This is a genomic window from Mesorhizobium sp. B2-4-3 (genome assembly GCF_006442815.1).
GTDB lineage: Bacteria > Pseudomonadota > Alphaproteobacteria > Rhizobiales > Rhizobiaceae > Mesorhizobium.
In genome coordinates this window covers 1-56,302 of record NZ_VFVL01000030.1, presented here as the reverse complement: position 1 = coordinate 56,302, position 56,302 = coordinate 1, and the positions used below count along the sequence as shown (strand labels likewise).

Genomic DNA, 56,302 nt, shown 5'->3' with positions numbered 1-56,302 from the left:
CAGTTCCGCGAGATCACCTTTCCGCTCTTGAAACCCTTCATCAATATCGCGATCGTGCTCAACACCATCTACGTGTTCAACTCCTTCCCGATCATCTGGGTGATGACTCAAGGGGGGCCGGCGAACTCGACCGACATATTGGTCACGCATCTCTACAAGCTCGCCTTCCGCATCGGCAAACTGGGCGAAGCCTCGGCAGTGTCGCTGGTGATGTTCGCCATCCTGCTCGTCTTCACCATGATCTATGTGCGGCTAGCCATGCGGGAGCAGCGGGCATGAACGGCAAGCTGAAACGCACCATCATCGCCTGGCTGCTGCTTTTGCCATTGATCGTGGTGACGATCTTTCCCTTCGCCGTGATGTTCCTCACCGCGGTCAAGCCGCGCACGGAGGTGCTCACCCCCACCTGGTGGCCGAGCGAATTCCGCTGGTCGAATTTCGCCGACATGTGGGTGGCGACCGGCTTCGGCCAGGCCCTCGTCAACTCGCTCTATGTCTCGGCGCTGGCGACCATCGGCGCCATCCTGATCTCGGTGCCGGCGGCCTATGCGATGTCGCGCTTTCGTTTTGCCGGCTACGGCGCGTTCCGGCAGTTCCTTTTGATCTCGCAGATGATCTCGCCGATCGTGCTGGTGCTCGGCCTGTTCCGGCTGATGGCCGCCTGGGGCCTGGTCGAGAGTACCACCGCGCTCGGCTTCATCTACATGGCCTTCAACGTCGCCTTCACGGTATGGATGCTGCAGAGCTATTTCGACACCATTCCGCGCGACCTCGAGGAGGCAGCCTGGATGGAGGGCGCCGGCCGCTGGCTGACTTTGCGCAAGGTCTTCCTGCCGCTTTGCCTGCCGGCGATCGCGGTGACGGCGATCTTCACCTTCATCAACGCCTGGAACGAGTTCGTCGTCGCGCTCACCATGCTGCGCAGCCAGGAAAGCTACACGCTGCCGATCCAGGTTTTCTCGCTGGTCGCCGGACGCTATACGATCGAGTGGCACCATGTCATGGCGGCCACGCTGCTGGCGACACTGCCGGTGGCGATCCTCTTCATCTGGCTGCAGCGCTATCTCGTCCGCGGACTGGCGCTCGGCGCGGTCAAATAGCAATTCCAGCAATTCCAGGAAAAATGTGCGGCGGTTTTCCGTCCGGAATTGCGAAAAACAAAAAGTCCGCTACGGAGCGTTCATGCGCATCTTCACCGCCTCGCTGGCGACGGAAACCAACACCTTCTCGCCGGTGCCGACCGACCGGGCCTCGTTCGAGATGGCCTTCTATGCCGGTCCGGGCAAGCACCCGGAGACGCCGACGCTTTGCTCCTCGCCGATCGTGGCTTTGCGCAAACGCGCGGCCAAGGAAGGGTTGACGGTCATCGAAGGCACCGCCACCTGGGCGGAGCCCGGCGGCCTCGTGCAGCGGCAGACCTATGAGGCGCTGCGCGACGAGATCCTCGATCAGCTCAAGGCCGCGCTGCCGGTCGATGCGGTGATCCTCGGCCTGCATGGCGCCATGATCGCGCAAGGCTATGACGACTGTGAAGGCGATCTGCTGGAACGCGTGCGCGCCATCGTCGGTCCAAAGGTGGTGATCGCCTGCGAGTTCGATCCGCACAGCCACCTGACGCCGAAACGCGTCGCGGCCTGCGATGTCATGGCCTATTTCCTCGAATTCCCGCACACCGATTTCTACGAGCGCGGCGAGCACGTCGTCGAGCTCGGCATTGCCGCGGCGCGCGGCGAGATCAAGCCGGTGATCTCGACCTTCGACTGCCGTATGATCCAGGTGCTGCCGACCAGCCGCGAGCCGATGCGCTCCTTCGTCGACAGGATCAAGGCGCTGCATGGCAAGGACGGCGTGCTGTCGGTCTCGGTCGTCCACGGCTTCATGGCCGCCGACGTGCCGGAGATGGGAACGCGCATCCTGGTCGTCACCGACGACGACAAGGAAAAGGGCGACAAGCTCGCAGAAACGCTGGGGCGCGAACTCTACGCCTTGCGTGAAAAGACGGCGATGACGATGCTTTCCGCCTCGGTCGGCATCGAGCAGGCGCTTGCTGTGCGCGCCGAGCGCCAGGACAAGCCGGTCGTGATCGCCGACATCTGGGACAATCCGGGCGGCGGCGTGCCGGGCGACGGCACCATCGTGCTGCGCGAGCTGCTGACGCGCGGCGTACACAAGGTCGGCGTGGCGACGATCTGGGATCCGATCGCGGTGACCTTCTGCCACGCGGCCGGCGAAGGCGCCGTCATCGACCTGCGCTTCGGCGGCAAGGCCGGCCCTCAGGCCGGCGAGCCGATCGACGCCCGCGTCACGGTGCTGAAGACCACCAATGAAGGCTGGCAGAGCTTCGGCCCGAGCCGCGTGACGCTGGGACCTTCGGCGGTGGTGCGCATCGAAGGCACCGAGGTCGACGTTATCCTCAACACCAACCGCACCCAGACCTTCGAGCCGGATGTCTTCTCCAACATCGGCATCGATCCGATGGCGAAAGATATTCTGCTGATCAAGTCGACCAACCACTTCTACGCCGGCTTCGCGCCGATCGCCGCCGAGATCATCTACGTCGCGGCGCCGAGTTCCTATCCGAGCAATCCGGCGAAGACGGATTACAGGAAACTGACGAGGCTGATCTGGCCGAGGGTGGCGGATCCGTGGAAACTGCCAATCTCCCCCCTTGTGGGGGAGATGCCCGGCAGGGCAGAGGGGGGCGCTGTCCCGCCGACCCGGCCTTCGTCATTCTAGGGCGGAGCAAGGAGCGAAGCGACGCGCGCAGACCCTAGAATCCATGCCGTGACATTGACCATAGAATGCAACTGCCCAGAATAGCCGTTGGCGATGGCGCCAGGTAAGATCGAAGCATGACAGGCTACGTCTACATGACCGCAAGCCAGAAAGGCGGCACGATCTATTGGTGTCACCAACGACCTTGCTCGCCGGATGCCCGAGCACAAGACCGGCCAGGGCTCCACCTTCACCAGCCGTTACGGCGTGCAGCGCCTCGTCTGGTACGAAGAGCATTTCGACATCACCGATGCCATCCAGCGTGAGACATCATTGAAGCGCTGGCCGCGCCAATGGAAGGTGGAATTGATCGAGAAGAGCAACCCGGAATGGTTCGAGTTCTTTCGCGGGATCGGCTGGTGAGCGTTCTGGACCGTGGCGGCGCTCAACCGTCACGGCATGGATTCTGGGGTCTGCGCGCGTCGCTTCGCTCCTTGCTCCGCCCTGGAATGACGAAGGATGGGCTGCCGGGACAGCGCCCCCCTCTGGCCTGCCGGCCATCTCCCCCACGAGGGGGGAGATTAGCCAATCACACCAGCCCGCGCTTCGCCATCATCGCTTCCGGCGAGGGCATCTTGCCCCGAAACGCCGTGTAGAGCTCCTCCGGATCCTTGGACCCACCCGCGGCATAGATGTTCTTCCGCAGCCGCTCGGCGAGCGCCGGGTTGAAGGGATCGCCCGTCTCCTCGAAAGCCGAGAAGGCATCGGCGTCGAGCACTTCCGACCACATGTAGGAATAGTAGCCGGCTGAATAGCCGTCGCCGGCGAAGACATGGCCGAAATGCGGGGTGCGGTGACGCATCGCGATCGTGTCGGGCATATGCAGCTTTTCGAGCGTCTCTGCCTCGTAGCGAAGCGGTTCGGCGGGCGCGTCGGATCGCGCGTGATAAGCCATGTCGATCAGCGCCGAGGCGGTGAACTCGACGGTCGCGAAGCCGGCGCCGAAGGTGCGGGCGGCGAGCATCTTGTCGAGCAGCGCCTTCGGCATCGGCTTGCCTGTCTTGACATGCAGCGCATGCTTTTCCAGCACCGCCGGCACCGTCAGCCAATGCTCGTAGAGCTGCGAGGGCAGCTCGACGAAATCGCGGCTGACCGATGTGCCGGAGACCGACGGCCAGGTCACCTCGGTCAGCATGCCGTGCAGCGCATGACCGAACTCGTGGAACAGCGTCTTGGCCTCATCGACCGACAGAAGCGCTGCCTCGCCGGCCGGCGGCTTGGCGAAATTCATGATGTTGTAGATCACTGGCTGGGCACCGTCGCCGAGCTTGTGACCGGACCGAAGCGCGCTCATCCAGGCGCCGGAGCGCTTTGAGGGCCGCGCGAAATAGTCGGCCAGGAACAGGCCGCGCTCGCTGCCGTCGGCATTCTTGACCACGAAAACTCGCGCGTCGGGATGCCAGGCGGCGATGCCCTTCTTCTCCTCGAATGTGATGCCGAACAATCTCGTGGCGACGTCGAAGCAGGCTTCGATGACGCGTTCGAGCTGCAGGTAAGGCTTCAGCTCCGCCTCGTCGAAGGCGAATTTCTCGGCGCGCAGCTTCTCCTGGTAGAAGCGCCAATCCCAGGCCGCGAATTTTTCGTTGCTGCCGGCTTCCGCGGCCAGCCGCTCCAGCTCCTTCTGGTCAGCCGCCGCTTTCTCCAGCGCCTTTTCCCAGACCGGATCGAGCAGCGCGTGCACGGCCTTCGGCGTCTTTGCCATCGTGTCGTCGAGCTTGAGCGCCGCGAAGGAGCCGTAGCCGAGCAGCTTGGCCTTCTCGGCGCGCAGCTTCAGCATGTCGCGCACCACATCCGTATTGTCGGTGGCGCCGCCATTCTGGCCGCGCATGATGAAGGCGCGAAAAGCGATCTCGCGCAGGTCGCGGCGCTCGGAAAAGGTCGAGAACGGCTCGTAGATCGAGCGCGACAACGTCACCGCATAGCGGCCCTTCTGGCCGCGGATCTCGGCCGCTTCGGCCATGGCGCTCTTCAGGAAATCGGGCAGGCCGGCGAGATCGGCTTCATCGAGGAACAAAGCCCAGTCGCGCTCGTCGGCCAGCACGTTCTGGCCGAATTTGGTGCCGAGCGAGGAAAGCTCCTCATTGATGGCCGCGAGCCGTTTCTTGCCTTCGGCGTCGAGCTTGGCGCCCGACCGGACAAAGCCTTTCCAGGTCTTTTCCAGCACGCGCAGCGTTTCGGCATCGAGCTTCAGGCTGTCGCGCCGCTGGTAGAGGTCGTCGATGCGGGCAAACAGTTTTTCGTTCATCGAGATCGCCGAGAAATGTCGCGACATCTTTGGCGAAACCTCGCGCTCCATCGCCTGGATCGTGTCGTTGGTGTGGGCGCCGGCGCGGCACCAGAAGATTGACGATACATGGTCGAGCGCCTCACCCGCGAGTTCGAGCGCTGCCAGCGTGTTCTCGACGGTCGGCGTCTCGCTGTTGCCGGCGATCGCGTCGATCTCGGCCTGGTGCGCCTCGAGCGCCGCATCGAAGACAGGCCCGAAATCATTGTCGCTGATGCGCGAGAAATCCGGCAGGCCGAGCGGCCCCTGCCAGACGGTCAGCGGATGGGCGGCGAGATCGACGGTTTTTGAAGATGACATGATTGTTCCGGTGGGCTGATTTGGAGGCGGGCTGCCTCGGATGTAGGGCGATGCCGCGCAGCGTGCAACAAGGGTCGTTTCAGGATTCGCCTTACGAGCATTCAAGGGATAAGGCGGCTCGCCGATTTCCGTGAAACGGTGAAACGCGCTGGTTCATCGCAACCGCTGGAGATTGGCTGAAGCCTCTCAACCTCGTCATCCACGGGCGGAGCGGGAGCGAAGCGGACGCGGAGACCCGAGGATCCATTCCGTGACCTCAGCCTAAAGGTGCAGCGGAGCAAAATTCTGCACCGTTGCGACGCTCGTATGTCACGGAATGGATCCTCGGGTCTGCGCGGCGTCGCTTCGCTCCTTGCTCCGCCCATGGATGACGAAGAGACGGGCGTTTCGGCCAATCGCCAAGGCATGCGACCCACCAACGCAAACGTTAATAGGCGCTGCAGTCCTGCGCCACCGCCGTCTGGGTGCTGGCGACGATGCGGCCGCCGGCGACGGTGAAGGTCTCGCGCATCAGCGTGTCATTGCTGGGGAAGTCGTAGCAGGCGAGCACCGTGGTCTCGCCGTTCTCGCTCCTTTCGATGCGATGACGGATCGCGGCGCCCGCCACCGCGCTCTGCCATTCGTCGATCGAGGCGATGAAATCCTGCTTCGTCTGCACGACGCCGATATCGTCCAGCTTCATGCGCACGTCGTCGGCAAGCAATTCGGAAAGCTCGGTGCGGTCGGCGGCGAGCAGCGCCGAATACCAGCGGTCGATGATGGCGCCGTCGTCGGCGCTGGCGCGGACGAGCGAGGATATGAGCAGCGCCGCCGCGAGAAAGACCTTCCACCGGCTCCGGGGCATTATCCCTCCGTCATAGCTCCGGCCGCTCGAAATCGCCGGTGTCCTTGTTCATCAACCACAGCTCCCCGGTCGAGATGTCGAACCAGGCGCCGTGCAGCGAGAGCCGTCCCTTGCCTTCGAGGATCGAGACGCAGGGAAAGGTCCTCAGATTGGCGATCGAATAGCGGATCGAGATGCGCTCGAGCGCCGTCTGGCGCTCCGTTGCCGTCATCATCGTGCTGGCGGCCACCGTCTCGGCAGCCGGCGCGATCAGGCTCATCCATTTGCCGATGAAGTCGCCGGGCGACAGCGGCGCCGCATTGGTGTCGAGCGCGGCGCGAATGCCGCCGCAACGGCCATGGCCCATCACCACGATGTTCTTCACCTTGAGGCTCTGCACGGCGAATTCGAGCGCGGCCGAGGTCGAATGGAACTCGCCGTCCGGCTCATAGGGCGGCACCAGATTGCCGACATTGCGCAGCACGAAGAGCTCGCCCGGCCCGGCATCGAAGATCGCTTCCGGGGCGGAGCGGGAATCGCAGCAGGCGACGATCATCGTCTCCGGCGCCTGGCCTTCGCGCGCCAGCGAGCGGTAGCGCCCGCTTTCGGTAGGATAGCGACCGGTCATGAAGTTGCGATAGCCGTTCAGCAGGTGCTCGGGGAGGTGAGGCATGGGCGGCTAGAGCCTTTCCGGGGCTTGGGGGCGGCAGCTCGTTGCGATCGAAAAAGGCTCTAGCGGCAAAAGCCGGTCGCGGGCAATGCCGAATTGCGGATCGCTGCGTCGCAATCGTTGCGGCAATCATGCTCGGCCCGATATGCGTCACGCCCAGATGGCAACGGGGATGCCGAAGCGGTCGGTCGGCGGCGGATCGGGCGACGGCCGCGCCTCGCCGCCGGCGATCCGCCCGGCAATCAGCATCATGGCCGCCGCGTCGAGGAAATCGTCGCTCGCCGCGCCGCGTGGCGCTGCCTGGTCGAGGAAGGCTTTCTCGTAGCCATGCCGGCAAAGCAGCGCCTTGCGCTCCTTCATGCCGGCCGGGTTGACCGCTCCCTTGATCTTCTTCGGCAGCGCCATCGCCGTGCCGCCATTCAGCTGGCAGAACGCCATTTCCGGATGCGATTCGAACACCCGGCCGCGCAAATCGGGCCGCGAGATCAACAGCTGGTCGATCTCGCGGATCTTCGAAAAAATGCCGAAGGCCTGGATGGAAACGCCGCGCGGCGGATCCGAGGTAGCCAATGCCACCGCGCTTGCCAGCCGGTGCGCCGCATGCCAGGCCTCGATCGTGGTGAAGTCGCTGGTATCGGCATAGAGCGCCGCCCGCGAGGGAATGGCGAACACGCTCGATTGCCGTGCCCCAAGCAAAGGCCGCACCAGCGCTTCCGGCCCGCGGCCGCCCTTGCGCGAAAAATCCGGCAGGCCGATCGGCATGTCGACGGCGACGGTGGCATTCGGCAGCGCGTCGAGCAGCGACTGGAAGCTCGGGAAGACCGATACCGATGGCGGTTTGTCCAGCTCGCGGTGGACGGCGATCCAGCCGGCCTTGCAGCCGTCGACACCGGCCAGGCCGCCGTCTGGCGTCACGCCCGCTTGTCCCGCCCGGGATGCAGGAGATGGCGCAACTGCACCATGGCCATGGGGTGCGACAGGCTCTGCGCGTCGGTTTCGAGCTGCAGCTCGTCGCCGCCGCGCTTCGCGGTGCGGGCGAGGATCTCGTAGACGGCGGCGGTGGTCGATTGCAGCGCCTTGACCGGCGCCTGGCCGGAGAGAACGCGCGCCAGATAGACGGCGGCGGTCAAGTCGCCGAGCCCATTCGGCGGCCTCTCGATCACGCGGTGCTCGGCAAGCAGCGCCTGGCTGCCGTCGAGCAGGAAATTGCCGGTGCCGCCCGCCATCATGGCGGGCGCCGAGGTCACCAGCATGGTCGAAGGACCGGCATGAAGCGCGGCCGCCGTCACCGCCTTGATGTCGGGCAGCGGCGCGCCCGCCATCCATTCCAGCTCATAGCGGTTCGGCGTCGCGATATCGGCGATCGGCATCAATTTGTCGCGCATGGCGACGGCCGTCGGCTCGGGCACGTAGAGCCCGCCGGAATCGCCCATCACCGGGTCGCAGACGTAAAGCGCGTTCGGCGTCTTTTCCTTGACGGTGGCAACCAGCGAAGCGACGGCTTCCGCCTGGCCTGCCTCGCCGAGATAGCCCGAAAGCACGGCCCTGACCTCGCCCAGCCACGGCGCCCGCTCGAGATCGGCCATCAGCGCCTTGAACTGATCGAGCGGCGGCACGATGCGCGTGGCCCGGCTGTGGCCCGGATGCCAGGGCAGGATGACAGTGGGCACCGCCCAGACCGGGAAACCCAGCGTCTCCAGCGCAAAGACCGCGGCGCGGTTGCCGACCGAACCGCGGGCGACATGGCTGGAGATGACGATGACCGCGCGCGGCGCGTCGGTTTTTTCTGCATTCATGGAATCTGAATCCTAGCCGCCACGTGTGGCGGCATACACCAGCCAGGCCAATAGCCCAATGGCAATGACGAAACCGAGCGTTCGGCCAATGCGGGTTCCCCAATATTCGATGGGATCGGCGCGGTCGGCGTCGGCGGCGGTGACACGGTCGCGCGCGTCCTTCGCCGTGCGGACGATGAACGACGCGCCGCCCGGCGCCGTCTCGCGCGCCACGCGTTCGAGGATGCGGCGCGATTCGGTCTCGTCGTCCCGGCGCTCGGCCATGCAATTGCCCTTTCCTGCCCGGAGCTTAGAGCAATTCCAGGAAAAGTGCGAAGCGTTTAGACTCGGCGACTTCGCCGTAGCCTTCCCGACCGGAATTGCGTCAAACAGAGATGGAATCCTGTTCGCTCGGCTAGTCACAGTGGCTCGCGCCCGCGCCGGAATCGGCGTCGTCAGCCGAGCATTTTCTTACGCGTGGATTGTGGTAATGCTTCGCATGCAACTTCTGTCGAGGGACCAATCATGATTGCCGAGCGCCTCTCACTAGCTTCCCCCTTCCGCAGCCTGCCCGCCTTCCTGATGATGGCTTTCGTGCTGCCGCTACTTGCCGGCTGCGGCTACAACACCATCCCGACGGCGGAAGAGAACGCCCATGCGGCCTGGAGCGAGGTGCTCAACCAGTATCAGCGCCGTTCCGACCTGATCCCCAACCTGGTCGAGACGGTGAAGGGCTATGCCTCGCATGAAAAGGATACGCTCGACGCGGTCGTCCAGGCGCGCGCCAAGGCGACGCAGATCACCGTGACGCCGGACACGCTGAAGGACCCGGACGCGCTGAAGAAGTTCCAGGATGCCCAGGCCGGCCTGACCAGCGCGCTGTCGCGACTGATCGCGGTGTCGGAAGCCTATCCCGACCTCAAGGCCAACCAGAATTTTCTCGCGCTGCAGGCGCAGCTCGAAGGCACCGAGAACCGCATCGCGGTGGCGCGGCGCGACTACATCCAGGCGGTCAGGGACTACAATCTGACGCTGAAGACCTTCCCCTCCGTGCTGTGGGCGACCTTCTGGTTCCGCGGCAACGAGCCGTTTGCCAACTTCACCGTCGAGGAAGACAAGATGCAGGTGCCAAAGGTCGATTTCGGCACGAGCACCACCAAGCAGGGCGGGTGAGAGCCTCGGCTGAAATTTAATCGAGCTTGCAGGCCTTGAGTTCCTTCACACCCCCCTCTGTCCTGCCGGACATCTCCCCCGCAAGGGGGGAGATCAGCCGTCATCCGCGCTTTCGCCAACTTTCAGCCTCTGAAAGAGAAAGCCGGCGACGAAGCTGTCAATCTCCCCCCTTGCGGGGGAGATGGCCGGCAGGCCAGAGGGGGGTGTGCCGGAGCGCCTTCGGCGGTGTTTTGCTCGCCCTCTTCCTCCTCCCCCTCGCCGCCCTTGCCGCCGACCTTCCCGCGCTCACCGGCCGCGTCGTCGACAATGCCGGCATCATCGATGCCGGCACGCGCGCGGCGCTGACGCAAAAGCTCGCCGACTTCGAAACCAAGGGCTCGGACCAGATCGTCGTCGCCACCATTCCCAGCCTCGGCGGCGAGGAGATCGAGCCTTACGCCAACCGGCTGTTCCGCTTCTGGAAGCTCGGCCAGGCCAAGGAAAACAACGGCGCGCTGCTCTTGGTCGCGCCCAACGACCGCAAGATGCGCATCGAGGTCGGCTACGGGCTGGAAGGCACGCTGACCGACCTGCACACCAAGCTGATCATCGAGAACGACATGGTGCCGGCCTTCCGCGCCGGCGATTTCTCCGGCGGCATCACCAAGGCCGTCGACGACATGATCATGGTGCTGGAGGGCAATCCGGAGGAGCTCGAAGCGCGCGGCAAGCGCAACGAGCAGGCGCCGTTCAACTCCGATGACCTGTTCTTCGCCATTTTCATCACCATCTGGGCGCTGATCTTCTTCGGCGGCATCGCGATGACGGTGCTGCCGCCGATCTTCGGCCAGAAGATCGGACCCGGCCGCTATCGCTGGCTCGGCATGACTTTCGAGCCTGGCCGGCGATCCTCCTCGTCGGGTGGCGGCGGCTGGTCGTCGGGCGGCGGTGGCTGGTCCTCGGGAGGAGGCGGCGGCGGGTTTTCCGGCGGCGGCGGCTCGTCCGGCGGCGGCGGCTCCTCGGGAAGCTGGTGAGGCATCATGGCAACGCGATCGATCAGCGCCGAAGACCATGACCGTATCGCCGAGGCGATCCGGACGGCCGAGTTGAAGACCGACGGCGAGATCTACTGCGTCGTCGCTCGAGCCAGCGACGGCTACTTCTTTCCGGCCGCGTTCACGACGACGATCGGCCTGTTCATCGCCAGCCTTGCCGTCGCCTACGGGCTGGAGGGCTTGTGGCTGACCATCCGGCTGCCGCATTTCGTCCTGGCACAAGTGCTGGCGCAGGCCTCGGTGCTCGCCCTGCTCTGGTTTCTGCCCGCCTTGCGCATTCATTTCGTGCCGAGAGGGCTGCGCTATCAGGCGGCGCACGCCAATGCGATGAAGCAGTTCCTGGCCCGCAACGTCCACCGCACCCAGGCGCGCACGGGCGTGCTCATCTTCGTCTCCATCGCCGAACGCTATGCCGAGGTCGTCGCCGACGCCGGCATCGATGCCAAAGTCGGCCAGCATGTCTGGGACGGCGTTGTGCGCGACCTGACGAAACATGCCGGCGACGACCGGCTGCCCGACGGCTTCGTCAAGGCCATCGGCACGGTCGGCGCGGTGCTCGCCGAGCATTTCCCGGTGACGGAAGGCGACACCAACGAACTCGACGATCATCTCGTCGAAATCTGATCAGAGCATGATGCCGAAAAGTGTGAGGCGGTTTTCGGGCGACATCATGCTCTATCTCTTGGATTTAGAGACGGATTCAGATTTCAGGTCGATTCGACCTGAAATCATCCGGCTCTAGGCGCCTCGTCGGCACACCCACCCTTTCGCCTGTGCGAAAGCGAGAAGGCATGTTGGCGGACTCTTTGCAATCAGCCGATGCAGGTTTATGGTTAACCAATCATGAACACGCTGACGATCGACATCCGGAAGGCAGAGCCGCGCGACGCGAGCGCCATCGCCGAGGTGCACCAGCAGGCCTGGCGCGGCGCCTATTCCGGCATCATCCCGCACCGCACGCTGACCTCGATGATCAACCGCCGCGGCGTCGACTGGTGGGCCAACGCGATTCGCCGCGCGGCCACGGTGCTGGTGGTCGAGATCGGCGGAACGGTCGCCGGCTATGCCACGATCGGCAAGAACCGCGCCCGCGAACTCAGGCAGCAGGGCGAGATCTACGAGCTTTACCTGCGTCCCGAATATCAGGGCATCGGGCTGGGCAGCCGCCTGTTCAAGGCGGCGAAGGCACGCCTTGCCGATCACGGCCTGCGCGGCCTGGTGGTGTGGGCGCTGGAAGAAAACCACAACGCCTTGGCCTTCTATGCCGGCAATGGCGGCCGCGATATCGCCGAAGGCGTCGAGGTCTTCGAGCAGAAGGCGCTCAAGAAAGTGGCTTTCGTCTGGAATGACTAGCGTCGCCTAAAGCGCGTCGCGATCTTTCAGATTCGCTCCATGCGCTTTAGGTTCTTGATTTTACGCATGTCTTTATCCCGAAACCGGTTCCCACTTTCGGGAGACATGCTTTAGGTTACAATCCATCACAAACTGTGCGCTTCCATGAGCGTCCAGTGCCATTCGCCGCATTGCACCATGACGCTTCGCCCGCTATCGGTCTTGGAATCGAGAGAGGGATAGACCATGCGTATCGAAGCGATTGCCACCGGAAAGAACCCGCCCGACGACGTCAACGTCATCATCGAGGTGCCGATCGGCGGCGAGCCGATCAAATACGAGATGGACAAGGAGGCCGGCACGCTGTTCGTCGACCGCTTCCTGCACACCTCGATGCGCTATCCCGGCAATTACGGCTTCGTGCCGCACACGCTGTCGGGCGACGGCGACCCCATCGACGTTCTGGTCTGCAACACGCGTGCGCTGGTGCCGGGCTGCGTCATCAATGTGCGGCCGATCGGCGTCTTGATCATGGAAGACAATGCCGGCCAGGACGAAAAGGTGATCGCCGTTCCCTCGCCGAAGCTGACGCTGCGCTACGAGAACGTCACCGAATACACGCATCTGCCCGAGATCACGCGCCAGCAGGTGCAGCACTTCTTCGAGCACTACAAGGATCTCGAACCCGGCAAATGGGTCAAGATCGAAGGCTGGCACGATTCCAAATACGCCAAGAAGATGATCGTCGACGCGATCGCGCGGGCTAAGGCCGCAAAGTAAGGCTTCAACGCAATCCTGGACGGAAGACCGTTTGCTCTAGTGGCACTACACAGGGATTTAGACCGGTCGGCTCTGTTTGTGTTGGCAGGTGCATGCGTTCGAGATTGGCCGAAACGCCCATCCCGATCGTCATTCTAGGGCGGAGCAGGAGCGAAGCTCTGTCGCGAAGACCCTGGAATCCATGCCGTTACCTTCGCCAAGGAGTGCAACGGAGCAAAATTCTGCACTGTGGCGGCGCTTCCCAGTCACGGCATGGATTCTATGGTCTGCGCCGCGTCGCTTCGCTCCTTGCTCCGCCATAGAATGACGACGTTGGGGGGCGGCTTCATTAGGGCGACCCCAGGAAAAGTGTGAGCGGTTAGGTTCGGCGGTTTCGCCGTAGCCTTCCGTCCGGAATTGCGTCAAAACAAAGAGATAGAGTGGTTCGCCGTTTCCGTGAAACGGTGAAACGCTCTAGCGCACCGCCTTCTCGCCGCCGGCCGCCGTGATTACGCCGACGATGATCAGTCCGGTCAGCACCAGCCGCACGCCGGCGCTGACGCCGAAGGTGTTGAGCATGGTGAGCAAGAGCACCAGGAACAGGCCGGCGCCCCAGACGCCCGGCACGTTGGCCTTGCCGCCGGCGACCGAGGTGCCGCCGATGACCACGACCGCTATCGAGGCGAGCAGGTATTCGTTGCCGATGTCGACATTGGCGCCGCGGAAATAGCCGGCAAGCAACGCCCCGTCGATGCCGCCCAGCGCGCCGCACAGCGTGTAGGTGAGAAAACGGATGCGGCCGACATGGACGCCGGCGAGCCATGCGGCGCGGATGTTCTGGCCGATCGCCAGCACCGAACGGCCGTAGATCATGCGCTGCAGCGCAAGTGCGGCGCCGATCGTGAAGACCACCGTCAGCATCGCCAGCACCGGAATGCCCAGCACCTGCCAGTTGGTGAAGTCGGCGAAGCCAGGCGGCGGCTTGATCTGCAGGCCGCGGCCATAGCTGATGTCGACCGACTGGATGATGAAGCTCGCCGACAGCGTGGCGATGATCGGCGGGATGCGCAGCGCCCAGATCAGCAGGTAGTTGATGGCGCCGATCGCGGCGCCGCAGGCAAGTGCCGCCAGCAGACCGACCAGGATCATGGAATCGCTGCCGCCCATCACCTTCATGGCGACCGCGCTGGCCAGCCCGATATTGGCCGGCAGCGACAGGTCGACATTGCCGGGTCCCAACGTGATGACGAACATCTGGCCGACGCCGACGATGACGGTGAAGACGGCGAGCGACAGCGCCGCCGTGACCATGCCGCCGGCGCCGTAGCCGCCGGTGAAGGCAATCGTTGCCAGCCAGACGACGAGCGCGCCGACGAAGGACCAGATCCAGGGTTTTTCAAGCAGCGTCCGCACCGAGGTCATCGCTCACCGCTCCCTGCGGCTGATCAGCACCCGCGCCGCCAGCACGATGATCAGGATCGCGCCATTGGCGGCCACCTGCCAGTCGGGCGGGATGTGCATGAAGGTCAAGAGCGGCGAGGCGGCCAAGGCCAGCGTCAGCGCGCCGAGCACGGCGCCGATCGGCGACACCCGGCCGCCGACGAACTCGCCGCCGCCGAGGATGACGCCGGCGATCGACAGCAGCGTGTAGCCGTTGCCGATATTGGCGTCGGCCGACGTGGTGATGCCGATCAGCGCCATGCCGGAAAGCACGCCGAACAGGCCGGTCAGCGCGAACAGCACGACCTTGGTGCGGAGCAGCGACCAGCCGGCGCGCCTCAACGCCGCGGCGTTGCCGCCGGAACCGCGCAGGATCACGCCATAGGAGGTGCGCATCAGGCCGAAATGCACGACTGCGGCGATCAGCAGCGCGGCAAGGATCGGGAACGGGATGTAGGGCGGCTTGAAGGACATGATCGAAAGCAGCCAGTCCGGTGCCTTGCCGCCGGGCTTGGGCAGGACCAGGATCGCAAGCCCCTGCCAGACGAAGCTCATGCCGAGCGTCACCACGATCGAGGGCAAATTGCGCAGATGGATCAGCGCGCCGAGCAGCGCATAGACGCCGATCGAGCCGATGAGCACGAGAATGCCGATGAGCGGCGCGTCCCTCAGCCAGGTCGCGGTAACACAGCCGACAAACCCGACGAACGTCCCGATCGACAGGTCGAGCTCGTTGCCGGCGATGACGTACATCTGCGCGATCGTCGCCAGCGCGATCGGGATCGCCAGGTTGAGCATCAGGTTGAAGCCGAAATAGCTGATGGCGCGCGGGTTGAGCCAGGCGATCGCGATCAACACCAGCGCCAGCGACAAAGCCGGCAAAAGACCGCGCAGCATGCGCGCCCTGGCCGCACTGCCGCGCGGCGAAGATTTGGGCAGCGTGCCGGGAGTGATCGCGGTCATCTCAGGCCGCATCGCCGAACGAGGACTGGATGATCTTTTCCTCCGTCAGCTCGTCGCGCCCAAGATTTGCGACGATGCGGCCGTTCTTGAAGACATAGACATGGTCGCAATTGTCGAGTTCCTCGGTCTCGGTGGTGTACCAGAGGAAGGTTCGGCCCTTGGCGGCCTCCTCGCGCACGAGGTCGTAGACTTCGAGCTTGGTGCCGATATCGACGCCGCGCATCGGGTCGTCCATCAGCACGATCTCGGCGTCGGAGCCGAGCGCGCGGGCAAACAGCGCCTTCTGCTGGTTGCCGCCCGACAGCGAATAGATGTTGTTGTTCATGTCGGGCGTGCGGATGCCGATCTTCTTCTTCCAGGCCTCGGCAAGCTCGGCCTCGCGCTGCGGCGAGATCAGCAGCCCGCTGCGCAGCCGGGCCAGCGAGCGGATACCGATGTTCTGCGCGATCGACCATTGCGAAAAGATGCCGTCCGACTGGCGGTCGCCGGCGACCAGCGCCACCGGCGCGGTCACCTCGATGCCTGCCCTGGCGCGGGAGGCAGCAGAGAATATGGCCAGGAGCAGGTCCGTCTGGCCATGCCCGGCAAGCCCGGCAAGCCCGATGATCTCGCCGGCGCGGGCGACAAGCTCCTTGTCGTCCTGCTGCTTGGCCGGGCGCGCGCGAACCCTGAGCGCGCCGGGCTCGGTCTTCCAGGTCTCGGCTGCGGCCTTCTGATGTCCTTCGGCGCCGCCCATGGCGGCGACCAGTCTATCGCGGTCGAACGCGCTTGCGGCATCCGCCGCGACCACCTTGCCGTCGCGCATCACCACGATGCGGTCGGCGTTCTGCAGCACCTCGCCCAGCACATGCGAGATCAGGATGCAGCTGCCGCCGGCCGCCACGAAGCGGCGCACGAATGAAAGCAGCTGGCCCGCCGTATGCGCGTCGAGCGAGGAGGTCGGCTCGTCGAGGATGACCAGGTGCAGCGGCTCGCGGGTCAGCGTGAAGGCGCGTGCCACCTCGACCATCTGCCGCCTCCCGATCGAAAGGTCGCCTGCAATGTCGTCCGCCGAAATGCCGTGGTCGGGGAAGATCTCGTCGAGCTTGGCGCGGATGAGGTCGGCGGCCCTGCGCCGCCAGCCGAAACCGGCGAGCGAGGGATGGTTGATGCGCGTATTCTCGGCAATGCTGAGATTGGGGCAGAGCGACAATTCCTGAAACACGCAGCGTATGCCGAGCTCGAGCGCCCGCGCCACCGAATAGCTCGCCTCCTGATTGCCGCGCACGGCGATCTGCCCGCCATCCGGCCGCAGCGTGCCGGCCACCATATGCATGAGCGTCGACTTGCCGGCGCCGTTATGCCCGACCAACCCGACGCATTCGCCGGCGCCGACATGGAAGTCGACGCCGTTAAGCGCCCGGACGGCGCCGAAATGCTTTTCGGCGCCGTCCAGTCTGACGATATCTGCAATAGCCTGGAGCATCCTCAACTTTTATCCGGTTGGCGATGCGGGCGGCAACCTGCCCACCACTATTGCTTGATGTTGGCCTTGATGGCCGCGATGGCGTCTTCCTGCGTGTATTCGTGCGTGGCGACGCCGCCCTCCTTGATGTTCGGCAGCGCGGCCTCGAAATCGTCCTGGGTGAAGGCGAGGTACGGCACCAGGAGGTCATGCGGGATGTCCTTGCGGCCATCGAGCACCTGCTGCGCCACCCAGAAGGCCAGCGTCGAGACGCCGGGCGCGATCGAGGCCGACCAGGTCTTGTAGCCGTCCTTCTCCTTCTGCTCCTTCCACCACTTCAGCTCGTCCTGCCGGTTGCCCATGATGATGGTCGGGCGCGGCTTGCCGGCCGCGGCGAAGGCCTGCGCGGCGCCATAGCCGTCACCGCCCTGGTCGACGATGCCGACGACATCCGGCAGCGACGGCAGGATGGTCGCCACCGCCTTCTGCGCCGTGGTCTGGTCCCAGTCGCCCGTCACCGAACCGACGATCTTGAACTCGGGATGGGCGGCGACGCCCTCGAGGATGCCGGCATGGATGGCATCGTCGATCGAGGTGCCGGCGAGACCGCGGATTTCCAGCAGATTGCCGCCCTTGGGCTGGAACTTGGCCATCTGCTCGACTTCCTGCTTGCCCATGTCCTTGAAGTCGACGACGACGCGATAGGCGCAGGGCTCGGTCACGGTGCCGTCGAAGGAGACGACGGTGATGCCGGCGTCGCAGGCCTGCTTGATGGCGCCGTTGAGCGCATCGGGCGAGGCCGCGTTGATGACGATGGCGTCATAGCCCTGCAGGATCAGGTTCTGCACCTGCGCTGCCTGGGTCGGCACTTCCTTGTCGGCGGTGGTGAAGACGTCCGCCGCGCCGACCACCTTGTCGTCGACCGCTTTCTTGGTGACGATGCCGTAGCTGTCGAGCATCGCCTGGCGCCACGAATTGCCGGCATAATTGTTGGAGAATGCGATCTTCTTGCCGCTGGTGTCGGCAAGCGCGGTGCCCGAGGCGAGCATCGCCGCCAATGCACCCAATACGAGCAGTTTCTTCATGTCGGTTCCTCCCGAGGTTGCTGCAATTTAACAGATGGCCGTAACGCGAATTCTCTGTTTTTTATCTATTGTCAGACAAATTCAGAGGAACCGCAAGCTGTCAACTCCAAAGCATTGGCACTGCTCGATCAACTTGCGGTGCGACGATTGAAAAGACGGCGACTCCTGGTCTAGGAACGCAGCAGGAGGCCAATGCATGGCAGTGACGCCGACCGTTGCTAAAGGCGCGCCCGGGATTCCGGCGCGCTGGACATCGAGCGCCAAAAGCGGCGTCGGCACCGCGCTTTCGGCAAAAAGCCCGCTCTGGTTCACCACCAGCCACGGCATCCTGAACGAGATCTATTATCCGCGCCTCGACAGCGCCTGCACGCGCGACCTGGGGCTGATCGTGATCGGTCCCGGCGGCTATTTTTCCGAAGAAAAACGCGATGCGGCCCACACCGTCGACCCTTTCGAGGACGGTGTCCCTGGCTACCGGCTGACCAACACCGCTTCCGACGGCGCCTACCGGATCGAAAAGCGAATCGTTACGGATTCGAAACGACCTGTCCTGCTGCAGGAAACCAGTTTCACCGCCCTCAAGGGACAGCCTGCCGATTACCGCGTTTACGCGCTGCTGGCGCCACATCTCGTCAATGCCGGCATGGGCAACACCGGCTGGGTCGGCGAGCACAAGGGGCAGCGTTTTCTGTTCGCCACCGGACGCGGTGTCTCGCTGGCGCTTGCCTCCTCCTTGCCCTGGGGCGCCTGCTCGGCCGGCTATGTCGGCTTTTCCGACGGCTGGCAGCAGTTGCACGACAATGGCGCGCTCGATCCGTCCGGCCGGGTGGCCGAAAACGGCAATGTCGCGCTGACCGGCGAGATCGGTTTTACTGCCGGCAAGACGGTTGCCTTGCTGGCGCTCGGCTTCGGCGCTTCGCCTGAGGAAGCCGCCGATCTTGCGCTCGCGAGCCTGAAACAGGGTTTCGAGCCGGCGGCCAAAACCTATGTCGAGAACTGGCGGACATTCCAGGCTGGGCTGGAAAGACTCGACCGTCACGCCGCCTCCGGTCTGAACGCCTACCGCGTCAGCAGCGCGGTGCTGGCGACGCATCTGTCGATTGCCAGACCCGGCGCCGCGGTCGCCAGCCTATCGATCCCCTGGGGTTTCAACAAGGGCGACGACGATCTCGGCGGCTATCACCTTGTCTGGCCGCGCGACCTGGTCGAGACGGCGGGCGGCTTCCTCGCTGCCGGCGACGGCAGGCAGGCGCTGCAGATCCTCGCCTATCTGCGTTCGATCCAGCAGCCGGACGGCCATTGGCCGCAGAATTGCTGGTCCGACGGCACCGCCTACTGGCCCGGCATCCAGATGGACGAATGCGCGTTTCCGCTGCTTTTGGCCGACGCCTTGCGTCGCGCCGGCCAGCTGCCGAAGGCGAAGCTCGCCGACTTCCTGGGTATGATCGAGAACGCGGCCGCCTATGTCGTGCGCAACGGCCCGGTCACCGGCGAGGACCGCTGGGAAGAGGACGCCGGCTACAGCCCGTTCACGCTGGCCGTGGAGATAGCGGCACTGCTTGCCGCCGCCGACATGCTTGACGCCTGCGGTAAAAATGAGCCGGCAAACTATCTGCGCGAGACCGCCGATTGCTGGAACGACCAGATCGAGCGCTGGACCTATGTGACCGGCACCGAGGCAAGCGCCAAGGTGAGCATCGAAGGCTATTATGTCCGCATCGCCCCGCCCGACAATGGCGCCGCCGCCTCGCCGAAGGACGGCTTCGTGCCGATCAAGAACCGGCCGCCGGGCGACACCGACAAGCCGGCCGAGGCGATCATCAGCCCGGATGCGCTGGCGCTGGTCCGCTTCGGCCTGAGGGCCGCTGACGATCGGCGCATCCTCAACACCGTCAAGGCGATCGACGCCGAGCTGCGCTGCGACCTGCCGCAAGGGCCGCTCTGGTACCGCTATACCGGCGACGGCTATGGTGAGCATGAGGACGGGGCACCCTTCGACGGCACCGGCCGGGGGCGGCCGTGGCCGCTGCTTGCCGGCGAGCGCGCGCATTACGAGCTGGCCGCCGGCCGCAAGGACAAAGCGGCGCAGTTGCTTGAGACTTTCGAACGCTCGGCCGGCGTCGGCGGCCTTCTGCCGGAACAGGTCTGGGATCGCCCGGACATGCCGGACCGTGAATTACGGCTGGGCGCCCCTTCCGGCAGCGCCATGCCGCTGGTCTGGGCGCATGCCGAGCACATCAAGCTGTTGCGCTCGCTGCGCGACGGCGCCGTCTTCGACCTGCCGCCGCAGGGCGTCGAGCGCTACATCAAGGGCAAGACGGTCTCGCCGCTGCGGATCTGGCGCTTCAACAACAAGATCCGCTCCATTCCCGCCGGCAAGGCCCTCCGCGTCGAATTGTCGGCGCCCGGCGTCGTCCATTGGAGCAGCGACAAATGGCTGACCGTGCAGGACAGCAGGACGGCCGAAAATGCGTTCGGCATTCATCTGGTGGATTTGCCCGTTGACCGCCTGCGGCCGGGAACCACCATAGTCTTCACTTTTTTCTGGCCCGGGGCGATGCGTTGGGAGAATGTCGACTTCAGCGTCGGCATCGACGCCCAATCGTGATCCAGGCGGGCCATTGTACTTCTCCTTTCCTCAAGCAATCGGGATGAAACCATGCAGATCGGAATGATGGGACTGGGCAGGATGGGCGCCAACATGGTGCGGCGCCTGATGCGCGACGGCCATGAATGCGTCGTCTACGACATCAATTCGGCAAGCGTCGCCGGCATGGTCAAGGACGGCGCCATTGGCGCGGCCTCGCTGGAGGAATTCGTCGGCAAGCTCGCCAAGCCGCGCTGCGCCTGGCTGATGCTGCCGGCCGCGATCACCGGCAAGATCGTCGACCAGGTCGCGGCGCTGATGGAGCCGGGTGACATCATCATCGACGGCGGCAATTCCTACTACCACGATGCCGTCGACCAGGCGGCGAAGCTGGCGGTGAAAGGCATCAACTTCGTCGATGTCGGCACCAGCGGCGGCGTCTGGGGCCTGGAGCGGGGTTACTGCCTGATGATCGGCGGGCCGGACGACGCGGTTAAGCATCTCGATTCGGTCTTCGCCACGCTGGCGCCAGGCGCCGATGCGGGCGCCAACCCGCCCAAGGATGCCGGCACGGCGCCCTTCGGCTATCTCCATTGCGGGCCGAGCGGCGCCGGCCACTTCGTCAAGATGGTGCATAACGGCATCGAATACGGCGTCATGGCCGCCTATGCCGAGGGCATGAACATCCTGAAGTCGGCCAATGCCGGCAAAAGGCAGCGCACCGCCGACGCCGAGACCAGCCCGCTTGAGAACCCGCAATACTACCAGTTCGACGTCGACCTACCCGCCGTCGCCGAGGTATGGCGGCATGGCAGCGTCATCGGCTCCTGGCTGCTCGATCTCACCGCCGGCGCCCTGAAGAGCGACCCGGCGCTCGTCCAGTTCGGCGGCCGCGTCTCCGATTCCGGCGAGGGCCGCTGGACGCTCAAGGCCGCGATCGACACCGGCGTCCCGGCGCCGGTGCTGTCCTCGGCGCTGTTCGACCGCTTCTCCTCGCAGGGCGAATCGCAATTCGCCGACAAGCTTTTGTCCGCCATGCGCTACGCCTTCGGCGGCCATATCGAGAAGCCGAAGGCGTAGGGGAGAAACTGCATGAGCCAAGAGAGGTCTGACACGCTGGTGCTTTTCGGAGCGACCGGCGACCTTGCGCACAAGAAGATTTTCCCGGCGCTCTACCAGATGGTTGCCAAGGGCACGCTGAGCGAGCCGGTGATCGGCGTCGCCTTCGACCCTTGGGAACTCCCCAAACTGGTGGACCGCGCCCGCGACGGCATCGTCACGGCGCTGGGTTCGATCGACGACAAGGTTTTTGCCAAGCTCGCCTCACAGCTGCGCTATGTCAGCGGCGACTACCGCGACGGCGCGACCTTCGAGAAGCTGAAGACGGCGCTGGGTTCCGCGCAGCGGCCGCTGCACTACATGGCCGTCCCCCCGACCATGTTCGAAACCGTTGTGCAAGGACTGGAGCAGTCCGGCACCGCGCGCGGCGCGCGGCTGATGGTGGAAAAGCCGTTCGGCCACGACCTGCAGTCGGCGCGCTGGCTGAACCGGGTGCTGCATCTGGTGTTCGACGAACAGTCGATCTTCCGCATCGACCATTATCTCGGCAAGGAGGCGATCCAGAACCTGCTCTATTTCCGCTTCGCCAACGCCTTCCTCGAGCCGATCTGGAACCGCAACTTCGTCGAAAGCGTGCAGATCACCATGGCCGAGGATTTCGGCGTCGAGGGCCGCGGCAAATTCTATGACGATGTCGGCTGCATCCGCGACGTGATCGAGAACCACCTGCTCAACATCCTGCTGCTTCTGGCCATGGAACCGCCGGTCGGCCGCTCGGCCGACGACCTGATCGACGAGAAGGTACAGGTGCTGCGCGCCATCCGCACGCTGACCAAGGACGATGTCGTGCGCGGCCAGTTCGACGGCTATCTGGCCGAACCGGGCGTCAGGCCCAACTCGCCGGTCGAGACCTTCGCGGCGGTGCGCTTCTTCGTCGACACCTGGCGTTGGCAGGATGTGCCTTTCTTCATCCGCGCCGGCAAGAACATGCCGGTGCACGCCACCGAGGTGATCGTGCGCATGAAGCGGCCGCCGCTCGACGTCTTCGACCCGATCAAGCCGGGCGACGCCAATTATGTGCGCTTCCGCATCGACCCGCAGGTGGCGATCTCGATCGGTGCCCAGCGCAAGGTCGCCGGCGACGACATGATCGGCGAGCAGGTGGAGCTGACCGCGCTCGACGACACCAAGGGCGACATGCCGCCCTATGAACGGCTGATCGGCGACGCCATGAACGGCAACGGCCAACTCTTCACCCGCCAGGACGCGGCCGAGCTTGCCTGGCGCATCGTCGGGCCGGTGCTCGGCGACACCACGGCGCCGGCAATCTATGCGCCCAGGACCTGGGGGCCGGCCGATGCCATGAACGGCTTCGGCCCGCCCGACGGCTGGATCAATCCGAGCAAGTAACTTTGGGGAGGACGGGATGGCGAAGGCAGCAAAAACCGCCGCGGCGGGCAGCGATCCGATCGTGCTCGCCATCGACGTCGGCGGCTCGCATGTAAAGATTCTCACCAGCGCCGGCGGCGAGATGCGCCGGGTCGCGTCCGGGCCGGGCTTGACCCCGGACCAGGTCGTCGCTTCGGTGAAGAAACTGGCGGAGGACCTGGACTACGACGTGATCTCGATGGGTTATCCGGGCCCCGTGCGCGACAACAAACCCTCGCTCGATCCCTTCAACCTCGGCAAGGGCTGGAACGGCTATGATTTCACCGCTGCCTTCGGCAAGCCGGTGAAGCTGGTCAACGACGCGTTGATGCAGGCGATCGGCAGCTATGACGGCGGCCGCATGCTGTTCCTCGGCCTCGGCACGGGCTTGGGCGCCGCCATGATCATCAAGAATGTCGGACAGCCCATGGAGCTTGCCCACCTGCCCTACAAGAAAGGCGCCAGTTTCGAGGATTACGTCGGCGAGCGCGGCCTGGTAAAGCGCGGGAAGAAGAGGTGGCGCAAATACGTTTTCGACGTTGTCGACAGGCTTCGCGCCGCCTTGCAGCCGGATTATGTCGTGATCGGCGGCGGCAATGTCGACAAGCTCGATCAATTGCCTGAAAAATCCCGGCGCGGCGACAACACTCGCGCTTTCGAGGGAGGATTTCGTCTGTGGCGCGACAAGGCGCTGGTCGTCTGATATTGTTATATTTCAGTATAATTGTTCAAAACAGCGTGTATTGACGCGACAAACGTTGCGCCGCGCAGATTTGCCGACTAGGAATTCGCCGGCCTGCGGCCCTTGCGGCTTCCCGAATTCGCAAACAACGCTCGCAGCGCTTCGACATTACACCGCGAAAACCGGATCGTTTTCGCGACCTTGCGGCAGAAATGGAGGGACTACGTGGACGAGGACACAAGCACAGCCAGGGAAATCGACCTGCTCGAGCTCACCGCTCATATCGTATCGGCCTATGTCGCGAAAAATCGCCTGCCTGCTTCGGACCTGGGCGGACTGATCGCCAGCGTCGCCTCTTCGATCGGCGGGATCAGCCAGCCGGCGGCGCCCGCGGCGCCCCCGCTCGTTCCCGCCGTCAATCCCAGGCGCTCGGTGACGCCGGATTACATCATCTGCCTCGAGGACGGGAAGAAGTTCAAATCGCTGAAGCGCCATATCGGCGTGCATTTCGGCCTGACGCCGGAGGCTTACCGGACCAAATGGGGCCTCCCGGTGGACTACCCGATGGTCGCGCCAAATTACGCGGCGTCGCGCTCGCAGCTCGCCAAGTCGATCGGCCTCGGCCGCAAGGCGGAACCGGAGCCGGCGAAGCCTGCAAGGGGCAGGAAGGCCAAAGCCTCGGCCTGAAATAACGCGCCTGCACCAATGGTTTGAGGAAGCCTGCCGAGGAAACAGCCTTGGCAGGCTTCCTGCTTTTGTGGCTTGGATGAGGCCACCAGGGCAATTCCAGGAAAAGTGTAAAGCGGCACGGAATTGCGTCAAAACAGGACGTGCGGTTTGTTTAAAACGATGAACCGCTGGGGGAGCCGGCTATGAACTACGCCAGGATGGTGATCGAGAAGGAAGCGCCGGAGGAATACGGCTACGACCGCATCCGCCACAACCTTTCCGAAAGCTCGATCGCCGACCAGAAACTTTCCGACATCGGTCTCGCGCTGCCCGACCTCACGCTGTTTTACGGCGAGCATCGCGGCGACAAGGACTTGCGGGCGCTGATCGCCGGGCAGGACAAGGGCCTTGCTCCCGACGATGTGCTGGTGACCGCTGGCGCGGCCGGCGCGCTGTTCATCATCGCCACGTCGCTTTTGTCGGCCAGCGACCATCTCGTGGTCGTGCGGCCGAACTACGCCACCAACATCGAGACCCCCAAGGCGATCGGCTGCGCCATCTCCTATGTCGATCTCGATTTCGACCAGGACTTTGCCATCGACATCGACCGTGTGAAGGCAGAGATGCGGCCTAACACCAAACTGATCAGCGTCACCTGCCCGCACAACCCGACCGGCACGATGATGACACGCGCCGATCTCGACGCGCTGATCGCGCTTGCGGAGAGCCGCAAATGCCGGCTGCTGGTCGACGAGACCTATCGCGACCTCTCTTATGGCGCGCGGTTGCCGTCGGCGGCCTCGCTCAGCCCAAGCGCCATCAGCGTCTGCTCGCTGTCCAAGGCCTTCGGCATTCCGGGCATCCGCATCGGCTGGCTGGTGACCCGCGATCCGCAATTGCAGGAAACATTCCTCGCCGCCAAGGAGCAGATCGGCATCTGCGGCAGCGTCATCGACGAGGCGATCGCGCGCGCCACGCTCGAACGCCGTGATGCCTTCCTCGCCTCGCTGCTCCCCGAAATGGCCAGGCGCCGCGACATCGTCCAGGACTGGATCGACGGCGAGGCGCTGGTCGACTGGGTGCGGCCGCAAGGCGGCGTCGTCGGCTTTCCGCGGCTCAACGTCGATGCCCGCTTCGACCTCGACAAGTTCTACACCCGGCTGCTGGAGGAGCACAGCACCTATGTCGGTCCCGGTCACTGGTTCGAGATGCCGAAACGCTTCTTCCGCCTCGGCTTCGGCTGGCCGAAAGAGGCGGAGTTGCGCGGCGGGCTGGCGGCCATCTCGGTTGCCCTGAGAGAGGCCGTCACTGTCGTTCCGTGACGGTTTCGGCGAAACATCTGGCCAATCTTTCCGGCGCTCCGAGCTTCTTCGCCCAAGACACAAGGTCGGGTTTTTCCGATGGCTCCGCATAACCGCCCCAGACGTCGCGGAACTGTTTCTTCCCGTTGACCGTCTGGAAGAACATCACGCCGTCATCGCTGACGGGCGTGGAGACGTAAACGGCGCTCCAGTTGCCGCTCTCCATGATCGTGAAGAACTTCGCCTGGGCAGGCTTGAACTTGTTGCCCACCGCCGCGGCGACGAGAGGGGCATATTCCTGTTTGCGCGCCTTCGTCACTTCGATCTTTATGCCGTCACAGGCGTTATTCGCTGCGAAAGCAGGGGCCAGCGTCATTTCCAGCCCGGCGAGGCCCGGAATTGCGCAAAAACAAACAGCTAGAACAGTTCGGCGTTTCCGTGAAACGGTGAACTGCTCCAGGTCGCCGAATTCAGACATGGATAGCGTCCTTCTCTTGCTGCGGAGTCCATTAACCGGAATCGTCATCGTCCGACGACCTGTCGTCATCCGGCGTGTCGACCTCGCAGCCGATGCCGTTGCAACCCTGATAGTTGCCGCGCGTATCGAAGTTGGGATTGCCGTTCCTGTCGTATTGCGGCCTGTCGTCGATGCTTTGATCCGCATCGTCAGGGTCGTCGACTTTGCATCCGAGCCCATGACATCCGATGTAACGGCCACGCGTATCGAAATTGGGGTTGCCGTTCCTGTCGTATTGCGGTCGACTATCGATGCTGTCGGTGGTGCAACCGGCGAACGTCAGCGAGGCGGCGACCAAGGTCGCGTGGATCATCAATTTCATGGCTCACTCCTCCGACTGGCTGGCGGCCATGCGATGTTCGTCCGGATCGCCGCACAACGATTGCGGCGATCGAACCACCAGCAAGTGCTCTTAAGGTCGAGGGGGGGGGGACGCTCCCTGTGGGAGCCGCCTCGGTGAATGCCTATTCCCTCTCCATGCTTAGCGCCCATCCGCCCAAGCATGCCGACAATCCGCCAGCGCGGTTGATGTCGCCTGAAGGTTGCGTCTGAAGTTGACCTATGGCAAGGAAAAAATGTCAGGCCACTGGCTTAACTTTGAAAATGATTAATAATCATGCGACCATGTCGACTCGCTTAGCGAATGCTAATATGTTATCGACACAAACTTCCCATAAAACGAACCCTATTACACTTTTGCAGAACGCATAGACTAAGAACTAATACAAAATGACGCCGTCGAGTTACGTAAGGATAGGCAAGAAAGCGGAGCGAGATATCCTGATACACCATCGCTTGCATATCGATATATTGCCCTGGCATTTTCGAAGCAGGTCACCCTTTGCACGGAGCGAAAGAAACGCAGGAACTGGCCGGCGGATTTTCAATGTTTCGGGTCTCATGAACGCCGTCGGTCGTCCTCGGCTGACGAGAAAAGGATCGCAACGCGGATGTGGTGCAGGCTAGCCGGCGCTTTCGCCCTGCTTCTGGCGCTGTTGTGGCCACAGATTGCCGCCCATGCCCAACAGCCTTCCGCGCCGCTGAACGTTGGTGTCTTCGTCAATCCTCCTTTCGTCATGAAGAATGGCGGACGGCTCACTGGCATGGCAGTCGATCTTTGGGAGGATCTCGCTCCGAAACTGGGCCGCCAGTACCGCTATGTCGAATTCCAGACCGTCCATGATCTCGTCGAGGCCACCGCCTCCGGCAAGGTCGACGTGGCCGTCACCAACCTCACCATAAACCAGTCCCGGGCTGAACGGGTCGACTTCACCCAACCCTGGTTCGACGGCGGCATGCGGATCATGACCGGCACGGATCAGGGAAAGGGCTTCGGCAATCTGATCGAGGGTCTCAGCGATGCCGGTTTCCTGAAGGCCTATGTCTGGATCGGCCTGATCATCGTGGCTGCCACGGTTCTACTCACCTTCTTCGACCGGCGGTTTGACGCGGCGTTCCCCAAGCGGTGGCGCGACGGCATCGCCGAGAGCTTCTATACAGTGATGTCGGTCGCGACATCCGGCAAGCCGCCGTCGCGAAAGAACCTGTTCGGCTGGATCGGGCGCATCTGGCAAGGTCTGTGGCTGGTTTGCGGTATCGCCGTGCTTGCCTACGTCACCTCGTCGGTCACGAGCGTGATGACGACGCTTTCACTCACCAACCAGATCAACGACATCGCCGACCTCACCGACAAGACGGTCGGCGTGCTGAGTGGTACGGTCGAGGAGGATTTTGCGCAACAGGAGGGCTTGCAGACGCAGACCTACGCCGGCCTCGATCGCGCCGTCGACGGGCTGGTGGATGGCCAGGTGACCGCCATCATCGCCGATGCACCGGTTCTGGAATACTATGCCTACACACATCCCAATCCACCGACGAAAGTGGTTGGGCGCCTGTTCCAACCGGACAAGTATGGCTTCGCCCTTCCGCGCCAGAGCCCCTTGACCCGTCCGCTGACAATAGAATTGCTCGGCGCCCGCGATAAAGGTGAAATCGATGAGCTTCGGACCAAATACTTTGGAGCACCTCATTGAGGCCGGATTGGCGACCGGGTGGCTTCGGCAACTCGACCTGCGAGCCGATCGCCTCTCTCGCTGCGCCATGGCGAGAGTTCGTGCGCGTTCGATGAGACACTCCGGCAAAATCCTTCATCCAGTGGATTTTTTGCGCGCATGGCAAGACGAACTGGGCTAAAGGGTTGCGGCCGGACCAGCGCCCACCGTGGAAGTGCCCCGCCGGCCATCGTCGCAACGGGGCCCTCAAACCATGACCGTCGAAGCAACGTCACCAGACCAGCGCTACGCTGCTTTCCGCCACCGCCCGTTCCTCAGCTACTGGACGGCGCGCTTCCTCACCACCTTCGCCACCATGATCGTGTCGGTCGCCGTCGGCTGGCAGGTCTATGACCTGACCCGCGATCCGTTCGACCTCGGCATTGTCGGCATCGTCCAGTTCCTGCCTTCGTTGCTTCTGGTCCTGGTCACCGGCGTGGTCGCCGACCGCTTTGGCCGCCGCCTGATCATGACCTTGTCGACTTTGGTCGAGGCCGGCTGCGCACTGGCCCTGCTGCTTCTGGCCTTGCGCGGGCTGACCAGCCCGCTGCCGATCTTCATCGTGCTGGTGATGTTCGGCATTGCCCGCGCCTTCTACGGCCCGGCCTCGTCCTCGCTGTTCGCCAATCTCGTGCCGCAGGAGGATTTCGCCAACGCGATCGCTTGGAACTCGTCGGCCTGGCAGACGGCGACCATCGTCGGCCCGGTCGCCGGCGGCCTGCTCTACGGCGTTTCGGCGGAAGTCGCCTACGCCACCGCCGCCGTCCTGATGCTCGCCGCGGCCGCGCTCGTCTTCACCATTCCCAAGCCCGCCCAGCAGACGGCCACCGACAAGCCGACGATGCAGACGCTGTTTGCCGGCTTCGGCTACATCTGGGGCGAGAAGATCGTGCTCGGCGCGATCTCGCTCGACCTCTTCGCCGTGCTTCTGTCGGGCGCCTCGGCGCTGCTGCCGGTCTATGCGCGCGACATACTGGAGCTCGGCCCCTGGGGGCTCGGCCTGCTGCGCTCGGCGCCTGGCATCGGCGCCATCTGCGTCGCCGTCTGGCTCGCCGGCCATCCGATCCGCGATCATGCCGGCAAGATCATGCTGGGCTTCGTCGCTCTGTTCGGCGCCTTCACCGTGCTGTTCGGCGTCTCGACCATCACCTGGCTGTCGATCGCAGCACTCGCCTTGCTCGGCGCCACCGACATGTTCAGCGTCTATATCCGCGAGACGCTGATCCAGCTCTGGACGCCGGACGAGGTGCGCGGCCGCGTCAACGCCGTCAACCAGGTCTTCGTCGGCGCCTCCAACGAGGTCGGCGAATTCCGCGCCGGCACCATGGCGGCGCTGATCGGCACGGTTCCCGCAGTGGTGATCGGCGGCATCGGCGCCATCGCCGTCGCCGGCCTGTGGGCCTATCTGTTCCCGGCGCTGCGCCAGGTACAGCACCTCAACAGCCGCAACTGATTGGGTCTTTATCTGAGCCGCCGGATCCGACGCTCGGGCCGGGCAGCTTGCGCCGATACTCGCTTTTCCACAGCCACGAAGCGTCGTCCTGTTCTTCTTCCGTTCGGCACTCCCAGACGCTATCTTGGCGTCATGGTTACTGCTACACAGATTGCCAGTTGGGCCAACACGACACCAGCTCAGGCAGAATTGCCTCGGCTCCTACGCCGGCTGATCCACAGCGTCTCGACCGTGACGCAGATGGCGATGCCGGCTGGTGAATCCGTCGCGTTGCCGGGGTTTGACGGAGAGCTGCACAGCGAAACGGGCAACGCGTGGGTGCCTGTCGGCCATTCCTGTTGGGAATTAAGCTGTCGCGCTGACTCCATTACCAAGGCAAACGAAGACTTCGCCAAGCGTACATCAGCGACGTCGCCGGAAATCAGAGCAGAGCGTAGCTTCGTTGCTGTCACCGCCCGCCGTTGGGCGGCTAAGTCGCGCTGGCGGGACGAGAAAATCGCGGAAGGTTCGTGGAAGGACGTTCGGGCCTATGACGCTGACGACCTGGAGCAGTGGCTCGAACAGTGCCCGGCGGTAGCGCTCGCTTTCGGCGAAGAACTTGGCATCGTCGGCCCCGGTGTCGAGAGCCTGGCCGCGTATCTGGAAAAGTGGGGTGCGCAATGCACTCCCAAGATCATGTCCGCAGCATTGCTCACTGGTCGGATCGACCAGGCGACAAAGCTGGTTCATCGGGTTGAACGGATTCGTGGCGGAACGGCGACCGAGCCGCTAGCGATCAAGGCAGACAGTGTCGAGGAAGCGGTTGCCTTCACAGCGGCCGCACTGCTCGAAAATGACCATATTTCCAGCCAATCGGTCATAGTCACTAGCACGGACGGCTGGCGCTATGTCGAGAAGAATGCAGGCATCGGGGTTGCGGTAGCTGCGACACCGGCCGTAGCCGAGGCGCCAGCGGTTAGGGATCGACTGGCGTTGGTGGTGCCGTACGCGTCGGGCGACATGGCCCGCCAGTTCAAGGGCCTCGCCGCAAGGCTGAACGATGCCGAGATGGTGCTGGAGCGGGCATTGCCCGGCGAGTTCGAAAAGGCGCTCCAGCTCATCGGACTCGATGAGAATGACACGCGGCGCCTGTCGACGCTTTGCGGCCGCTCCTGGTCTGTGCTTCGGCGCCAGCACGCGATCAATCCAGCCATTCGACGGCCAAGCTGGCTCGATAGCCCGGCCGCCGATGCCTTGGCGACGGTCTGCCTCGTCGGAGGCTGGTCGACCAGCAAGCCGAGCGATGCTGAGATCGTCGCGCGGATCAGCGGCAGGCCGTATGAGGAGTTGGAAACCGATCTGCTCGCGCTCGAGCGGCTTGACGATTCGCCATTGCTGCACATCGGCACGGTCTGGAAAGCGAAGTCTGCGCTTGAGCTCCTCGCCATTTTCGGTGAACGCATCACGCTGGTGCAGCTGGATCGCTATTTCACCGAGTTGGAGGCTGTCCTCGCCGCGCCCGATCCGCAGCTCGAACTAGCGGAGGAAGACCGCTATGCCGCTGCCATTCATGGCAAAGTGCGGCCGATCAGTGGACTGCTGCTGGACGCCTTGTGCGACACGCTCATCAAACTTGCGGCGCGCGGCGTCGATGTCCCCGCACTCATAGCGATCGACATCCAAGGTCGTATAGATCGCCTCGTGCGCAATCTGCTTCGCGATGGCGACCGGGTTCGCTGGCTCTCCTTGGCCAGCCAACTCCCCGCTCTGGCTGAGGCAAGCCCTCACGAGTTTTTGACGGCGGTCGAATTCGGCATAGGCAGACCTGGCAGCGGTCCGCTTTCTGTCTTTGCCGAAACCAAGAGCACAGGGATCGGCAGCCGATGCTGGCACGCCGGGATGCTTTGGGCACTCGAGACGTTGGCCTGGGCTCCGAACCGGTTGCGACGAGTTTCGCTGATACTGGCGAAACTGTCCGCCGTGGAGATCGATGGAAACTGGGGCAACAAACCCAGAAGCTCGTTGCTCGATCTCTACCGTTCGTGGTTCCCGCAGACCGCCGCAACGGTCGAGCAACGGATCAGCGCGATCGATTTCCTGATCGAGCAGACACCGGATGCCGCCTATCAGCTTCTCGACAGCTTGACCGGAGCCGGCCCCGATTTCGCCAACCATATCGCACGGCCCAAATGGCGGTCCGACGATGCGGGCGCCGGCTATGGTGTGACCGGCCTGGAGCGTCACACGATGGTGGCCGCGGCAATCGATCGCCAGATAGAGATGTCGCGAGGCCATGCTCAACGCATTGCGAAGCTCATCGCCAAATACGCCACACTCGACACGCCGCGCCAGCAACGGATCATCGAGCTGATCTGGGAATGCCGGGCGCTAGGCGATGAAGACAAGGAAGTGCTCCGTTCGGCCATACGTCATAAGCTGCATTGGCATCGCAACTATGACGAGAAGCGTGACGATGCGACACTCAGCACGCTGCTCGACCCGCTTGAGGCCGTCTATGCGGACCTGGAACCGGACGACGTCATCGTCAGGCACGCTTGGCTGTTCCGGAGCAGTTGGGTCGAACTTCCAATCCGCACACGAGGAACCGAACTCGACGCCGAAGAGCGCCAAGGGGTGCAAACCGCCCGCGCAGCGCTGAGGGACGTATTCGAAGCGCTTGGTTGGGAAGGCGTTGTCAAGCTCGCCACCCTTCACGCGGATGCCTGGACCGTTGGCTGCCATCTCCCGCATATCGAGCTACCGGAGCAGGAACTCGATCGGTGGATCGTCGAGGAAGCGGGCCAACTTCACCGCGGAGAAGTTCGAACGACCGTTGCGGCCGCCATCCTGTGCTGTATGTCGTCGGAAGAACGCAGTGCTGCCCTCGGGAGGATCTTCGAGATCGCACCTGCGGCGGGGCATGTGCCGGATTGGCTGGCGCGCCTCCTCGTCCTGTGCCCTCATCATCCGCAGATATGGGATCGCGCCGACGGCATCAGCAGGTCCGAATACTTCTGGTCAAATTGCACCAACAATTTGTGGCTCGACAACCCGGTAGAGATGGAGACAGCAATCCGCAAGCTCGTCGCGCACGGCCGGCCGGTATCCGCGCTGAATGCCTGCCATATCAAGTTCTCTCCCTATGACCCCGAGCTTGTCATAGACATGCTAGAAGGGGTCATGAAGGGACTCGAAGTGGCCGAAGGCCATATCCCTCAGAGTTACGTCTTTCAACGCGCGATCGACTATCTCGAAGACTCGGGAGCGATCGACGAGATGCGGCTCGTTCAACTCGAGTTCGCGATAATCCGCGCATTCGGCTTCGAGGGAGAGCAGCACGCGAAGACACTGTACCGGGTTCTCATGTCACGACCAGAGGTGTTTGTCGAACTCCTCTGTCTCATCTACAAACCGCACAGCGGCTCCGATCGAGAAGCAGATGATAGGCAACGAGGCGCCGCCGAGAATGCTTGGCATATCCTACACGCCTGCGAGCGTCAGCCGGGCACCAGTGCCGATGGCTCGATCGACCTCGATCAAGCCGTTCAATTCGTGGAAGAGACCCGGCGGCTCGCCGCTCAGCAAGATCGGCTTGCGGTGTGCGACATCACGCTGGGAGAAATCTTGGCCCATGCGCCGGATGGTGCTGACGGTTTGTGGCCGGGCGAAGCTGCCCGGGCTCTCCTGGAGCGCACTTCTTCCGAAGATATGCTTGGAGGGTTTTACACAGGGAGCATGAACAAGCGCGGCGTGCATTCACGGGGAGCCTACGAGGGGGGCGACCAGGAACGCGCACTGGCGGCGCATTATCGGCATCACGCCGGTGCACTAGAAGTAACCCACCCTCACCTCGCCGGTGCTTTGCATGATCTGGCGCAGTCGTACGACCGCCACGGGGCTCGTGAAGACCTTGATGCAAAGCTACGGATAGAGGGGCGATAGTCCCAGGCATTGTCGCCATAGCGAAAGGCCTGGTTGGAATACATGCGCGCCAGCGAAACGTCGCCTCGCCGCGCACCAATTCGTCCGCGTCGTTGGCGCTCATCGGCCTGCGGCAGAGCACTGCCAACGCCCGATTGAGATCGCTTCGCTTGCAGTTCCTCTACTCCGAAAAACTCACGCTGACGCCGCGCTGCCGAAAATAGGCCTGCATCAGCTTGCGACCGGCGCGGTTGTTCTGCACCAATCTGGCCGGATCGAACACAGCCTGTTTCTTCCCCTCTCGCGCCAGCGCCACCTTGAGTGCCGCGATGTGGGCGTCGATATCGGCATTGTCGGCTCGGAGTGAGGCGTAGATGCTTTCGGTCGCCTCGGCCACGGTCAGTTCGCTCACAGGGGGTCGTCCTTTGATTGATCGGGCGGCGCATAACACAGATTCGTGGCCGCGCCGATACCATCCATTTTTGTTCCTCGCGTTTTGACGGGATGGCTTCTATTTTGGACAGGCCTAACAGGAGGGTTACGTTGTGAAAATACGCACGACGACGCACAATCATCCCGGAGAACCAGGCGTCATTCTGCTGGATCAGCCATTGGCGAACATGATCGTGGCGACCGACATTCGCGATGGTGCAACGACGCTGTTCGGAACCGTCGATCTGCAGGTGAACTATTCCGGCAAGTACGACATCAGAGTCGAATTATCACCGGACGAGCTCACGCGCGCCTACCGGCTGCTGGTCAAAAACCTGCTTGAGAAAATCCAGGAACTTACCGCTGAACAAACGCCTTGAAATTCTTTAACCCCGGGGATTTCGCACAAGCACCTGATACCGAGCGGCGCGAAGTTCTGCGTGGCCTCCTTGACGTCCCACGACCGAGACCAAGTGCAAGGCTGGGGCCCACAGGCCGGCACCACTTATCCTTTGACGATTTCCGTCACGCAGTGGACATAGTCCATCCGGTGGCCTTCGGGCGCGCGCGCGACATCGGCTTCGTACGCGCCGTAAAGAGTGTCGACGATTGCGGAACGATCGGCCGCGGGACGCGAGGGGTCGAGCGCGTTGGCGAAGACGGTTTCCGACCATGAGCGCAACGTGGGCACATAGGCCCTGGCGAAATTCTGCGCATTGCCATGGATCCGGAAGGCCTCGGCATAGGGGCACGGCGTCACCATGGTGAAGATGTTTTCCAGCCTCAGTCCGGCCTGCGACACCGGCGAAGCGGGATCGCGGAAGGGTGCCGCGAACTCATCCGGCGTCTTGTAGAATTGCTGGAACGTCGCGTTGACATATTCCGTCTCGCTGATCCGTCCCGCCCGAGCCAGATCGCGCCAATGGCGCGCGAAGCCGTCGAACATGTCGACACCGGTCGTGTGTCCGAGATAGCGCCCATCCTCGTCGACGCAGAAATTGGCCAGCGCCAGCCGGCCGCCCGACCTGAGCTCGCGCGCCCTGGCCAGCAGAATCGTCTCCCAGTCGCGCAGCCCCTGGGCGCGAAACTGCTGGCGCTCGGCATCGGTCGCGCCGACCGCCTGGACATGGTCGGCGATCATGCAGGGCCGCTTGCTGATCCAGTGCATCGCCGTGGCGGAAAAGCCGAACGAGAGCGAATTGTCCGGCACGATCTGGCGATAGAAGCTGGTGCCGCTGCCGAAGATATAGAGCCCGGGCGTCTCGGCCAGCGGGACCTCCGTCGAGGTGCCAAGCAGTCCCTGGCTGAGCCGGAACAGCGTCGAGAAATCATTGTTGGGCAGGTCGGTGTAGGTGATCGATATCGCCCGGTCCGGTTCCCTCTCCCGGACGGCGCCGACCAGCCGCCGCATCATGTCCATCGAGGTGCCGCCGTCGGCTGCGCCGAAATCGGCGATGGCGAATGGCTGGCCGTCCGCCAGCCGTGGCATGCGGGCGACGGCCTCGACGACGAGATCGCCGACCTTGTCGATAACGTATTTGGCGCCCACGGTGTTGGCCGAGTAGTAACCCGCTCCGCGCATGGCGATCTTCTGGCCGTCGGCTGCGCTCATTTGTTTCTCCCCTTATTCGTCGTCCACCCGGCCGCCGCCGGCACCACGCACACGCGACCTTTCGCTTTCCGGCACATAGGTTCTGGCGGCGAAGGAATTGAGCGCCGCAAGCGTCCGCTCGTCGATCGCGCCGCGCCGGCCTGTCGGCTGCTGCCCGATTTCGGGACGGTGTTCGATGACGACATCGGCGCGCGTCGCCGGCCCCACGGGCCGCGCTACGCGCAGGGCCGAGCGGCGCAGCATGGCGTCGAGCCAGATAGGCAGGCCGACACCGACGATCGCCAGCGGCAGCGCGCTCGCCGGAAGCGGATCGTCGAGCAGCAAAGCCGCGGTTCGGATCGGACAGAGCGGCGTTTCGGCCGGCTTGTCGGCCTCGCCTTTTCGCCAGCGCGCCGCGCGGGCAGGATCGGGCGGCGCGAAGGACTGCACGTTTTCGGCAAGGCTCAGCATGGCCACGCCCCATTTGTCGTCCTCGACTGCGATCCGGCGCGCCGCGCGGCCGATATCCTCTGCCAGTCCCCATGAAAATCCGCCGCCCCGCGCCGCCTTGGCGCTCAGCGTTTCCACCTCGTTGAGCGACAGGTCGATCACGCCGCCTCTCCTGCCGGCGCCATGGCGGCGACATCCTCGATCAGGGGCTCGCCGCTGAACAGCGCGATCCGCAGCCAACGGTCGGAGCGCGGGTCGAAACTGCGCGCGCCGAAGAAGGCGAGCTTGGCACGCAATATGTCGACGGGCCGCAAGTCGGCGCCGATCAGATTGTCGTGGATCTCGGCATAGGGGAATTTCGCGACGATCTGGGCGCGCCGCACCGCGTGGCGCCATTCCGGCCGGCGCAACAGAAAGTCCGCGACACTGGCCGAGGGTGGCTCCCCCGCGAGAGCCTCGGCCAGGCTGAGTGCGTCGCGCGCGGTGGCCAAAGGCTGTTCGAGCTCGGCGCCGTCCTCCTCGAAGCGTTCGCCAAGCCGGGGCTCGAGCTTCTCCGCCGAGACATACCAGAAACGCGCGTTGGCGGCCGGGTCGGCGAAGTCGACCTTGGTCGCCCAGGAATAGCAGTCGAGAAGCGCCTGCCGAAGCGAGGCGCAGCTCATGGTGCCGTCAATGCCATGGCCAGGCGTCTCGTCGGCCTTCATCGTGTCGCCGAGTTCGTCAATCAGGGCACCGTGTGGCTCGAGGATCAGCGAGACGCAGGCTTCCTGCCCCTCGAGCGAGAAATGGTCTTCGGCGAAGCGATAGAGCGCATCCCAGGGGCTGGGCTGCGCCAGAAGCCGGTCGAAATTTTCCACCAGCGCATCGAGATCGCCAGTCAGAGAGCACGTCGCGGCGGCCTGGCGGGCATCGTCGCTGTGCCAGCGAGCCACGCGCCGGCGTAGCTCGGCGAGCGCTTTCGAGAAAACCTCTCGTTCCGCCGCGCCGGCTTGCGGTTCGGCGCGCACCCTTGCCAGCGCGGTTTCGCGGGCCAGGAACCAGCTATGCGTCAACAGCGGATGGCGAACGAGAAACGGCGCCATTCCGAGCCCCGTCGCGTTGCCGACCCCGAGCGCCCGGCGCAAATCCGGCGCCAGCCCTGCCGCGCCGGCCGGATTGCGGCGATAGGCGATGTGATCGACAAGGTCGAGCGTGAAGGAGCGGATCAGCCAGACCGTGAGCATTTCCGCCTGGAACGACCCGGCAAGCTCCGGGCGCGCGGCGATCTCGTCGCGATCGGCGATGCCGAACTTGCCATTGCCGTAGACCGCCGTGGTGCGCAGCAGATAGCCGACGCCGAGCAACTGCTCCTCGTGCGGCTGTCGTCCCTGCGCCAGTGCCGCGGCGACTTCCTCGAACAGCCGCACGCTTTTGTTCGCACGCGCCAGCACGAGTTCGCTTCTGGTGTAGCGGCCCGCCTCCTGCAGCGGCGCATTTGCCTCCAGCCGCGCGATTTCGGCGTCATCCGGCAATCCGTCGTAAAGCACGTAGCTCGTGTCCCAGGCCTGCGCGATCACCCGGTCGGACCGCTTCTCGTCGTCGAGCGGGGTCGAGAACGCGACAAGGCTGTAGGTCCTTGCCGGGGTCTCGACCGCATAGACCGCGCGCCCGAACCCTTTGTCGTCGAGGTCGAACCGGTCCTTGCGCACACGCCATTTTTCCCTGACGGCGCGGCGGATCAACTGGCGCAGGAAGCTGAGCCGCGTCGGATGCGCGGCGCCCAGCCGCTGCAAGCGCATGACGACCTCCGGCGGGCGCAGCGCGATCGCCGTCATGCGGCCGTCCCTGCGAGCTTCTCCAAGGTGGCGAGCGTTTCCGCCGCCACCTCGATGCCGTCTCCGGCGTTGCGCTCGCGCGCGTCGAAACGCCTTGTGCCCGGAAGCCTCGCCTCGCCGATGAAGGCGCCGGCGACGGTTTCCAGATTGCCCGCGAATGCCCCGGCCGATGTTGCTCCTGGCGAGACCGCCAGGAAGAACTGGCCGGTTCCAGGCGGACCTCCGGCCGTGCCGGAGAAGGGACTGGCGACAAGCCCGGGGTTCGCTCCCGTCAGGCATGCGGCGAAGATCTCGACCAGCAATGCAGAGCCGACGCCCTTGTAGCCGCCCGCCGGCGCCATCGTGCCCTTCAACGCTTCGCCGGCATCGGTGGTCGTCTCGCCGCTTGCGTCGAAAGCCCAGCCGGGCGGGATCGGCTCGCCGACGCGGGCCCGCTTGATGACTTCGCTCTTGGCGACGATGCTGGCGCTCTGGTCGATGACGAAGCGCGCGCCGCCCTGCCCGTCGGGAACCGCCAGCGACCAGGGATTGGTGCCGAGGGCGGCCTTGCGCCCGCCCCAGGGCGCGATCGAGGCCGGCGCGTTGGTGAAGCCCAGACCGACCAGGCCGGCCCGCGCGATGTTTTCGGTGTGATAGCCGAGCGCGCCGCAATTGTAGGAGTTGCGGATGGCCAAAGCCGCCACGCCTTGCGAGCGCGCCGCCTCGATCAGCGGCGGCGTGCCGGTGACGATTGCCGCGTGCGCAAAGCCGTTGCCGGCATCGACGGCGACGACAGCCGGAGCCGGACGCGTCAGGCGCGGCTCGGCCAGCCCCAGGACCTTGCCGCAGGTCAAATGCTCGCAATAGGTCGGCAGGTACATCAACCCATGCGACTTCAGGCCGTCGCGTTCGGCTGCCGCGATGGCTGCGGCGAGCGCCTCGGCCTGCCGCTCGCTTGCGCCATGGCGCAGCAGCGCGGTGTGGGCGAGCGTCTCGATGCGGGCTTGCGTCAGGCGTGTCATCCGGCCATCCGCCAATCATGCCGCCGCATAGCCGAACTCTCCTTCGCTCGCCTGCGTCTGCAGGCGAATGCATTCGATGAACCGCAGCGACGCCGGCTGCAGGTTCCGGCCTTCCTTGGCGATCCAGCCGACGGTCCGGCTCGAGCGCGGGTCGGCAAGGGGAACGAAGCGCACGTCGTGGCTCGATTTCCAGCGGCAGAGCCGGGGCAGGATGGTGACGCCGAGCCCGGCCTCCACCATCGCCAGGTTGGAGCTCACATTGGTCGCGGTGAGCTTCGAGCCGGCGGCTAAAGCCTCGGTCTCGGCAAGCCCGAGCGCTGCGGCCGCGCCATTGCGGATGAAGCTCTCGCCATCGAGCTCAGCCCATTTCAGCGGGCGCTTCGATTTCGCCAGAGGATGATCGGCCGGGCAGACGAAATCGAGCGGCTCGTGGAACAGCGGCTCAAAGCTGAGCTGCGGCCGCTTGCTGGCCAGCACGCAGAGCCCGACCTCGACCATGCCGTTCTCGACCGCGTCGACGATCGCGCTGGAATCGCTGTCGCGAACATGGATGTCGAACCGGCTGCCTTCGGCGCGAAGCTGGGCGATCGCGCGCGGCAGCAGGGTCACGGCGACCGAAGGCACGCTGGCCACGTCGCAGCGGCCCTGCCGGTCCGCCGCATAGCTGGTCATCGCCAGGCAGGCGCGGTCGTAATGCGCGATCATGGCACGCGCCTCGTCGAGCACGATACGACCGACCGGCGAAAGCGCGCCCTTGCGCTCGCTCTCGAACAGCGGCGCGCCGATGTCGTCTTCCAGCTGTTTCAAGGTCATCGACACGGCCGATGGGGTGCGGCCGATCCGATCGGCGGCGGCGCGCACGCCGCCGGTCTCGCAGACCGCGACGAAGCTGCGCATGCCGGTCAGGCTGATGGTTTTGGTCACTGTTAAGCTTGCCTGAACATTTGTGCCAAAAATTGAGCTTGATTGAAGTTCACAGCATTGGTTAGGTCGTTGTCAACCGAATTGATGCAGGTCGAACACGATGCTGAACGGTCAGAACTTCATCGCAGGCGAATGGCGCGACGGCGCCGACTGGGTCGAGGACGTCAATCCGTCCGACGTGACCGACATGGTCGGGCGTTTTGCCCAGGCGCGGCCGTCCGACATCCATGACGCCGTGGCGGCGGCGCAAGGCGCGCAGCGGGAATGGGCCGCGGCCGGGCTCGAAGCGCGAGCCGCCGTTCTCGACGCCGTCGGGCGCGAGCTGATGACACGCTCGAAGGAGCTTGGCGAACTGCTTTCGCGCGAGGAGGGCAAGACGCTTCCCGAGGGCGTCGGCGAGGTTTTTCGCGCCGGACAGTTCTTCACCTATTTCGCCGCCGAGGCGCTGCGCAATCTCGGCTCCTCGGCCGACTCGGTCAGGGCTGGCGTCGACGTTCTGACCGAACGCGAACCGCTTGGCGTCGTCGCGATCATTTCGCCCTGGAATTTCCCCATCGCCACCGCGTCCTGGAAGATCGCGCCGGCGCTTGCCTTCGGCAATGCCGTGGTCTGGAAGCCGGCCAGCATCACCCCGGCCAGCGCCTGGGCGCTGACCGAGATAATCGGCCGGCAGGCGATCCCGAAAGGCCTGTTCAACCTGGTTATGGGTTCCGGGTCGACGATCGGCCGCGAGCTTGCCGCCAATGCCGACATACAAGGGTTGAGCTTCACCGGTTCCGGTGCCGTCGGTTCCGGCATCGCGGCGCTGGCCGCCGCGCGCTTCGTGAAGCTGCAGCTCGAAATGGGGTCGAAGAATCCGTTCGTCGTCATGGACGATGCCGATCTCGACCGCGCCGTCGACCTTGCGGTGAACGGCGCCTTTGGCGGCACCGGGCAAAAATGCACGGCGGCGTCCCGCCTGATCGTCCATCGGCCGATCCACGACGCCTTCGTCGACAAGCTGCTGACGAAAACCAAAGCCCTCAAGGTCGGCCATGCGCTTGCGGCCGGCGTCCAGATGGGGCCAGTCGTCAGCACCGAGCAGCTCTCGGCCAATCTCGATTATGTGACGCTCGGCATCAGCGAAGGCGCCGAGCTTGCGACAGGCGGCGAGGCGCTCGACCTGGCGCATCGCGGCCACTATATGGCGCCCGCCGTGTTTCTCAACGGCCGCTCGCGCATGCGCATCAACCAGGAGGAGATGTTCGCGCCGATCACCTGCGTCATTCCAGCCGACGACCTCGACGAGGCGATCCTGTTGGCCAACGACACGCCCTATGGGCTGACGGCCGGCATCGCCACGCGCTCGCTGGCGCGCGCGACGAGATTCCGCCACGCCTCTCGCTCGGGCTGCGTCATGGTCAACCTGGCGACCGCCGGCACCGACTATCACGTGCCGTTCGGCGGCGTTCGCGCCTCGAGCTACGGCCCGCGCGAGCAAGGCCACGCGGCGGTCGAGTTCTACACGCAGGTCAAGACATCCTACATCCACGCGGGCGTGGCCGAATGACCAGCGACGCGCCGCAAGTGCTGATCGACGGGCTGCAATACTGCAACTGGTCGCGCGAAATTTTCGAGGAGATGCGCCGGGGCGGGTTGACCGCGGTCCACGCCACGGTCGGCTATCATGAAGGTTTTCGCGAAACGGTGCGCCATCTCGTCGATTGGCGCGCGCGCTTTCGCGACAATGAGGACCTGATCCTTCTGGCGCGCGATGCCGGCGACATCGAGCGCGCGCGGGCCACCAACCGGACGGCGATCCTGCTTGGCCTGCAGAACCCGATGCCGATCGAGGACGATATCGGCTTGATCGAGATGCTGTTCGATCTCGGCATCCGCTTCATGCAACTCACCTACAACAACCAGTCGCTGCTCGGCTGCGGCTGGATGGAGAGGGAAGACAGCGGGGTGACGCGGATGGGGCGCGAGGCCATCGCCGAGATGAACCGGCTCGGCATGATCATCGACCTGTCGCATGCCGGCGAGCGGACCGCGCTGGAAACGATCGCGCTGTCGCAACGCCCGGTGGTCATCAGCCACGCCAATCCGCGCTGGCTGCGCGACAGCAACCGCAATGTCTCCAGGGCCGTCCTGCAGGCATTGCGCGCAAAAGAAGGGCTGCTCGGCCTTTCGCTCTACCCGCTGCATCTTCCGAACGGTTCGGACACGACGCTCGATCAATTCGGAAAGATGGCCAAGGAGGCATCTGAAATCATGGGAGCGGAGCATCTCGGCATCGGCTCGGATCTTTGCCAGGATCAGCCCGACAGCGTCGTGCGTTGGATGCGCGAGGGCCGCTGGACCCGCGAGATCCAGGCTGCCGCGAGTTTTCCGGGTCAGCCGTCCTGGTTCAGATCGAACCTCGATTTTCCGAAGCTGTCGCAAGGCCTCTCCTCGGCCGGATTCGGTGAGGCCGAGACCGCGCTGGTTCTCGGCGGCGCCTGGCACCGCTTCCTCGAGGCCAGCCTGCCTTCGGCCCGGGATTCGCAAGCCACGAGCAGATAGGCGCGGGGACAGGTGCAGGTCGGGTCAAGCTCGGCCGTTCAGGGCAATCGGGCTTTGCTCTACTCCACGGCCGGCCGGCCAAAAATCAGCCCCAGAAACTCAGCTAACCAGCGCTTGAGATGCATGTCCCAGATCAGCCGGCCGCCGAGATGGTCGCGGCCGGGCTGGGCGCCGGGCAGCTCGAAGCGATGCGCGCCGCGCACCACCCAGCGCTGCATCATCACCCGGGTCAGCTCGCCGTGGAACTGGATGCCCCAGGCATTCTCGCCATAGCGGAAGGCCTGGTTGGGGTAGGTTTCCGCCGTTGCCAGCAGCGTCGCTTCCTTCGGCAGCGAAAAGCCTTCGCGATGAAACTGGTAGACCATCTCCGGCCAGTGCAGCAGTTTCTTGCCGGCGTCGGTCGCCTTCAGCGGATACCAGCCGATCTCGACCAGGCCCTCGCCATGGCCCTCGACCTTGCCGCCGAGATGGTTGGCGAGCATCTGCGCGCCGAGGCAGATGCCGAGGAACGGCCGGTTCTCCTTGAGCGGGATTTCCAGCCAGTCGGTCTCGCGGCGGACGAACTCGTCCTCGTCATTGGCGCTCATCGGCCCGCCGAAGATAACAGCGCCGGCATGATCCTCCAGCGTGCAGGGCAGCCCGTCGCCGAGCGGCGGCCTGCGGATGTCGAGATCGAAACCTTCTTCCAGGAGCATATGGCCGACGCGGCCGGGGCTCGAATTCTCCTGATGCAGCACGATCAGGATCTTTGGTCTCGGCCTCGGTCTGGGTGGCATGGAGGGCGATGGGTCCTGTTATTCGTCGCTCGACGTGCCCCGCGCGCCGGGCACCTCGGCCGCCGCCTTGCGGCGCGCCTCGATGCGGTCGCGGCGCTCGACGCCGATCAGCTCAGCGACCCGCCAGACGGTGTTGTCCTCGAGCTCGTCAAGCTCGCCATCGGCATAGACGATTTCCCACATCAGGCCGATGAAGGCCTTGCGCGCCTCGGCGTCGAGGTTGCGCTTGAGCACGCTGGTGAAGGCGTAGAGGTCGATCGCCTCATTGTCGGCGCTCTCGCCGGCCGCGGCCAGCGCGTCGAGCTCCTCGCCGCTCACCGAATAGGTCTCGGCCAGGATCTGCTTGAACCGCTCCCATTCGACGTCCTGGCGCACACCGTCGGCGTTCATCACATGGTAGAGCAGCGCCGAGGCCGCGACGCGCGGATCGTCGGCGCTCGGCCTGGCATGGCCGGCAGCCGGCAAATCTCTCAGGAAGGACAACACACGCTCGAACATCGACACCTTTTCCCTGCCCATCAAAACCCGGCCTCAGAACAAACGAAACCGGCGCGGCGATTTTTCCGCTTCTTCTTCCGGCGCGACACCCGGATCGTCCGGCAAAGGCGGTAATTCCGAACCCCGTCCGGTTGTTTCAGCTTCGCTGACGGCTTCCGCAACGGCCGCGTCCCTCTCGCCGCCATTCGCCTGCGCCGGCTTCTCGGCAGGCGCGTCGGCAACAATGTCGATCGCCTTTTCAGCGGATGCGGCGGCCGGCGCGGCGGTGATCGCCGGCACCGCAACATCCGTCTCGCTGTCGATCAACTGGCCAAGTCGTTCCATCGGCGCGCGCCAGGTGAAGGCGTCGAGCTTGCCGGTAACCGGCGACACCGGCGCCCAGCGCTCGGAGATGACGCCGTCCGCCACCCAGGCCGGGTCACGCGGCGCGCGCACCGCCTTCGACAGCAGCTGCCGCACCTTGCCCTGGTCGCCGGTCTCGGCTTCCTCGATATCGGCGAGCAGCAGATAGGCGCCCTCGCGGCGGTCCATGCGGATCGCGGCCTCCGCCTCGCGCCGCGCGGTGGCGAAATCCTGTGCGTCGAGCGCCGCCCGCGCCACGGTCATGGACGACTCGGCGTGATTCTTCTTCAATTCCTGCAGCTTCTTCGCCCGGTTGAGGCGGTCGAGCACGGCATCGCCCGGCCTTGCATGGGTGTAGAGCTCGGCGATATCCGGATGCGGCTCGGCCTTCCACGCGGCCTCCAGGATCTTGGAGCCCTTGCGCACGTCGTTTTGCCGGATAACCAGATCGGCGGCGATGACCGCCGCCGGCGCGAAGTCCGGCGCCAACTTGTTGGCTTCGAGCGCCGCGGCGCGGGCCGCGTTCGGGTCGCTGTCGACCAGCGCCTGCGCCTTGGCGGTGAGCAGCACGGCGCGGCGGCGGTTGGCCGCGTCGCGCTCGATCTGCCTTGTCGATTTCTGCGCCTCGACCAGCCTCAGCGCGCCGTCCCAGTCGCCGCGTTCGGTCAGCTCCTCGAGCGTCGATTCCGCCGCCCAGGCAAGCTGCGGCGCAACCGCCGCCGCACGGCCGGCATAGTGGCGCGCGGCATTGCGGTCGCCGAGGCGCTCGGCCTCGAGATAAAGCCCGCGCAGGCCGAGCAGCCGCATCTCGGGATCGTCGAGCATGCGCTCGAATTTTTCCCGCGCGCCTTTATGGTCGCCTTCGAGCAGCGAGGCCTGGGCGTCGAGCAGATTGATCAGCGGCTCCTGATCGGACTTGATCAGCTTGGCCGCCTCCTTGGTCTTCTTGCGCGCCAGCGCGCCGTCGCCGGCGCCGGCGGCGATCATGCCCGTCGACAGCGCCTGGTAGCCGCGGTCGCGGCGGCGCACCCGGAAATAACGCGAGATCGTGTAGGGGCTGTTCCATAGCGACTTGATCAGCCACCAGACGATCATCACCGCGGCGACCACGGCGACGATCGCCACCGCCGCCACCATCAGCGTGATCTGGTACTGGTAGCCGTTGAAGGTGACGAGCATGTCGCCCGGACGGTCTGCCAGCCAGGCGAAGCCCAGTCCCAGCGCGAAGACGACGAGGAGGAAGACGAGGAGGCGGATCATCTTGTCGTCCTCACGCCTTCGTCGCGCCGGCAATCAGCGCTTCGAGCTGCTTTTCGACCTCCAGCCGCGCCTTCAGTTTGCCGGCAAAATCGGCCCCGGCTGCCTTTGCCGCGTCCGGCAGCGTGTCGTATTCGGCGAGCGCCTTGGCGTAGTCGCCCTGGTTGACCGCGACTTCCATGCGGGCCACGGTTTCCGGCACCCCCTTGCCTTCGACGGCGCCGACCGGCCGCACCTTGACCAGCGATTCCGCGCTCGACACCAGGCTCTGGAAGAAGCCGGCATTCTGGTCGACCGGTGTCGCCGCTTCGACCATCGCATTGGCGGCCGCATCGGCCTCCGAAGCGATAGTGGCGCGGGTCGGCACGCCCTTTTCGGCATAGGAGCGCAACGCCGCGAGCTCGGGCGCGTCCGGTGCGATCGCCGCGAACGTGTCGAGCTCGGTCGCGAAGGGCGCGCCGCGATCGAGCGCCGACTTCAGCGCCGAGGCCGCGATCGCCAGCGCGATCTTGGGCTGCGAGGCCTGCGCCTCGACCTTGCCGGAAAGCTGCGACACGGACTGTTCCAGCGCCGCGACCCGACCGTCCTCGCCCTTGGCCGCGTCGCCAGTCGATTTCACCAGCGCGTCGAGCCCGGCGATCTTCTCGTTGAGCGGCCCGAGATCGACTGGCGCCACGCTGCCGTTCTTCTGCAGGTCGGCGACGGTCGTCTCGATCTGGCCGACCTTGTCGCCGAGCGCCTTGAGCGCGGCGCCGTCGCCGCTCTGCCCGGCCGAGGATTTCAGCGCCGCGACATCGGCCTTGACCTGGTCGAGCGCCGATGAAAGGCCGTCGACCTTGGCGGCGGCGCCGGTGCCGTCGCTTTCCTTCAGCGCCGCGATCTCGCTCTTCAGCGAAGCGATCTCGCCATTGACGCCGTCGAGGTATCCGCCGCCCGAGCCTGGCGCGCCAAGCAGGCCGACCGCCTGCAGCAGGCCGGCGCCGGCAAGCGCGATCACGCCGCCGATGACGCCCGCGGCGATGGCGTTGACGCCGGTTTTGCGCGAAGGCTGCGGCACGCGATCCTCGCTCCGTGTCTCACTTCGTGTCTCGCTTGGCTTCGCTGTCGAGGCGCCGGCGCCGGGCGCGGAGGCGTCCTCAAAATTATACTCGAAGCCCTTGGACTGGCTCTTCGGCGCGTCGGAACCGCCGGGATATGGCGCCTCCGGCTCGTCCTTGCCGGCCTCGGGCTTATCGGCTGCAGCCTGCGCGGCGTCGCTATGCTCCCATGGCTCGATATCGTCCTGCTCGGCATGGATCGGCTCTTCTGGGGCCTCCGGCTGCGAAGCGGCGGCGGCCTCTTCCGCCTTCGCCTCGTCGGTCTGCGCGGCCTCGGCCTCGGCCTTGACGGCTTCCTCGTCGGTGATTCGCGAGACGGCGCCGGGCTCGAGTTCGATAGTCACCGGCTCGCGCCGGGTCTTCGAATGTCGCATCTTCGGCGTCTTGACCATGCTTTGGGCTCCGCGAACTGGCTTGAGGATGGTTCAAAGGGTCCAGGGGATGCTCTAGCACATCACCAAGCGGTGAAAAGGGGCGGTGTGATGACGCGGCTCAGCCGGGCAGCGACAAAAGCGCCAGCAACGCCTCTTCCTCGGGCTTGGACGCGATGCCGACCCTGTTACTGGCAACCTCTTCCAACTGCTTGGCAACACGCGCCGAAAGCGCCAAGAATTCCGTTTTTTCAAAGAGATGCCGCAAGGCCGGCCGCGCAATCAGGCTGGCCAGCGCCAAGCTGGCCTTGGCCGAATAAAGCAGCGCGGCGTCGATCGGCCGGCCCGACAGGCGGGCGACCACGTCGGCATCGCCATAGTCGACACCTATCGTGTCGTAAGTCTCGATCGCCTGGACATGCACGCCCGCCGCCGCCAGCCGCCGCTCGAATACCGGGAAGCGGACACGACCGCACAGATAGACGATTGCCTTGCCGGCAAGGCCGCCGGCGATGGCGTCGGCCAGCGCCTCGGCATCGCCCGGACCTTCCGTGACGGAGACAAACCCCGCCGCGCGGCAGGCCTCGGCCGTCCGTTTTCCAAGCGTGTGGCAAGGCAGGCCTGCAAGCGCCGCGACCAGCGCCTTCGGCGCATGCCGCACCGCATTGGCGCTGGTAACAGTGACCGCGACGACATCGCCGCCGATGGTCGCCTCGACAGGCAATGCGCTCGTCTCGGTCAACGGCAGCAGGACCGGCTGAAATCCCAGGCCTTCGAGGCGCAGTGCCGTGCGCGACGCGCCAGGCTCTGGCCTCGTCACCAGGACGCGGACCATGTCAGGCCCAGCCGTCGAAGAATTCAGCGCCGGCCCTGGCGCGGACCGTCCGCGCGGCGTCCAGGCCGATCTCCGCCGCGTCCGCGGCCTCGCCTTCCAGCCGGACCTCGTGCGATTCCTTGCCGTCGGGCGAGATGATCAGCCCGGTGAAGGAGAGTTTCTCGCCCGACACCGTCGCATGGCCGGCGATCGGCGTGCGACACGAGCCGTCGAGCGCGGCGAGGAAGGCCCGCTCGCAGGCCAGTGCCTGGCCCGTCGGCACGTGATGGATCGCCGCCAGCATCCTTTCGACATCGCGGTCGCCGATGCGCGTTTCGATGCCGATCGCGCCTTGTCCCGGCGCCGGCGGGAAAGCTTCCAGCGGCATCAGGTCGGTGACGACATGTTCGAGCCCGAGCCGCTTCAGCCCGGCATAGGCGAGGATGGTGCCTTCGGCGACGCCTTCGTCGAGCTTGCGCAGCCTGGTCTGCACATTGCCGCGGAACATCACCACCTCGAAATCCGGCCGCATGCGGCGAAGCAGCGCCTGCCGGCGAAGCGACGACGATCCGACGATCGCGCCATGCGGCAGGTCGGCGATCCGTTTCACCTTCTTGCCGATGAAGGCGTCGCGGGCGTCCTCGCGCGGCAGGAACGTGGCAAGCTCCAATCCGTCGGGCAGCACCGTCGGCATGTCCTTCGATGAATGCACGGCGATGTCGATGCGGCCGTCAAGCAGCGCTTCCTCGATTTCCTTGGTGAACAGGCCCTTGCCGCCGGCTTCCGACAGCGGCCGGTCCTGGATGCGGTCGCCGCTGGTCGAGATCGGCATCATTTCGAATGCCTGCTCGGGCAGCCCATGCGCCTGCATCAGCCGCGCCTGCGTCTCATGCGCCTGGGCGAGCGCCAGCGGGCTGCCGCGTGTTCCGATTTTCAAAGTTTGCATGGCGCGCGGTCCGTGATAACCCCCGAGTGAACTCGAGGTCTGCCGAGATTCAAGGTCAGGCCGAGCCGAAAATGGTGGGTTTCGAGAACCGGAGCGGAGCGTACTTTTGGGTACGTGAGCACCGGAAGCGCAGAAAACCGCCATTTGCAGGCCGGCATCACCTGAATATCGACAGACCTCCGGCGACACAATCTTTCTGGACAGCGACCAATTGATCCGCGTTCTGGGCATTGAGACGAGTTGCGATGAGACGGCGGCCAGCGTGGTGGCGTTGGACGGCGGCTCCGCGCCCGAAATCCTGTCCAACATCGTGCTCAGCCAGATCGAGGAGCACGCGGCCTTTGGCGGCGTCGTGCCCGAGATCGCCGCCCGCGCCCATGTCGAGGCGCTGGACGGCATCATCGAGGCAGCACTTGCCGACTCGTCGGTCTCGCTCGACGAGGTCGACGCGATTGCCGCGACGGCGGGGCCGGGTCTGGTCGGTGGGCTGATCGTCGGCTTGATGACCGCCAAGGCGATCGCCGCAGCCGCCAACAAGCCGCTGATCGCCATCAACCACCTCGAAGGCCATGCGCTGACGGCGCGGCTGACCGACGGTCTCGACTTCCCCTATCTGCTGCTGCTCGTCTCCGGCGGCCACACCCAGATCGTCGCGGTGCGCGGCGTCGGCGATTACCAGCGCTGGGCGACGACCATCGACGATGCGCTCGGCGAAGCTTTCGACAAGACGGCCAAGATGCTCGGCCTGCCCTATCCAGGCGGCCCGAATGTCGAGAAGGTTGCGGCCAGCGGCGACTCGCGCCGCTTCGCCTTCCCACGTCCGATGAAGGGCTCTGCGCAACCGGATTTCTCTTTCTCCGGCCTGAAGACGGCGGTGCGCCAGGCGGCAACCGCCATCGCGCCGCTGAGCGACCAGGACGTCGCCGACATCTGCGCCTCTTTCCAGGCGGCGGTGGCGGACGCGCTGGGCGACCGTGTCGGCCGCGCGCTTGCCCGCTTCCGCCAGGAATTCCCCGGCCAGGCGAGACCGGCGCTGGTCGTCGCCGGCGGCGTCGCCGCCAATCGCACCATCAAGGCAACGCTTGAAACGCTTTGTTCGCAAGCCGGCTTCGCCTTCGTCGCGCCGCCGCAGAAACTCTGCACCGACAATGCGGCGATGATCGCCTGGGCCGGCATCGAGCGGCTGCGCGCCGGCATCGCCGACGAAAACACCGCCGATTTCGTGCCGCGTTCGCGCTGGCCGCTCGACAGTGTTTCGGCGCCCCTGGTCGGCTCGGGCCGGCGCGGTGCCAAGGCATGAGCGCGAAGGTGACGGGCGGCAGGAAATCGGGCAGCGGCTGGGGCGTCGCGGTGCTGGGCGGCGGCGCCTGGGGCACGGCGCTGGCGCTGGCCATGCTACGCGCCGGCCACGACGTCCGGCTCTATGCGCGCGACACTGAGACCGTCGCTGCCATCGCCCGCGGCGAGAACCCGCGCTACCTGCCCGGCATCCGGATCGCGCCGGGCATCGCCGCCACCAGCGATATGGCCGCGGCGCTCGACGGCGCCGACTGCGTGCTCGCCGTGACGCCGGCGCAGTCGCTGCGCGCGGTCCTGGCCGAAGCACGCAACCATGTGCCTCAGGGAGCGCCGCTGGTGCTCTGCGCCAAGGGCATCGAGCGCGACACCGGCGCGCTGCTCTCGGCGATCGTCGCGGAGAGCCTGCCCGGCAATCCGGTCGCGGCACTGTCCGGTCCGAGCTTCGCCAGCGACGTCGCGTCCGGCCTGCCGACGGCAGTCGTGGTTGCCGCTCGCGAAGGCGATCTGGCAGCGGAGCTCGCCGCGCGCTTCTCGGCGGAGAACCTGCGCTGCTATTCCAGCGCCGACCTGATCGGCGTCGAGATCGGCGGCGCGCTGAAGAACGTCTTTGCCATCGCCGCCGGCGCCGTCACCGGCGCAGGTCTGGGCGCCAGCGCCCAGGCAGCCATGGTGACGCGCGGCTTCGTCGAATTGCGCCGCATCGGCGCCGCTTTCGGCGCCAGGCCGGAGACGCTGATGGGGCTTTCCGGCCTGGGCGACCTCTTGCTCACCTGTTCGTCATCGCAGTCGCGCAATTTCGCCTATGGCCTGGCGCTCGGCCAGGGCAAGCCGCTTGCCGGCCTGCCGCTCGCCGAAGGCGTGCCGACGGCCGGCATCGCCGCCCGCATCGCCGCCGAACGCCGCATCGAGGCGCCGATCATCTCGGCCGTCGCCGCCATCCTCGACGGCAAGGTGACCATCGGCCAGGCCGTGACCGCGTTGATGACACGCCCGCTCAAGACCGAAACCGACATCTGAATCATCGGAGTTGAAACATGCTGTTTGCGTTGATTTGCAAGGACAAGCCCGGCAGCCTGCAACTGCGCGTCGACACGCGGCCGGCGCATGCGGCGTTCCTGGAAGGCCTGATCGCCGAAGGCAAGCTTGCCTTTGCCGGTCCCTTCCTCGACGCCGACGGCAAGCCGGACGGCAGCCTGGTGATGATCGAGGCGCCGGACATGGCTGGTGCCCAAGCGTTGGCGGCCGCCGATCCCTACGCCAAGGCCGGCCTGTTCGAAAGCGTCCAGATCCGGCCGTGGAACTGGGTCTTCCAGAAGCCCGCCGGCGCTTGATCGTTCGCTGCTCTCGCCGCAGCGGCGGCGAAAGAGTAAGCATAGACGGGGACGCCATGCGTGGCGGTGCGACAAAGCGATGGGACAAACGATATGAACTATTGGCTGTTCAAGTCCGAACCTTCGGTCTTTTCCTTCGAGGCGCTGAAGGCCAAAGGCAAGGCCGGCACGCAATGGGACGGCGTGCGCAACTATGCCGCCCGCAACAACATGAAGGCGATGCAGATCGGCGATCTCGGCTTCTTCTATCACTCCAACGAGGGCCTCGACATCGTCGGCATCGCCGAGGTCTGCGCGCTGGCCCACCCCGACACCACGACCGACGATCCGCGCTGGGAATGCGTCGACATCCGCGCCTATAAGGACGTGCCGAAGCCGGTGACGCTGGAAGAGGTCAAGGCCAATCCCAAGCTCGCCGAGATGGCGCTGGTCCGGCTCGGCCGGCTTTCCGTTCAGCCGGTGACGCCGGCCGAATGGAAAGAGGTCTGCCGCATGGCCGAGCTCAACCCGGCACCGTGACGAAGCTCACGCCGAAAAGCGCGAAAAAGTTCATCCTCGACAACACGGCGCTGATGGCGCCGCCGCATGTGCCGGAAGTGTTTTTGCATCTCGCCGACGAGGCGCATGATCTGTGGCTGCGCACGGAGGAAGAGCTGGCCGAGATCGGCCTGCCGCCACCTTTCTGGGCCTTTGCCTGGGCCGGCGGCCAGGGTCTCGCCCGCTACGTGCTCGACAATCCCGGGACGGTGCGCCGCAAACGGGTGCTCGACTTCGCTTGCGGTTCGGGCCTCGTCGCCATCGCCGCGATGAAAGCCGGCGCGGCAAAGGTGATCGCCGCTGACATCGACCCGTTTTGCGAGACGGCGATCGCGCTCAACCTCGAGGCCAACGCCGTTGAGGCGCAATTCCTCGGCACGAATTGCGTCGGCTCCGACGATGGCTGGGACGTCGTGCTTGCCGGCGACGTCTTCTACGACAAGGCTTTCGCCGACAGCTTGCTGCCCTGGTTCGCGCGCCTGCGGGCTCGCGGCGCCGATATCCTCATTGGCGATCCGGGCCGCGCCTATCTCCCCGGGACCGGGCTGGAATCGCTGGCCGTTTACCAGGTTCCTGTGACGCGCGTGCTGGAGGACGCCGAGGTCAAGCGCACGACTGTCTGGCGCCTTGCTTGACGGAACGACCGAACAAGCGTTCCATCGCCTCTAGAGCAATTCCAGGAAAAGTGTGAGCGGTTTTCCGTCCGGAATTGCGTAAAAACAAGTAGATAGTGCGGTTCGCCGTTTCCGTGAAACGGTGAAACGCACGAGACTTGGAGGGGAAAGCATGGATTTTTCGGTCGTGAACTGGCTGGCGGTGATCGCCGCCGCTGTCGTCGCATGGTTGTTCGGCGCCGCCTGGTACATGGGCTTGAGCAAGCCCTGGCTGAGGGCGGCCAAGCTCGACCCCGCCACCATGCAGCGCTCGGCCGTTCCCTTCATCGTCAGCTTCGTCGCCGAGCTCATCATGGCGCTTGTCCTGACACTGGTGTTGGGCGCGATTACCGGCGGCGAGCCGAACCCGATCGCGGGGCTGCTGCTCGGCTTCGTGCTCTGGCTCGGCTTCATCGCCACCACGCTCGCCGTCAACCACCGCTATGAGGGCTTCGGCTGGGCCCTGACGCTGATCGACGCCGGTCACTGGCTGGGCGTGATGCTGATCATCGGCGCCGTCATCGGCTGGTTCGGCGCACCGGCCGCGCCGGCGGGCTGAGGCGGCCATCACGTCGGCGTCTTCGCCGCCTCCTCGGTAAGCCAATCGCGGAAAGCGATAACCCGGGCGTCGTCCTTCGCGGCCTCGGGATAGACCAGGAAATAGGCGAATTCCGGCGCCACCTTGATGCCGAGCTCGAAGGGCCGCACCAGGCGCCCTTGCGAAAGATCGTTGGCGACCATGGCGAAATCGGCGAGCGCCACCGCATTGCCGTCGAGCGCCGCCTGGGTGGCATCGGTCGACGACCCGAAGACCAGCGTGCGGCTGTCGTCGAAATCGTCGACGCCGGCCGCCTGCATCCACATGCTCCAGTTCGGCCACGTCACCCCCTGCCGCGACCAGTCGATATGCGCAAGCGTGTGGTTGAACAGATCGCGCGGCTCCTTCAGCGGCGGACCTGACGCCAGCAACGCCGGGCTGCAGACCGGGATGATGATGTTCTCGAACAGCCGGTGCGCCGCGAGCCCCGGATATTTGCCTGTGCCGAAGCGGATGCCGACATCGACATCGTCGCGCTCGAAATCCCTGACATCGTAGGTGATGTCGAAACGCAGCTCGATGCCCGGCTTCTGCTGGCGGAAATCGTCGACGCGCCGCATCAGCCACTTGGTCGCGAACTGCGCGTCGAGCGTCACCTTCAAAAGCGAGGTGCCGCGCGTCATCTTGCGGGCTCGAGACACCGCCCGGTTGAGCAGGTCGAGCGCATCGATCGAAGCCTCGAACAGAACGTTCCCCGCCTCCGTCAGCCGGATGGTGCGGCTGGTGCGCGTGAACAGCACCAAGTCGAGCTGGTCCTCGATTTCCTTGATCTGATGGCTGACCGCTGCCGGCGTCAGGCCGAGCTCGTCGGCGGCGCGGGTGAAGTTGAGATGCCTGGCGGCCGCTTCGAAGGTCCGCAGCGCACGCGTTCCGGGTAGCAGCTTGGCCATGCGATCTCCAAATAAAACTTGATGATCAGAAAAGAACTACTCGTTTCTCGTTTGTTTTTCAATACGGCATGATGGCTTCATCGAAACACCATCAAACCGGATTTGATATCTGGAGAAACACGGATAGAGCCATGTCTGAGATCGCCCTGAAGCCCTGCACCCCCCTGGAATCTCCCTCCGGCCTCACCCTTTGGCTGCGTTCGGCACGCGATTGGCTGCGCCAGGCCCGGGTCGCCGCCCGGCTGCCCCACGAGTCGGCCGAAGACCTCTCCGACAGCCAGCTGCGCGACATCGGCGCCGAGCGCCGGGATGTGGCGAAGGCGATGGACCGGGAGCTTCGCGAGATCGGGCTGCTCGGCGCGGGTTGGCAGAAACCGGGAAAGAGGCAGTAGGGATTAGGCAGTAGGGAAGGAGACGCCTACTGCCTACTGCCTACTGCCTACTGCCTACTGCCTACTGCCTATCTAACTACCCGCACCACCGTCCTGTCCGACAGCAACGGAAGCAGCCTCGCCATGGTACGCGCCGTCACCGCCAAGCAGCCTTGCGTCGGCGTGAAGCCCGGCCGTGCCAGATGGAAGAAGATCGCGCTGCCGCGCCCGCGCCGGCGTGGCGCGATGTTCCAGTCGAGCACCAGGCAGACATCGTAGAGCCGATCGCCGCGCCGCATCCGCTCGTGGCTCGCGCCATACGGGATCTTCACCGGGCGGTTGTAGTTGCGGTCGTCCGGCACCTCGCACCAGCCGAGATCCGGACCGATCGGGGCCATCGGCAGCCTCGTCCTGCGCCCGCCCGCGAAATGATCGCCCCGAAAATAGCCCGACAGGATGCGCATCGAAGCCAGCGGCGTCGCGCCGTCCCCTTCATGCTTGTTGGCGGTGATGCCGCCGCGCCCCAGGGCGCAGGGAAACACCGTTTTGCCGGCTTGCAGGAAGCCCTGCGCAGGGTTGCCGGGCCGTGCGCGCACGACCAAAACGTTCAAGCCTTTCGGCAAAAATGCGCCCGCCGCATTGCGCGCGCGTTTTTTCTTGTATGATTGTGTCACGGAACAAATCACTGTGATCGGCTGTTGCGCCGGTGAGCTTCCGCATAAATGGGGGGAGGTCAACTGAATATTCTTTTTAAAACAACGGATTGATCCATGACATCACGCACCATCCTGATCGTCGATGACGACGACGACCTGCGCGCCACCCTGGTCGAGCAACTGGCGCTCTACGAAGAATTCGACGTCCAGCAGGAATCGACCGCCGCAAAAGGCGTTGCCGCGGCGCGCGGCGGCGTCGTCGACCTGCTCATCATGGATGTCGGCCTGCCCGACATGGATGGCCGCGAGGCGGTGAAAATCCTGCGCAAGGGCGGCTACAAGGCGCCCATCATCATGCTGACCGGCCATGACACCGATTCCGACACGATTCTGGGTCTCGAGGCCGGCGCCAACGACTATGTGACCAAGCCTTTCCGCTTCGCGGTTCTGCTCGCGCGCATCCGCGCCCAGCTTCGCCAGCATGAGCAAAGCGAGGACGCGACCTTCTCCGTCGGCCCCTATACGTTCAAGCCCAGCCAGAAGCTGCTGATCGATCCGCGCGGCGCCAAGGTGCGGCTGACCGAGAAGGAAGCCTCGATCATCAAGTACCTCTACCGCGCCGACCAGAAGGTGGTGACGCGCGACGTGCTGTTGGAAGAGGTCTGGGGCTACAATTCCGGCGTCACCACGCACACGCTGGAGACCCATGTCTACCGGTTGCGCCAGAAGATCGAGCGCGATCCTTCCAATGCCGAAATTCTTGTGACAGAAAGCGGCGGCTACAAGCTGGTTCCTTAAACATTTCATGATCCAAGATAAAGTGTGAAACGGTTGCGCTAGGCGGCTTCGCCGTAGCCTTCCGGCTGGAATTGAGCCAAAAGAGATAGAGCGGTCGGGCGGGACCGCTTCGGGTACGATCCTGGTGCTGGAGGGTGATGGATCGGCTCGTTGCAGGCATCGCACGATGCACGGTGGAGCGTTTCTCGCGAGCCCAGGAGGGCGCGCCGCTCCAATGGAGGGACTGGACTGACCGCTCGGGGACACAGCTAGGATGGCGCTGGATGACGACATCCACATCCTGTCCAGCGTGAAGCTTTTCCAGGGCTTCACGCAGGAACAGCTGCGCCTGCTCGCCTTCGGCGCCGAGACCACCGTGCTCCAGGCCGACCATAAGCTCTACCGCGAGGACGACGTCGCTGACTCTGCCTATATCGTGGTCAGCGGTTTGATCGCACTCTATCGGGAGCTAGGCGGCAAACGCGTCCCGATCGGTACGGCAGGCCCGGGCACCATGCTGAGCGAGTTGGCCCTGATCGCCGATACCAACCGGCTGACCAGCGCTTCCGCGGCGGTCGATTCGGAAGTGATCCGGCTGAGCCGGAAAATGTTCCGCCGCATCCTGGAGGAATACCCGGACCTCGCCGTGCAGCTGCACGGACGCATCCTGGAGGAATTCCAGCAGATGATCGCCCGCATCGAGGAATTGGGTCCGCGGTTTACGGGCTAGGATCGCGCCGGCCAGAAAGCGCCTTCGTCATTCTAGGGCGGAGCAAGGAGCGAAGCGACGCGCGCAGACCCTCTTATGACCGTGGTCAAGAGTGATGGA

At 64.8% G+C, this 56,302-nt stretch carries 55 protein-coding genes and 1 pseudogene (1 of these 56 cut by a window edge); 30 read left to right on the top strand and 26 right to left on the bottom strand.

Annotation, left to right across the window (positions count from 1 at the left end):
• The 4 genes and pseudogenes from FJ956_RS23975 to FJ956_RS23960 all read left to right on the top strand — a co-directional run.
• A protein-coding gene (locus tag FJ956_RS23975) for a sugar ABC transporter permease (protein WP_140684616.1) crosses the window boundary here: on the top strand, positions 1–279 show its final stretch. 591 nt of this gene lie to the left of the window's left edge; only the last 279 of its 870 coding nucleotides appear in the window; its start codon lies beyond the left edge, outside the window; it ends in the stop codon at positions 277–279.
• Positions 276–1,100 carry a carbohydrate ABC transporter permease gene (locus FJ956_RS23970; RefSeq protein WP_140684615.1) on the top strand — a complete coding sequence of 275 codons (825 nt, stop codon included), beginning with the start codon at positions 276–278 and terminating at the stop codon, positions 1,098–1,100. Before FJ956_RS23975 ends, FJ956_RS23970 begins: the two co-directional genes overlap by 4 nt.
• An 82-nt stretch (positions 1,101–1,182) precedes the next feature.
• Entirely contained in the window at positions 1,183–2,736 is a 1,554-nt protein-coding gene (locus FJ956_RS23965) for a M81 family metallopeptidase (RefSeq protein ID WP_140684614.1), read from the top strand.
• A 116-nt stretch (positions 2,737–2,852) separates the two neighbouring features.
• Positions 2,853–3,138, top strand: a pseudogene (locus FJ956_RS23960) (GIY-YIG nuclease family protein).
• 166 nt (positions 3,139–3,304) lie between these two features.
• Here the strand turns inward: FJ956_RS23960 and FJ956_RS23955 are convergent.
• The 6 genes from FJ956_RS23955 to FJ956_RS23930 all read right to left on the bottom strand — a co-directional run bounded on the left by FJ956_RS23955 (position 3,305) and on the right by FJ956_RS23930 (position 8,912).
• On the bottom strand, positions 3,305–5,359 hold the full coding sequence (locus FJ956_RS23955) for a M3 family metallopeptidase (RefSeq protein WP_140781993.1): 2,055 nt from the start codon (positions 5,357–5,359) through the stop codon (positions 3,305–3,307).
• Positions 5,360–5,786: 427 nt separating this feature from the next.
• Positions 5,787–6,203, bottom strand: a complete 417-nt coding sequence (locus FJ956_RS23950) for a nuclear transport factor 2 family protein (protein WP_140781992.1) — start codon at positions 6,201–6,203, stop codon at positions 5,787–5,789.
• A gap of 10 nt (positions 6,204–6,213) precedes the next feature.
• Positions 6,214–6,855, bottom strand: coding sequence for a carbonic anhydrase (locus FJ956_RS23945; RefSeq protein ID WP_140684953.1), 642 nt, complete (start codon positions 6,853–6,855; stop codon positions 6,214–6,216).
• 147 nt (positions 6,856–7,002) lie between these two features.
• Positions 7,003–7,767 carry a DUF429 domain-containing protein gene (locus FJ956_RS23940; protein ID WP_140684954.1) on the bottom strand — a complete coding sequence of 255 codons (765 nt, stop codon included), beginning with the start codon at positions 7,765–7,767 and terminating at the stop codon, positions 7,003–7,005.
• Positions 7,764–8,648, bottom strand: coding sequence for a pyridoxal kinase PdxY (gene pdxY / locus FJ956_RS23935; RefSeq protein WP_140684955.1), 885 nt, complete (start codon positions 8,646–8,648; stop codon positions 7,764–7,766). The genes FJ956_RS23940 and pdxY overlap by 4 nt, the downstream gene beginning before the upstream one ends.
• Before the next feature lie 12 nt (positions 8,649–8,660).
• On the bottom strand, positions 8,661–8,912 hold the full coding sequence (locus tag FJ956_RS23930; protein ID WP_140684956.1) for a hypothetical protein: 252 nt from the start codon (positions 8,910–8,912) through the stop codon (positions 8,661–8,663).
• A gap of 240 nt (positions 8,913–9,152) precedes the next feature.
• On the opposite strand from FJ956_RS23930, the gene FJ956_RS23925 reads away from it, so the two are divergent.
• From FJ956_RS23925 to ppa, 5 genes are all read left to right on the top strand, one after another.
• On the top strand, positions 9,153–9,800 hold the full coding sequence (locus FJ956_RS23925) for a LemA family protein (RefSeq protein ID WP_140684957.1): 648 nt from the start codon (positions 9,153–9,155) through the stop codon (positions 9,798–9,800).
• A 230-nt stretch (positions 9,801–10,030) separates the two neighbouring features.
• Positions 10,031–10,813 (top strand): YgcG family protein, encoded by a 783-nt coding sequence (locus tag FJ956_RS23915; RefSeq protein ID WP_246672251.1) that lies wholly within the window; start codon positions 10,031–10,033, stop codon positions 10,811–10,813.
• 6 nt (positions 10,814–10,819) lie between these two features.
• Positions 10,820–11,458: a TPM domain-containing protein gene (locus FJ956_RS23910; RefSeq protein WP_140684959.1), complete on the top strand. Its 639-nt coding sequence runs from the start codon at positions 10,820–10,822 to the stop codon at positions 11,456–11,458.
• 219 nt (positions 11,459–11,677) lie between these two features.
• Complete coding sequence (locus FJ956_RS23905) at positions 11,678–12,187, top strand: GNAT family N-acetyltransferase (protein WP_140684960.1); 510 nt, start codon at positions 11,678–11,680, stop codon at positions 12,185–12,187.
• A gap of 225 nt (positions 12,188–12,412) precedes the next feature.
• Positions 12,413–12,946, top strand: coding sequence for an inorganic diphosphatase (gene ppa, locus FJ956_RS23900; RefSeq protein ID WP_112101830.1), 534 nt, complete (start codon positions 12,413–12,415; stop codon positions 12,944–12,946).
• Between the two features lie 453 nt (positions 12,947–13,399).
• On the opposite strand, the gene FJ956_RS23895 is transcribed toward ppa, so the two are convergent.
• Genes FJ956_RS23895 through FJ956_RS23880 form a run of 4 tightly spaced genes read right to left on the bottom strand, consistent with a single transcriptional unit; the run spans position 13,400 to position 17,857 of the window.
• A complete protein-coding gene (locus FJ956_RS23895) occupies positions 13,400–14,347 on the bottom strand; it encodes an ABC transporter permease (protein ID WP_140683318.1) in 948 nt (315 codons plus the stop codon).
• A 3-nt stretch (positions 14,348–14,350) separates the two neighbouring features.
• Entirely contained in the window at positions 14,351–15,328 is a 978-nt protein-coding gene (locus FJ956_RS23890; RefSeq protein ID WP_181170361.1) for an ABC transporter permease, read from the bottom strand.
• Position 15,329: 1 nt separating this feature from the next.
• Positions 15,330–16,793, bottom strand: coding sequence for a sugar ABC transporter ATP-binding protein (locus FJ956_RS23885; protein WP_140683324.1), 1,464 nt, complete (start codon positions 16,791–16,793; stop codon positions 15,330–15,332).
• A 47-nt stretch (positions 16,794–16,840) separates the two neighbouring features.
• Entirely contained in the window at positions 16,841–17,857 is a 1,017-nt protein-coding gene (locus tag FJ956_RS23880; protein WP_140683327.1) for an ABC transporter substrate-binding protein, read from the bottom strand.
• Between the two features lie 196 nt (positions 17,858–18,053).
• Here FJ956_RS23880 and FJ956_RS23875 point away from each other — a divergent pair, with 196 nt between their 5' ends.
• The 6 genes from FJ956_RS23875 to FJ956_RS23850 all read left to right on the top strand — a co-directional run bounded on the left by FJ956_RS23875 (position 18,054) and on the right by FJ956_RS23850 (position 25,604).
• Complete coding sequence (locus FJ956_RS23875; RefSeq protein ID WP_140683330.1) at positions 18,054–20,465, top strand: glucan 1,4-alpha-glucosidase; 2,412 nt, start codon at positions 18,054–18,056, stop codon at positions 20,463–20,465.
• 51 nt (positions 20,466–20,516) lie between these two features.
• Positions 20,517–21,524, top strand: coding sequence for a phosphogluconate dehydrogenase (NAD(+)-dependent, decarboxylating) (gene gnd / locus FJ956_RS23870; protein ID WP_140683333.1), 1,008 nt, complete (start codon positions 20,517–20,519; stop codon positions 21,522–21,524).
• A gap of 12 nt (positions 21,525–21,536) precedes the next feature.
• Positions 21,537–22,913, top strand: coding sequence for a glucose-6-phosphate dehydrogenase (zwf, locus tag FJ956_RS23865; RefSeq protein WP_140683336.1), 1,377 nt, complete (start codon positions 21,537–21,539; stop codon positions 22,911–22,913).
• Between the two features lie 16 nt (positions 22,914–22,929).
• Positions 22,930–23,634 carry an ROK family protein gene (locus FJ956_RS23860; protein ID WP_140683339.1) on the top strand — a complete coding sequence of 235 codons (705 nt, stop codon included), beginning with the start codon at positions 22,930–22,932 and terminating at the stop codon, positions 23,632–23,634.
• A 204-nt stretch (positions 23,635–23,838) separates the two neighbouring features.
• Positions 23,839–24,300 (top strand): MucR family transcriptional regulator, encoded by a 462-nt coding sequence (locus FJ956_RS23855; protein WP_140683342.1) that lies wholly within the window; start codon positions 23,839–23,841, stop codon positions 24,298–24,300.
• A 185-nt stretch (positions 24,301–24,485) separates the two neighbouring features.
• The gene (locus FJ956_RS23850) at positions 24,486–25,604 is read left to right on the top strand and encodes an aminotransferase class I/II-fold pyridoxal phosphate-dependent enzyme (RefSeq protein ID WP_140683345.1); all 1,119 of its coding nucleotides are present in this window, start codon (positions 24,486–24,488) and stop codon (positions 25,602–25,604) included.
• Here the strand turns inward: FJ956_RS23850 and FJ956_RS23845 are convergent.
• Both FJ956_RS23845 and FJ956_RS23840 read right to left on the bottom strand, forming a co-directional pair.
• A complete protein-coding gene (locus FJ956_RS23845) occupies positions 25,588–26,061 on the bottom strand; it encodes a hypothetical protein (RefSeq protein WP_246672212.1) in 474 nt (157 codons plus the stop codon). The genes FJ956_RS23850 and FJ956_RS23845 overlap by 17 nt on opposite strands.
• Before the next feature lie 31 nt (positions 26,062–26,092).
• A complete protein-coding gene (locus tag FJ956_RS23840) occupies positions 26,093–26,422 on the bottom strand; it encodes a hypothetical protein (RefSeq protein ID WP_140683348.1) in 330 nt (109 codons plus the stop codon).
• Positions 26,423–27,050: 628 nt separating this feature from the next.
• On the opposite strand from FJ956_RS23840, the gene FJ956_RS23835 reads away from it, so the two are divergent.
• From FJ956_RS23835 to FJ956_RS23825, 3 genes are all read left to right on the top strand, one after another.
• On the top strand, positions 27,051–28,133 hold the full coding sequence (locus FJ956_RS23835) for a transporter substrate-binding domain-containing protein (protein ID WP_140683351.1): 1,083 nt from the start codon (positions 27,051–27,053) through the stop codon (positions 28,131–28,133).
• Positions 28,134–28,365: 232 nt separating this feature from the next.
• Positions 28,366–29,604, top strand: coding sequence for an MFS transporter (locus FJ956_RS23830; RefSeq protein ID WP_140683354.1), 1,239 nt, complete (start codon positions 28,366–28,368; stop codon positions 29,602–29,604).
• Between the two features lie 240 nt (positions 29,605–29,844).
• Complete coding sequence (locus tag FJ956_RS23825; protein ID WP_140683357.1) at positions 29,845–33,525, top strand: hypothetical protein; 3,681 nt, start codon at positions 29,845–29,847, stop codon at positions 33,523–33,525.
• 160 nt (positions 33,526–33,685) lie between these two features.
• Here FJ956_RS23825 and FJ956_RS23820 read toward each other — a convergent pair whose 3' ends face one another.
• Positions 33,686–33,916, bottom strand: a complete 231-nt coding sequence (locus FJ956_RS23820) for a hypothetical protein (RefSeq protein ID WP_140683360.1) — start codon at positions 33,914–33,916, stop codon at positions 33,686–33,688.
• A gap of 133 nt (positions 33,917–34,049) precedes the next feature.
• Here FJ956_RS23820 and FJ956_RS23815 point away from each other — a divergent pair, with 133 nt between their 5' ends.
• The gene (locus tag FJ956_RS23815; RefSeq protein ID WP_140683363.1) at positions 34,050–34,316 is read left to right on the top strand and encodes a hypothetical protein; all 267 of its coding nucleotides are present in this window, start codon (positions 34,050–34,052) and stop codon (positions 34,314–34,316) included.
• A gap of 125 nt (positions 34,317–34,441) precedes the next feature.
• Here the strand turns inward: FJ956_RS23815 and FJ956_RS23810 are convergent, their stop codons facing one another.
• The 5 genes from FJ956_RS23810 to FJ956_RS23790 are packed head-to-tail and all read right to left on the bottom strand — an operon-like array spanning position 34,442 to position 39,716.
• Positions 34,442–35,548, bottom strand: coding sequence for an SAM-dependent methyltransferase (locus FJ956_RS23810; RefSeq protein WP_140683366.1), 1,107 nt, complete (start codon positions 35,546–35,548; stop codon positions 34,442–34,444).
• A gap of 12 nt (positions 35,549–35,560) precedes the next feature.
• A complete protein-coding gene (locus FJ956_RS23805; RefSeq protein ID WP_181170362.1) occupies positions 35,561–36,139 on the bottom strand; it encodes a DUF3726 domain-containing protein in 579 nt (192 codons plus the stop codon).
• The gene (locus FJ956_RS23800; RefSeq protein ID WP_140683372.1) at positions 36,136–37,791 is read right to left on the bottom strand and encodes a hypothetical protein; all 1,656 of its coding nucleotides are present in this window, start codon (positions 37,789–37,791) and stop codon (positions 36,136–36,138) included. Before FJ956_RS23800 ends, FJ956_RS23805 begins: the two co-directional genes overlap by 4 nt.
• On the bottom strand, positions 37,788–38,792 hold the full coding sequence (locus FJ956_RS23795; RefSeq protein ID WP_140683375.1) for an Ldh family oxidoreductase: 1,005 nt from the start codon (positions 38,790–38,792) through the stop codon (positions 37,788–37,790). The genes FJ956_RS23800 and FJ956_RS23795 overlap by 4 nt, the downstream gene beginning before the upstream one ends.
• Before the next feature lie 15 nt (positions 38,793–38,807).
• Positions 38,808–39,716 (bottom strand): LysR family transcriptional regulator, encoded by a 909-nt coding sequence (locus tag FJ956_RS23790; RefSeq protein ID WP_140683378.1) that lies wholly within the window; start codon positions 39,714–39,716, stop codon positions 38,808–38,810.
• 100 nt (positions 39,717–39,816) lie between these two features.
• Here FJ956_RS23790 and FJ956_RS23785 point away from each other — a divergent pair, with 100 nt between their 5' ends.
• Together FJ956_RS23785 and FJ956_RS23780 are read left to right on the top strand one after the other, a co-directional pair.
• Positions 39,817–41,265: an aldehyde dehydrogenase family protein gene (locus FJ956_RS23785; protein ID WP_140683380.1), complete on the top strand. Its 1,449-nt coding sequence runs from the start codon at positions 39,817–39,819 to the stop codon at positions 41,263–41,265.
• Entirely contained in the window at positions 41,262–42,260 is a 999-nt protein-coding gene (locus tag FJ956_RS23780) for a membrane dipeptidase (protein WP_140683383.1), read from the top strand. The genes FJ956_RS23785 and FJ956_RS23780 overlap by 4 nt, the downstream gene beginning before the upstream one ends.
• 59 nt (positions 42,261–42,319) lie before the next feature.
• Here the strand turns inward: FJ956_RS23780 and FJ956_RS23775 are convergent, their stop codons facing one another.
• From FJ956_RS23775 to hemC, 6 genes are all read right to left on the bottom strand, one after another.
• Positions 42,320–43,036 carry a glutamine amidotransferase gene (locus FJ956_RS23775; RefSeq protein WP_140683386.1) on the bottom strand — a complete coding sequence of 239 codons (717 nt, stop codon included), beginning with the start codon at positions 43,034–43,036 and terminating at the stop codon, positions 42,320–42,322.
• 18 nt (positions 43,037–43,054) lie between these two features.
• The gene (locus FJ956_RS23770; RefSeq protein WP_140683390.1) at positions 43,055–43,534 is read right to left on the bottom strand and encodes a TerB family tellurite resistance protein; all 480 of its coding nucleotides are present in this window, start codon (positions 43,532–43,534) and stop codon (positions 43,055–43,057) included.
• Between the two features lie 33 nt (positions 43,535–43,567).
• A complete protein-coding gene (locus tag FJ956_RS23765) occupies positions 43,568–45,136 on the bottom strand; it encodes a heme biosynthesis protein HemY (protein WP_140683393.1) in 1,569 nt (522 codons plus the stop codon).
• A gap of 10 nt (positions 45,137–45,146) precedes the next feature.
• Complete coding sequence (locus FJ956_RS23760; RefSeq protein ID WP_140683396.1) at positions 45,147–46,622, bottom strand: mitofilin family membrane protein; 1,476 nt, start codon at positions 46,620–46,622, stop codon at positions 45,147–45,149.
• Positions 46,623–46,722: 100 nt separating this feature from the next.
• Positions 46,723–47,436 carry a uroporphyrinogen-III synthase gene (locus FJ956_RS23755; protein ID WP_140683399.1) on the bottom strand — a complete coding sequence of 238 codons (714 nt, stop codon included), beginning with the start codon at positions 47,434–47,436 and terminating at the stop codon, positions 46,723–46,725.
• Between the two features lies 1 nt (position 47,437).
• On the bottom strand, positions 47,438–48,361 hold the full coding sequence (hemC, locus tag FJ956_RS23750) for a hydroxymethylbilane synthase (RefSeq protein WP_140683402.1): 924 nt from the start codon (positions 48,359–48,361) through the stop codon (positions 47,438–47,440).
• A 214-nt stretch (positions 48,362–48,575) separates the two neighbouring features.
• Between hemC and tsaD the strand changes: the two genes are divergently transcribed.
• From tsaD to FJ956_RS23720, 6 genes are all read left to right on the top strand, one after another.
• A complete protein-coding gene (gene tsaD, locus FJ956_RS23745; protein ID WP_181170363.1) occupies positions 48,576–49,661 on the top strand; it encodes a tRNA (adenosine(37)-N6)-threonylcarbamoyltransferase complex transferase subunit TsaD in 1,086 nt (361 codons plus the stop codon).
• Positions 49,658–50,677, top strand: a complete 1,020-nt coding sequence (locus FJ956_RS23740) for an NAD(P)H-dependent glycerol-3-phosphate dehydrogenase (protein WP_140683408.1) — start codon at positions 49,658–49,660, stop codon at positions 50,675–50,677. The genes tsaD and FJ956_RS23740 overlap by 4 nt, the downstream gene beginning before the upstream one ends.
• A 17-nt stretch (positions 50,678–50,694) precedes the next feature.
• The gene (locus tag FJ956_RS23735; RefSeq protein WP_112100902.1) at positions 50,695–50,991 is read left to right on the top strand and encodes a YciI-like protein; all 297 of its coding nucleotides are present in this window, start codon (positions 50,695–50,697) and stop codon (positions 50,989–50,991) included.
• Between the two features lie 93 nt (positions 50,992–51,084).
• Positions 51,085–51,510: an EVE domain-containing protein gene (locus FJ956_RS23730; protein WP_095769579.1), complete on the top strand. Its 426-nt coding sequence runs from the start codon at positions 51,085–51,087 to the stop codon at positions 51,508–51,510.
• Positions 51,507–52,163, top strand: a complete 657-nt coding sequence (locus FJ956_RS23725) for a methyltransferase (protein ID WP_140683411.1) — start codon at positions 51,507–51,509, stop codon at positions 52,161–52,163. Before FJ956_RS23730 ends, FJ956_RS23725 begins: the two co-directional genes overlap by 4 nt.
• Positions 52,164–52,314: 151 nt before the next feature.
• A complete protein-coding gene (locus tag FJ956_RS23720) occupies positions 52,315–52,740 on the top strand; it encodes a DUF1761 domain-containing protein (protein ID WP_140683414.1) in 426 nt (141 codons plus the stop codon).
• 8 nt (positions 52,741–52,748) lie between these two features.
• Here FJ956_RS23720 and gcvA read toward each other — a convergent pair whose 3' ends face one another.
• Complete coding sequence (gcvA, locus tag FJ956_RS23715; RefSeq protein ID WP_140683417.1) at positions 52,749–53,669, bottom strand: transcriptional regulator GcvA; 921 nt, start codon at positions 53,667–53,669, stop codon at positions 52,749–52,751.
• Positions 53,670–53,800: 131 nt separating this feature from the next.
• On the opposite strand from gcvA, the gene FJ956_RS23710 reads away from it, so the two are divergent.
• On the top strand, positions 53,801–54,061 hold the full coding sequence (locus FJ956_RS23710) for a hypothetical protein (RefSeq protein ID WP_140683420.1): 261 nt from the start codon (positions 53,801–53,803) through the stop codon (positions 54,059–54,061).
• Positions 54,062–54,129: 68 nt separating this feature from the next.
• Here the strand turns inward: FJ956_RS23710 and FJ956_RS23705 are convergent, their stop codons facing one another.
• Positions 54,130–54,726 (bottom strand): L,D-transpeptidase, encoded by a 597-nt coding sequence (locus FJ956_RS23705; protein ID WP_140683423.1) that lies wholly within the window; start codon positions 54,724–54,726, stop codon positions 54,130–54,132.
• Positions 54,727–54,810: 84 nt separating this feature from the next.
• On the opposite strand from FJ956_RS23705, the gene FJ956_RS23700 reads away from it, so the two are divergent.
• Together FJ956_RS23700 and FJ956_RS23695 are read left to right on the top strand one after the other, a co-directional pair.
• Positions 54,811–55,494 carry a response regulator transcription factor gene (locus tag FJ956_RS23700; protein WP_040991447.1) on the top strand — a complete coding sequence of 228 codons (684 nt, stop codon included), beginning with the start codon at positions 54,811–54,813 and terminating at the stop codon, positions 55,492–55,494.
• Positions 55,495–55,747: 253 nt separating this feature from the next.
• Positions 55,748–56,203 carry a cyclic nucleotide-binding domain-containing protein gene (locus tag FJ956_RS23695; RefSeq protein ID WP_140683426.1) on the top strand — a complete coding sequence of 152 codons (456 nt, stop codon included), beginning with the start codon at positions 55,748–55,750 and terminating at the stop codon, positions 56,201–56,203.
• Positions 56,204–56,302 lie beyond the last annotated feature (99 nt).

Bases quoted from the DNA above. Each gene is read 5' to 3' on its own strand.
- FJ956_RS23845 (WP_246672212.1), bottom strand. From the start codon at position 26,061: ATGTCTGAATTCGGCGACCTGGAGCAGTTCACCGTTTCACGGAAACGC.
- FJ956_RS23880 (WP_140683327.1), bottom strand. From the start codon at position 17,857: ATGAAGAAACTGCTCGTATTGGGTGCATTGGCGGCGATGCTCGCCTCG.
- FJ956_RS23840 (WP_140683348.1), bottom strand. From the start codon at position 26,422: ATGAAATTGATGATCCACGCGACCTTGGTCGCCGCCTCGCTGACGTTC.
- FJ956_RS23730 (WP_095769579.1), top strand. From the start codon at position 51,085: ATGAACTATTGGCTGTTCAAGTCCGAACCTTCGGTCTTTTCCTTCGAG.
- FJ956_RS23765 (WP_140683393.1), bottom strand. From the start codon at position 45,136: ATGATCCGCCTCCTCGTCTTCCTCCTCGTCGTCTTCGCGCTGGGACTG.
- zwf (WP_140683336.1), top strand. From the start codon at position 21,537: ATGAGCCAAGAGAGGTCTGACACGCTGGTGCTTTTCGGAGCGACCGGC.
- FJ956_RS23780 (WP_140683383.1), top strand. From the start codon at position 41,262: ATGACCAGCGACGCGCCGCAAGTGCTGATCGACGGGCTGCAATACTGC.
- FJ956_RS23775 (WP_140683386.1), bottom strand. From the start codon at position 43,036: ATGCCACCCAGACCGAGGCCGAGACCAAAGATCCTGATCGTGCTGCAT.
- FJ956_RS23720 (WP_140683414.1), top strand. From the start codon at position 52,315: ATGGATTTTTCGGTCGTGAACTGGCTGGCGGTGATCGCCGCCGCTGTC.
- gnd (WP_140683333.1), top strand. From the start codon at position 20,517: ATGCAGATCGGAATGATGGGACTGGGCAGGATGGGCGCCAACATGGTG.
- FJ956_RS23695 (WP_140683426.1), top strand. From the start codon at position 55,748: ATGGCGCTGGATGACGACATCCACATCCTGTCCAGCGTGAAGCTTTTC.
- gcvA (WP_140683417.1), bottom strand. From the start codon at position 53,669: ATGGCCAAGCTGCTACCCGGAACGCGTGCGCTGCGGACCTTCGAAGCG.
- FJ956_RS23885 (WP_140683324.1), bottom strand. From the start codon at position 16,793: ATGCTCCAGGCTATTGCAGATATCGTCAGACTGGACGGCGCCGAAAAG.
- FJ956_RS23710 (WP_140683420.1), top strand. From the start codon at position 53,801: ATGTCTGAGATCGCCCTGAAGCCCTGCACCCCCCTGGAATCTCCCTCC.
- FJ956_RS23830 (WP_140683354.1), top strand. From the start codon at position 28,366: ATGACCGTCGAAGCAACGTCACCAGACCAGCGCTACGCTGCTTTCCGC.
- ppa (WP_112101830.1), top strand. From the start codon at position 12,413: ATGCGTATCGAAGCGATTGCCACCGGAAAGAACCCGCCCGACGACGTC.
- FJ956_RS23760 (WP_140683396.1), bottom strand. From the start codon at position 46,622: ATGGTCAAGACGCCGAAGATGCGACATTCGAAGACCCGGCGCGAGCCG.
- FJ956_RS23825 (WP_140683357.1), top strand. From the start codon at position 29,845: ATGGCGATGCCGGCTGGTGAATCCGTCGCGTTGCCGGGGTTTGACGGA.
- FJ956_RS23925 (WP_140684957.1), top strand. From the start codon at position 9,153: ATGATTGCCGAGCGCCTCTCACTAGCTTCCCCCTTCCGCAGCCTGCCC.
- FJ956_RS23875 (WP_140683330.1), top strand. From the start codon at position 18,054: ATGGCAGTGACGCCGACCGTTGCTAAAGGCGCGCCCGGGATTCCGGCG.
- FJ956_RS23910 (WP_140684959.1), top strand. From the start codon at position 10,820: ATGGCAACGCGATCGATCAGCGCCGAAGACCATGACCGTATCGCCGAG.
- FJ956_RS23895 (WP_140683318.1), bottom strand. From the start codon at position 14,347: ATGACCTCGGTGCGGACGCTGCTTGAAAAACCCTGGATCTGGTCCTTC.
- FJ956_RS23970 (WP_140684615.1), top strand. From the start codon at position 276: ATGAACGGCAAGCTGAAACGCACCATCATCGCCTGGCTGCTGCTTTTG.
- pdxY (WP_140684955.1), bottom strand. From the start codon at position 8,648: ATGAATGCAGAAAAAACCGACGCGCCGCGCGCGGTCATCGTCATCTCC.
- FJ956_RS23950 (WP_140781992.1), bottom strand. From the start codon at position 6,203: ATGCCCCGGAGCCGGTGGAAGGTCTTTCTCGCGGCGGCGCTGCTCATA.
- FJ956_RS23800 (WP_140683372.1), bottom strand. From the start codon at position 37,791: ATGACGGCGATCGCGCTGCGCCCGCCGGAGGTCGTCATGCGCTTGCAG.
- hemC (WP_140683402.1), bottom strand. From the start codon at position 48,361: ATGCAAACTTTGAAAATCGGAACACGCGGCAGCCCGCTGGCGCTCGCC.
- FJ956_RS23700 (WP_040991447.1), top strand. From the start codon at position 54,811: ATGACATCACGCACCATCCTGATCGTCGATGACGACGACGACCTGCGC.
- FJ956_RS23965 (WP_140684614.1), top strand. From the start codon at position 1,183: ATGCGCATCTTCACCGCCTCGCTGGCGACGGAAACCAACACCTTCTCG.
- FJ956_RS23810 (WP_140683366.1), bottom strand. From the start codon at position 35,548: ATGAGCGCAGCCGACGGCCAGAAGATCGCCATGCGCGGAGCGGGTTAC.
- FJ956_RS23735 (WP_112100902.1), top strand. From the start codon at position 50,695: ATGCTGTTTGCGTTGATTTGCAAGGACAAGCCCGGCAGCCTGCAACTG.
- FJ956_RS23955 (WP_140781993.1), bottom strand. From the start codon at position 5,359: ATGTCATCTTCAAAAACCGTCGATCTCGCCGCCCATCCGCTGACCGTC.
- FJ956_RS23795 (WP_140683375.1), bottom strand. From the start codon at position 38,792: ATGACACGCCTGACGCAAGCCCGCATCGAGACGCTCGCCCACACCGCG.
- FJ956_RS23785 (WP_140683380.1), top strand. From the start codon at position 39,817: ATGCTGAACGGTCAGAACTTCATCGCAGGCGAATGGCGCGACGGCGCC.
- FJ956_RS23930 (WP_140684956.1), bottom strand. From the start codon at position 8,912: ATGGCCGAGCGCCGGGACGACGAGACCGAATCGCGCCGCATCCTCGAA.
- FJ956_RS23835 (WP_140683351.1), top strand. From the start codon at position 27,051: ATGTGGTGCAGGCTAGCCGGCGCTTTCGCCCTGCTTCTGGCGCTGTTG.
- FJ956_RS23770 (WP_140683390.1), bottom strand. From the start codon at position 43,534: ATGTTCGAGCGTGTGTTGTCCTTCCTGAGAGATTTGCCGGCTGCCGGC.
- FJ956_RS23890 (WP_181170361.1), bottom strand. From the start codon at position 15,328: ATGACCGCGATCACTCCCGGCACGCTGCCCAAATCTTCGCCGCGCGGC.
- FJ956_RS23740 (WP_140683408.1), top strand. From the start codon at position 49,658: ATGAGCGCGAAGGTGACGGGCGGCAGGAAATCGGGCAGCGGCTGGGGC.
- FJ956_RS23755 (WP_140683399.1), bottom strand. From the start codon at position 47,436: ATGGTCCGCGTCCTGGTGACGAGGCCAGAGCCTGGCGCGTCGCGCACG.
- FJ956_RS23945 (WP_140684953.1), bottom strand. From the start codon at position 6,855: ATGCCTCACCTCCCCGAGCACCTGCTGAACGGCTATCGCAACTTCATG.
- FJ956_RS23905 (WP_140684960.1), top strand. From the start codon at position 11,678: ATGAACACGCTGACGATCGACATCCGGAAGGCAGAGCCGCGCGACGCG.
- FJ956_RS23850 (WP_140683345.1), top strand. From the start codon at position 24,486: ATGAACTACGCCAGGATGGTGATCGAGAAGGAAGCGCCGGAGGAATAC.
- FJ956_RS23860 (WP_140683339.1), top strand. From the start codon at position 22,930: ATGGCGAAGGCAGCAAAAACCGCCGCGGCGGGCAGCGATCCGATCGTG.